Source organism: Rhodococcus sp. AZ1 (assembly GCF_054979605.1).
This window is the reverse complement of sequence record NZ_JBUEQF010000007.1, coordinates 171,997-214,506: the sequence shown is the minus strand read 5'-3', so window position 1 is coordinate 214,506 and position 42,510 is coordinate 171,997. Positions and strand designations below refer to the sequence as shown.

Here is a 42,510-nt window from a genome sequence, read left to right as displayed (position 1 = left end):
TATCCAGGGCCAGGGCCAGGGCCAGGGCCAGGGCCAGGGCCAGGGTTCACTGTCGTCGGTGCGACCGGGGTCGGTGCGCGACGGTGACCCACCGGTGCCCGTCGCCGCCGATTACGGTGCCGCCGAACGCCACGCACAACTCGCCGACGTGCTCGGGCCCCACCCACGACCACCACGACCCGCACCACCACCACCCGTACCACCGCGACAGACGAACCCTGCCGCCGACTCCGGCGCTGATGCCGGCGCTGATGTCGGTGTCGGTGGCGATGTCGGTGAGTTGGTCGGTGATCTGGTGGGCCGCATCCTCGACCTGCAGAACCGGGTGCGTGAGCTCACCGTCGAACGCGACGCAGCGTGTACCGCGGTGACCACGGCGGGGGCGGCGGCGCTGCGCACCGTCTACGCCTGCCCGGACACCGGCGCCCTCACCGCGATGCGGTCCCGATCGCGGACCTTCCCCGCCGCGTTGGCGACGATGATCGACATCCGCGACGGCGGACGCTGCCGCACCCCCTACTGCGGGGCACCGATCGCCCACCACGACCACATAGACCGACACGCCCGCGGCGGCCACACCAGCCTCACCAACGGCGCCGGCCTCTGCGCCCGCTGCAACCTCATCAAGGACTCCGAACCACTGACCAGCACAGTGGTCAGCTCCGACACCGGCCGACACACCTACCGCATCGTCACCCCCGGCACGGCCTACACCTCCACCGCACCAGCACTGCCCACCCCCACCAGAAGGTGACGTCGGTGACGGTCAGTGCGTGCTCAGGCCACTGGTGCGGCGGGCCTGAAGTAAGCGGCGGGTTTGAAGTAACTGGGCGGTGGTTGTCGGTTGAATCCCGGATGCCCGTCGGACCGTTGTCGGTTCCCGTACCCACCAGATTCAGAACGGTGCAGTGTGCCCTCGGCAGGATTCGAACCTGCGACCTACCCTTTAGGAGAGGGTTGCTCTATCCCCTGAGCTACGAGGGCCGGGCCTGGTGGAGGCCACGCGGCGAGTCTAGGCCACCGCCCCCGCGGGCCGGAACGTCAGTCCGCGGCGATGGCGTCGACGATGGTCATGCGCGCCGCGTGGATGGCGGGGGGTACCGAGCCGATCAGGCTCAGCGCCACCGCCACCACCGCGAAGATCAGCACCTGCGGCTGCAGGGAGAACCCGATCGGGATTCCGGTGGACGCGCCGAGGATCAGGGTGGCCACGAACTGCAGCCCGCCACCGACCACCAGGCCCAGCGCACCGCCGATCACGCCGACGGCCACGGCTTCGCACAGCACCATCCGGGCCAGGGTTCTGCGGGTGCCGCCCATCGCGCGCAGGACCCCGAGTTCGCGTCGGCGTTCGAGAACCGAGAGCATGAGGGTGTTCAGCAGCGACACCGCTGCCACGAACGCCACGATCCACTGCAGCGCCACGGCCAGCGCGCCGGCCTGCACGATCGACGATGCCGCGCCGTCGAGCGCCTCGTCGCCGGTGTAGGCGTAATACTCGGGTGGCACAACGGCTTTGACGGCGTCGCGACCGGCGACGCGCGGGCCGTCGTAGGTGATCTCCACGAACGTCGCCCCCGGACGTTGGAACCAGTCCTGGAACAGGGCCAGCGAGATGGCCATAGTTCCGCCCGCGGAGTTGAGGTAGTCCACCACGGCCAGCACCCGGATCGGCTTCTTGCCCGAGGGAGTCGAGAGCACCAGGGTGTCACCCACCCCCAACCCCAGGGTGCGGCCCAAGCCCTTGGAGATGGCGATGCCCTCCCCGGCCACCACGCTCGCCTTCTCCGACGGGCTCAGCGCGGCGAGGGAGACGGCGTTGGACCCGGCGGCGACGGCCTGGATGGACACCGTCTGCCCGTCGATGGAGGCAGAGGCCCACTGACCCTGCACCACCCGCGTCACCCCCGGCACGGCCGCGACCGCGTCGATGACGGCGGGATCGATGATGTCGCCCGACGGCGCCTGCGTACGGGGGGTCAGGGCGAGGTAGACGTCGGAATCCGCCAGGGAGGACAGCGAAGCTGTGGCCGAACGTGTGAGGTCACCGAGCGCCCCGGACACACCGAGGCTGGTGGCGACGGCAACCATGATGGTCATCACCGTCGCCCAGATTCGCCGAGGGGCGCGCTCGAGTGTGGCGGTGGCCAACCGCCCCGCTCCACCCCACCGACTGGGCACGGCGGAGACGACGCGCACGATCCCCGCCGTGGCCGCCACGCACGCACCCACGGCGCCGAACATGAACAGCGCGCCCGCCACCAGGGTGACCTGGCCGTCGATGGTCGACGCCATCACCACCGAGCCCACCACCATCACCACCGCGAACAGGCTCGACGCGATCACCAGGGGTTTGCCCGGCATCGCCTCGGTCTCCCCGCCGGCCGCCGAGAGCGCCTCGATGGGGGAGATGCGGTACACCTGGACGGCGGCGACGGCGGACGCCCCGATGCACGCGCCCACACACATCACCACCGCCACCGGGATGGCGACGGTGGGCAGCTCGTACTCGATCCGTGCGTCGAACTCCCCGAGCAGGAACGTCGGCAGGCTGCCGATGGCCAGGCGTCCCATCAGCACGCCCAGCGGCGCTCCGATGGCGCCGCCGATCAGCCCGATCACCGCGGACTCGAGCAGAAGGTCGAACAGCAGTGGCGCCCGGCGGCCGCCGAGTGAACGCAGCAGAGCGAGGGTGGGGCGGCGTTTGGCGATGGTCATGGCGGTGACGTTGAAGACCAGGAACGCCGCCACGACGAACGAGATCAGCGACACCATGAGCGTGGCGTTGCGGGTCAGGCTCAGGCCCTCGTCGGCGCGCACCACGCGGAAGTCGGCGTTGTTGACCGCCACCTTCCCGGCCACGGTGCTCTCGAGTGCGCTGCGCACCGTCGCCAGGTCCGTGCCGGACTCGTCCACTACGAAGATCGAGTCGATCGACCCCGGCCGTGCGGTGATGGTCTGTGCCAGCGGCAGCGGCGCGATGACGAACCGACCTGCGGCGATGCGCCCGGCCGACGGACTGTCCACCATGGCGACCACCGTGACGTCGGCGGCACCGATCCTGGCTCGCTGACCGACGGACAGTCCCGAATTCGGTCCGGCCAGAACAGTGTTGGGCTGCGCGAGGGCGCGCGCGGCGGAGGTGATGGAGGCGCGTAGGTCCGACTCGAGCGAGCTGATGGAGATGTCCGCACCGATCACCTGCATCCGCCCGGTGGGCCCGCTGACGTTCGAGCGCAGCAGCGGGACGGCGGCGGAGACCCCGGAGGTGGTGCGCACCGAGTCGAGGATCGACTGATCGAACCCGTCGTCGGTCACCCCGGTGATCTCGATGTCGGCGTTTCCGGCGATGGTGCCGGCCAGCTTCTCCGCCGAGGAACTCAGCGAGCCGTACGTGCCGAGAACGGCCACCAACAGCGCCGCTGCGACGGCCACGACACCGGTGGAGACCACGGTGCGCATCCAGTGTCCGCGCAGGTCCCGCAGTCCGATCACACGTAGTCGGCTCAGCGCCGTGGCGATGGAGCGCCCGCCTGCGCGCATCAAGCGACGAGGCGATCGGTGTCGATGCGTCCGTCGATCATCGAGATGACGCGGTCGCTGACAGCAGCAGCGTCGGAGTCGTGCGTGGCCATGACCACCGCGCGCCGCCGATCGCCGCTGTGGGCAACCTCCGCGAGCAGGTCCAGCACGGTGCGCGAGGTCGCGGAGTCGAGGTTGCCGGTGGGCTCGTCGGCAATCAGCAGCGCCGGATCCATGATCAGTGAGCGGGCGATGGCCACGCGTTGAATCTGCCCGCCGGAGAGCTGGTTCGGGCGATGGTCGATCCGATGCCCGAGGCCCACCTGCTCGAGCAGGGCCACCGCGTCTGCCTTCGCCTTGGTGATGGGCACCCCGTCGAGCAGGCGTGGGACGGCGACGTTCTCCCACGCCGACATCGTGGGCAGCAGGTTGAAGAACTGGAAGACGAAGCCCACCCGGTGGCGTCGGAAGTCCGAAGCGGTGTCGTCGTCGAAAGTGGTGATGTCGGTGCCGTCGAAGGTGATCGAGCCGGAATCGGGGGTGTCGAGTGCCCCGATCATGTGCAGCAACGTCGATTTTCCCGCACCGGAGGGGGCCACGAGGGTGACGAACTGGCCACCGGAGATGGTCAGGTTCACCCGATCGAGGGCCCGCACCACACTCTCGCCCGTTCGATACTCCTTGACCACGTTCGACAGTTCGAGATGCAGTTCACCCACGCGTTCATTCTCCTCGCAGCCTCGATCCGAACCCTGTGACCCCGAACCCTGTCACCCCGAACCCTGTCACCCCGAACCCTGTCACCACTGAACAGCATCGGGACCGACGAGACCAGGTGTGCGTGGACTCCACCCGGTGTTGTGAGAGCGAAGTCTCAGGCTGCCCCGGCGGCCGAGGACTCGAGGCGACGGGCAACGAGCGCCGCCTGCAGGTGACGGATACCCGACGGGCGAGTGGGGTCGAAACCGGTGAGGTGCGCGATGCGCTTGAGGCGGTAGTCGACGGTGTTGGTGTGCAGCTGCAGCTGGCGCGCCGAACGTTGCCGGTTGAGGTCGTGCGAGATGTGGATCTCGAGGGTCTCGAGCAGCTCGGGGGAGTTGTCCAGGGGTGCGAGCACGTTGGTGAGGTACTTGCGACCCGGGCCGGGCCGGGTGAGCTGGTATTCGAGAACCAGGTCGTTCATGCGGTACAGACCCGGCGGGCGACGCAGCTGACCGGCGAGGGTGAGCAACTCGTGCACCTGGTCCGCCGCGGTGGGGATGTCGGCGGTGGCCGTCTGCTCGGCGGTCATGGTGACCTCCACCTCGGCGGCGGCGGCAATGCGCTCACGCAGGGTGCGCACCCACTCGTCGTCACGTTCGCCGGGGATCAGCACGGTGCCACCCTCGGTGCTCAGCAGCGAGAGAGGGGAGCGCCCGCAGATGGTGGCCAGCTCGGCCTGCACACGGCGGAGCTTGCGACGCGCGGCGACGGTGTGGGCGAGCTTGGGGTTGGACTCGTCGGGGTGCGGGGGGATCGACAGTGCGACCACCAGGTACGACTCGGCGAGTTCGATGCCGGACTGGCGTGCCATCGCGCGAGCGTTGTGGCCGCTGAGAAGCGCGGTGACGAGGGTGTGTGCAGCGGTGTGGTGCTCGCTGGCGACCACCTGCAACTCCTCGACATAGCTGCTGGCGGCCGCGGTGGAGACCATCTCGGCGAGGGTCACGAACGACTTCGCGGCCTCGATGACGTCGCTCACGTCGCCGTTACCGGCGCGCTCGGCCACCAGGTCCCACCCCATCTGGATGCCCTCGTGGTACACGCTAAGCACAGCCTGGAGCGGGACACCTTCCCGCGCCCACTGCGCGGCCTTGGTGCCCAGCTCGGCCACCTCGGAGTCGAGGGGGTTGCGGCGTTCGTCCAGCAGCCGCACCGCCAGCGAGATGCATCGCGTGGTGAAGTCGGTGACGTCCCCGCGCAGCTGCTCGCCCGGCAGGGTGTGGCACGGGGTGTTGGCGGCGAAGTGGCCCACCAGCTTCTTGGCGACGGTGTCCACATCGCGCAGAGGGGCGGACGCAGGCCCACCCGCAACCATGAGGCCGGCGGAGGTTGTGCTGTGAACGCTCACAGGTTTTCCCTTTCATCATGTCCATACCGACCGGGACAGCACCGCCGACCGTCTACCGAACCCTTCGGTTTGGTCTCGGTGACTGATTTACGGGCGTGAAACCGGGCGTAAGACAGGATTCTAGGGCCAAATGGAGGCCAATGGGGAACCAGGAGGGCAAGTTTTTCGCGAAACTATGTGATCGTTACCTAATCGGGTCCGCCCGCAGGGCTATCTGCGCACGTGACGAACGTGTCGGAACCGCATTCCCGACACCGCGCTGACCAGCCATTCTCCGACCTCGGCCACGAAGTCCCCGGGAATCTGTGGTGCGTAGGTATCACCATCGAGGGCGGCGTCGATCTCGGTGACCTCGAGCACCGACGCCAACGGCATGGCGTCGCGATAGAGCAGCCCACCGCCGATCACCCAGCAGTGTCCGGGGCCCACGGCTTCGCTGAGTGAAGTGGTGACCGTCGCACCGGGGGCGTCGAAGTCCGCAGCCCGACTCAGCACCACGTTCTCCCGACCGGGCAGCGGCCGGAAACGTGCCGGCAACGACTCCCACGTGCGCCGGCCCATCACCACTCGAGCCGAGCCCGTCACCCGTCGGAAATGGACGAGGTCCTCCGGAATCGACCACGGCATCGCATTGTCGCGGCCGATCACCCCGTCGAGGGTCTGGGCCCACACCATGCCCACCCCGGGCGGTCGCTCAGACGGCAACGGGAGCCGAGATGGTCGGGTGGTGGCGATAGTTCGTGACGACGACGTCGTCGGCGGTGTACTCGAAGATCGACTCGCGTGGCGCGAGCTCGAGCGTCGGGTACGGATACGGCTGACGTGACAGTTGTTCGGTGACCTGCTCGCGGTGATTGTCGTAGATGTGGCAGTCGCCGCCGGTCCAGACGAAGTCGCCCACGTCGAGCCCCGTCTGCGCGGCCACCATGTGGGTGAGCAGCGCGTAGCTCGCGATGTTGAACGGCACCCCCAGGAACAGGTCGGCGCTGCGCTGATAGAGCTGGCAGCTCAGCCGCCCGTCGGCGACGTAGAACTGGAAGAACGCGTGGCAGGGAGCGAGCGCCATCGACGGGATGTCGGCGACGTTCCAGGCGGAGACGATCATCCGCCGGGAGTCCGGATCCGAGCGCAGGGTCTCGAGCACCGCGGAGATCTGGTCGATGTGCTCACCGGTCGGCGTGGGCCACGATCGCCACTGCACTCCGTACACCGGGCCCAGTTCACCGCGCTCGTCGGCCCACTCGTCCCAGATCCGCACCCCGTTCTCCTGCAGGTACCGCACGTTGGAGCTGCCGGCCAGGAACCACAGCAACTCGTGCACGATCGACTTCAGATGCACCCGCTTGGTGGTCACGAGCGGGAAACCCGCCGCGAGGTCGAACCGCATCTGGTGACCGAAGATCGAGGTGGTGCCCGTGCCCGTACGGTCGGATTTCGCCGTCCCGTGCGCGAGGACGTGCGCGAGAAGATCCTCGTAGGGGGTGGGGACGGTCACGGTCGGCGAGTTTACGCTCGTGGCCATGAGGCGGCTGCATCTGATCGGTATCGGCGCGGGCGACCCCGATCACGTGACCGTGCAGGCCGTGAACGTGATGAACACCGTCGACACCTTCCTCGTCATCGACAAGGGCGCGGCCACCGGCTCGCTGGTTGCGCTGCGAACCGAGATCCTGCGTCGGCACGTTCGGCGCCCACACCGCGTCGTCGAGATCGCCGACCCGCCGCGCGATCGCACTCCCGCCGACTACGGGCGGGCAGTGGACGACTGGCACCGTGCGCGCGCCCTGGCCGTCGCCGACGCCATCGCCGCCGAGCCCGCGGACTGCGTCGGCGCGATCCTCGTCTGGGGCGACCCGTCCCTCTACGACAGCACCCTGCGCGTGATCGCGCAGGCCGCTGCCGAACTCACCTCGCCCCCGGAGGTCGACGTGATCGCGGGGATCACCAGCATCTCGGCGCTGGCCGCCGAGCACAGGATGGTGCTCAACACCATCGGCGGATCGGTGCACATCACCACCGGCCGCGCACTGCGTGAACGCGGTCTGCCCGCCGAGGTGGACACCGCCGTGGTGATGCTCGACGCGGACTGCTCCTTCACCGCCCTGCCCGACTGGACGATCCACTGGGGCGCCAACCTCGGCACGGCCGACGCGGTGACGGTGGCCGGTCGGGTGGACGAGGTGACCTATCGCATCGTCGGCGAACGCGCCGCGGTGCGCCAGCGAGTGGGGTGGGTGATGGACACCTATCTCCTCCGCCGCCCGGTCAGCCGGCACGAGCCCTAGGCGGGAGGGGCGCGGGCGCTCACCACAGATCTGCCGCGACGCACACTCTCCGGCTACCGTGGGCCTGCACTGTCAACGACTCACGAGGTGTGCGATGCCCGAACTGCCCGAGGTGCAGGCACTCACCGATTTCCTGCGGGTACATGCCGTCGGGGCGGTGATCGGGCGCATCGACGTCGCGGCGCTGAGCGTTCTCAAGACCGTCGACCCGCCGATCACCGCTCTGCAGGGCAAGGACATCACCGACGTCGCCCGCTACGGCAAGCATCTGGCGGTCTCCGCGGGCGGGGTCTGGTTGGTCACCCACCTCTCGCGCGGGGGATGGCTGCGGTGGATCGACCGTCCGTCGGCCACCCCACCCAGGCCGGGGAAGGGCCCGCTGGCGCTGCGCATCCACCTGTTCACTCCCGAGGGCACCACGCCGGCAGTGGATCTCACCGAGGCCGGCACCACCAAGCGCCTGGCCGTGTGGGTGGTGCGTGATCCGCAGGAGATACCGGGGGTGGCTCGGTTGGGACCCGACGCACTCGAGGTGTCCTACGAGCAGTTCGCCGAGATCATGCGCGGGAGCAGTTCTCGGGTGAAGACCGCGATCGTGAACCAGTCGCTGCTCGCCGGGATCGGCAACGCCTACTCCGACGAGATCCTGCACGCCGCGCGCATCTCGCCGTTCGCCAACACGCGCACCCTCGACGACGCGACCATGCTGCGCCTGCACACGGCCGTCCGAGACGTGCTCACCGACGCGGTGACTCGCTCGGTGGGTCAGGACGCCGCCCGCCTGAAGGCCGAGAAGCGTTCGGGCACCAAGGTTCACGCACGAGCCGGTCTGCCCTGCCCGGTGTGCGGCGAGACGGTGCGCGAGGTGGCCTACGCGGATCGTTCGTTCCAGTACTGCCCCGGCTGCCAGACCGGCGGGAAGATCCTGGCCGACCGGCGCCTGTCGCGGTTGGTCAAGTAGCGGTGGCGTACCCGTCGTAGGTGCTCCACAGCTCGCGCAGCGCGCCGTTCGGGTCGTACTCCACCCGCGACTGGCTGTCGATGATGCGGGTGGCCCGCGTCTGCCGGTCGAAGCTCGGCCAGTTCGATCCGGGAGATCCGTACCGCGCGAACGTGATCCAGTGGGTCTGGACCTCGTCGGTGACGCGCTGTGCGGCCTGCTTGCCGCCGGAGGCGGTCAGTACCCGGCCGAACTTCGTGTCGTACACACCGAACACCGCGAGGAGTTCGGTTGCGTGGGTGGCCCCCAACCCGGTCATCGTGAAGGCCCGCGGGGCGAAATCGAAGCGGTAGGCGAACGTGGGCGCCCACTGCGAGTGCGCATCCATCAGATCCACACTCGGCTTCCAGAACGTCTGGTCCCCACCGAGATCGATCGCGGCGGCGGGGGCGGGGTAGCCGGGGTAGGCGGCGGTGATCCGATCGTGCGCATCGGGATCGGTGAGCTCGAACATCGTGCGAATACGGGTCGGGTTGGTGGGCAGCGCGTCGAGGATCTTCGAGAAGAGGGTGCCCTCGCGGCTGTTCGTGCCGATGATCAGCGGCACCCGGTGCCCTCGCCCCGCCGCCAGGGCGGTGATCGGGTGCTCGGGCAGGAAGGTGCCGTCGATGATCGGCCCGAAGGGCAGCAGGCCCGGCGTCCGCTCGGCGACGGTCTTGGCGAGGATGTTGCCGTACTTGCCCAGAGGTTTGGTCTCGGCCTTCTCCAGCTCGACGGCAGCATTGTCGGGGTCGATACCCAGCAGTTCCACCAGTTCGAGGGCCCACTCGTCGGCGTGCCGCTTGTCCAGCCACATGCCCGCGGTGCTCTGGGCGATCGCGCGGTGGAACAGCCCGGCCGCAGAGGGCACCGCCAACAGGGTCGCCACCGACGTCGCCCCGGCGGACTCGCCGAACACGGTCACGTTGTCGGGGTCACCACCGAAGCCGGCGATGTTGCGCTGCACCCATTCGAGAGCGGCCACCTGATCTCGCAGACCCACATTGGAATCGATCGGTCTGGCGTCGGTGGAGAACCGGGTCAGATCGAAGAAGCCGAGGGTGCCCAGGCGGTAGTTGAGCGATACGAACACCACGTTCCCGCGGCGAGCGATCGACGAGCCGTCGTAGAGCGGGGTGGCGGAGGTGCCGAGCACGAAACCGCCCCCGTGGACGAACACCATCACCGGTAGCAACTTGTCGGTGTTCTCCGCGGGTGCGACGACGTTGAGGGTCAGGCAGTCCTCGCTGATCGGCTGGTAGTGGTTCACCCCGGTCGCGGTTCCGATCCGTGTCTGCGACGACGCGTTACCCCACTCCTTGGCCTCTAGTACACCCGTCCACGGGGTGACCGGCTGCGGTGCGCGCAGGCGCAGGGGCCCCACGGGCGGCGCCGCGTACGGTATCCCGCGCCACGTCACGACGTCGCCTCGCGACGTTCCGCGGACGCGCCCCTCCGCCGTCGAAACCTGCGTGCTGCGCCACTGGGTGCTCATTGGCCGAAAGTAGCATCGACGCCGTGACGCATCGATACGAGATCGAGATCGTGCAGTTGCTGCGCTCGCCCACCCACGCCTACTTCGGCCGGTCGAAGGACGGTCCCGCCGACACCGCCACCGACCTGCCCGCCGAGGTTGCCGTGGTCGGCGGCAAGGGGATCGTCGGCGATCGCTTCTTCGGCGTCCGCGCCCACACCGACGCCGCCGTGACGTTCCTGGCCATCGAGGCGTGGGACGAGGCCACCGGTGGCGGTACGGACCCGGCCCTCGCACGCCGCAACATCGTGGTGCGGGGGATGGAACTCGATCCGTTGCGGGCCCGCGAGTTCACCGTCGACTGCGGCGACGGGCCAATCCGGTTTCTCGGTGCGCGCCCGGCCCACCCCTGCGCGTGGATGGACACGATGGTGCGCCAGGGAGCGCGGAAGGCGCTGGTGGGTCGCGGGGGATTGCGGGCACGGCCGCTGGACTCGGGCGTCCTACGCCTCGGGCCCGCTCGTGTGGAAAGTCCCGTCGAACTCGATGCCGATCGCGCCGGGCGGTCGGTCGTGCGGGCTCAGCCGCTCGGTGATCGAGGTTCCGGTCGCTAGGGTCACCGCATGACTCGACAGAAGATCCTGATCACGGGTGCCAGTTCCGGGCTCGGCGCCGAGATGGCACGCCAGTTCGCCGCGAAGGGGCGCGACCTCGCTCTGTGTGCGCGGCGGCTCGACCAGCTCGAGGCTCTGAAGGTGGAGCTGCTGACGCGCTCGCCGGGGATCGCGGTGGAGGTGGCCGCACTCGATGTCACCGATCATGACGCCGTGGGACCGGTGTTCGCCGATCTCGCCGAGCGCCTGGGCGGGCTCGATCGCGTCATCGTCAACGCCGGGGTGGGCAAGGGCGCGCGGATCGGCACCGGGCGAGCCGACGCCAACCTCGCCACCGTGCGGACCAACCTGGTGGGTGCGCTGTCCCAGATCGAGGCCGCGCTCGAGTACTTCCGACCTCGACAGGCCGGGCACCTGGTGCTGATCTCGTCCATCGCGTCCGTCCGCGGGCTCCCCGGCACCCGGGCGGCATACGCGGCGTCGAAGGCGGGACTGACCTCGCTGGGGGAGTCGCTGGCCATCGAGTTCGCGGGCTCACCGATCGAGGTCACCACGATCCTGCCGGGCTTCATCGAAACCGAGCTCAGCGCAATGGATTCGACGTCCGCGGGCCGGGCCGCACCACTGGGCGCCGGGGTGCGTTCGATGGTGGCTGCGATCGAGAAGGAGCGTCGACGCGCGCCCGTACCGGGACCGAAGTGGGCGGCGATCGACCGAGTGCTGCGCTTCTCGCCGTTCTCGATCGTCCGCAGGATCGTCTAGCGGCTCGGAGCCGGTCAGCCCCAGATGTTCGCGGTGAGGCCGTAGCGCCGAGCGGCGGCGACGAGGGCCTCGCCGGCAGTGGGGGTGTCGGGTCGGAACGGGTCCGTCTCGACCACGGCGAGCGTGTACTGACCACCCGCGCGGGAGAAGTAGGCGCTGACGGTGGTGCGCATCGCCGCCACCATGGGCGGGGTCAGTCCCGGATGGATGGCCCGCGCGGCCACCCGCACGCGTCCGCCGTCGGTCACGTGCAGAACCGACTCCGGCAGCGGCCCGATGTTCGAACAGAGGGCGTCGCGTTGCCCCGGTGTCGGAGCCAGCCGCTGCGCCATCCGATCGGTGACCAGCTGCAGCATCTCGTCGGGGAACCCGGCGGGTGCGCCCATGGGTTGGGTGTAGGCGGACTTGGCGGACCGCCGGATGTCTGCCAGTGAGTCGTCGACCCCGATCGACACCTCCGACATCGCCACGTTGTTGCCGCCCGTGCGAGCCTCGACGGCGGCGTTGCGGCGGCGCAGATCCACCGGGACGCTGACCACGACGTCCTCGCGTGCCGAGAGTCGTCGAACGGCATCGGCGACGACGGCGAGGAACAGGGCGTTCGAGGTGCCGCCGTCGCGGGCGGCAGCGGTGTCCCAGCTGTCCGCGTCGAAGCTCAGGATCACCGAACGGGTGGTCCACCGGGAATCGCGCGCCGCACGCGATGCACTCTCGGCGGCCCGCTTGGCACGACCGTTGGTGCGGAGGAACTCGATCATCTCGCGGCGGCGGGCAGGTCGACGAACGAGCGAGCCGACTGCGCGCAGGGTGCGGCCACCCACGGTGGAGAGCATGTACAGCGCGTCGGCGAGGTCGCTGCGGTCGGGTTCGGCCAGGTGAGCGGAGGGCGTCGGGTCGGTGGGGGCGAACCCGCGCAGCGCTGCGTCGACGGCGCGCATCAAGGACTGGGCGTCGGCGGTCGAGTGCGAGCACACCACCGACATCGCCGATCCGCCGCCCACGCACGGAGCCACCGACAGCGCCCACCCCGGCCCGTACTGCGGGTCGAGCCCACCGAACCCGTCGACACCGGCCTGGCCGCGCTGATCCGCCCAGGGCACCACCTCGTGCGGAGCGAGGGGGTTCAGGTGCACGTCGATGGGAAGGGCGCGAGGTTGGCGAACCCAGCGGCGACGCGCGCCCGGAATGCGTGAGGCCACGACCTGTCGAGCAATGGAGCCGGCGGCCAGTCCGCTGTGCAGGCGATCGATGGTCGCCGGGGCGATCGGGCGCTCGGTGAACCACAGACCCTGCAGGAGGATCGGTGTGCCATGGGCCCGGTGTGTGCGCAGGAACATCTCGTCCACCACCGTCAGCCGGCTCATGAACTCGAACTTACTCGGCGGCCGGCAGCCCGCTCGGGCACCCCGGCGAAGAATTTCTCACGGGCATGTAACGCGTTCGGGGCGGGGAACGACTACATCATCGAGCCCGTGCTCCACTGTCAGACCCCCGACCCGGCAGCGGCGCACGGGCTCCCTTCATGCCCGGCCACGCAGGCTCCGATAGTGATCGACGAGGGCGTCGGTCGAGGGGTCGATCGACGCGGACCGGGGGGTGTCCCCGGTCAGCACGGGGGTGAGCTCCGATGCCTGGGTCTTGCCCAATTCCACACCCCACTGATCGAACGAGTCGATTCCGAACACCACCCCCTCGACGAACACCTGATGCTCGTAGAGAGCGATCAGCTGTCCCACCACCGCGGGGGTGAGGGTGGGCGCGAGGATCGACGTGGTCGGACGGTTGCCGGGCATCACCTTGTGTGGGATCACCGCGGCCGGTGTTGCGTCCGCGGCGATCTCGTCGGCGGTCCGTCCGAACGCGAGCACCCTGGTCTGAGCGAAGAAGTTGCTCATCAGCAGATCGTGCATACTGCCGCTGCCGTCGGCCGTCGGGAGATCGTCGGTGGGTTCGGCGAAGCCGATGAAGTCGGCGGGGACCAGGCGCGTGCCCTGGTGCAGCAACTGGTAGAACGCGTGCTGCCCGTTGGTGCCCGGCTCACCCCAGAAGATCTCGCCGGTGTCGGTGGTGACGGCGGTGCCGTCCGCGCGCACCGACTTGCCGTTCGATTCCATGGTCAGCTGCTGCAGATACGCGGCGAACCGGGCCAGATCGTGCGAGTACGGCAGGACCGCGCGCGACTGGGCGCCGAAGAAGCTCGAGTACCAGAGCCCGATCATCCCCAGCAGTACCGGCGCGTTCTTCTCGAGCGGTGCGGTGCGAAAGTGCTGGTCGACGGTGTGGAATCCGCTCAGGAACTCGGCGAATCGTTCCTTGCCGACCGCTGCCATCACCGACAACCCGATCGCCGAGTCCACCGAGTACCGGCCGCCCACCCAGTCCCAGAACCCGAACATGTTGGAGGTGTCGATACCGAAGGCGGCCACCTTCTCCGCGGCGGTGGAGACGGCCACGAAATGCTGTGCGACGGACTCCTCGCCGAGGGCGGCGGTCAGCCAGCTGCGCGCCGCCGTGGCGTTGGTGAGCGTCTCGAGAGTGCCGAACGTCTTCGACGCCACGATGAACAGGGTGGTGGCGGGGTCGAGTTCGGCGAGCACGCTCACCAGGTCGGCCGGGTCGACGTTGGAGACGAAGCGCGCGCTGATCCCTGCATCGGCGTAGTGCCGCAGCGCGCGGTACACCATCGCGGGACCCAGATCGGATCCACCGATGCCGATGTTGACCACGGTGGTGATGCGCTGCCCGGTGGCCCCGAGCCAGTCGCCGGAGCGCAGTCGATCGGTGAACCGACCCATGCGGTCGAGCACGTCGTGAACGTCGGCCACCACGTTCTGCCCGTCGACCACCAGGGACGATTCGCGAGGTAGCCGCAGCGCGGTGTGCAACACCGCACGGTTCTCGGAGGTGTTGATGCGCTCACCTGCGAACATCGCGTCCCTTCTGCCGGGGACGTCGGCTGCGCGGGCCAGGTCGATCAGGAGCGCGAGCGTTGTGCGGTCGAGACGGTGCTTGCTGTAGTCGATGTAGAGATCACCCACCGTGACGGTGAGGTCGGTACCCCGGGAGGGATCGTCGGCGAACAACTGCCGCAGGTGGCGAGCGGCGATCGTGGGATGGTGCTCGGCCAATGCCCGCCACGCAGGGGTTGCGGTGATGTCGCCACTCATGGGTTCCGAGCTTAGTGACCGGCGGCCCAAACCTCTGCCCAACGCGTTCGACCCCGCTCGGATCGATGTCCGAACGGGGCCGAATCTGGAGAGAAGCTGGTGACGGTGTGCGGTTGCTCGAGTGTTCCCGGGCCGGGCCGGGGGCCTGCTGCGGGAGGTCAGTGACCGAGGCGGCCGCGGCCGAGGCGCAGCAGGAGCATCGCGAGGGTGTGGCCCTCCTGACCGAGTTCGCTGAAGCGCTGCAGAACCTTCATCTCGCGGCTGTGAACGAGCCGCACTCCACCGGAGGCCATGCGAGTGCGGCCGATGATGCGCGAAACCTCGGTGCGACGCTTGACGGCGGCCAGGATCTCGGCGTCGAGACGGTCGATCTCCTTACGGAGCTGTTCGATCTCGGCCTCGGTGGCCGGGATGTCTGCCGGCGTCGTGGTGTCGAGGTCTCGATGCACTGCTGCGGTCATGTCCTACTCCTCGTGTCGAAGCGTGTGTCGACAGACATCGAAGATGTGTTACATCTGCCTGCTCTGCCGACCAGAGCGCTTCGTCCGTTCCGTGTACCCCGATGACGCATCGGAGACTACGACAGTTCTACTACAAAATAGACCGATCGCGCGGTGGGTCACCAACACGGTCTACCAGGCGAAATCCCTGTCCTTGTTCTGTGCGGCAGTACCGAACCGCACACCTGCGGAGGCGGCTTTTTCCACCGTCCGGTCAGGTTACTCGCATCGGCTTCGAACGTGAGGTTCGATCGCACGACGGCGCGGAAGTTGTTTCCCCGCCACACGAGTTCTTCGATTCTGTCACCGCTGCGGATGGTTGTCGTGTTCGACAGCCGCCGGAGGTGTCCGTCGCCGGACGTGTCCACGGTCGCCGGATGTGTCGGAGTGCGCCGGTACCCTGAGACAACGATGAATCTCGAGACCCCGTACCTGCCCGTGACCCCAACCTCCTCCGCTCCGGGGTCCGCAGCCGCCGACGAGTTGCTCGACGGTCTCAACCCCCCGCAGCGCGAGGCCGTGGTCCATTCCGGGTCGCCGCTGCTGATCGTGGCCGGAGCGGGCTCGGGAAAGACGGCCGTTCTCACCCGACGCATCGCGTACCTGCTCGCCACCCGACGTGCCACCGCCGGGCAGATCCTGGCCATCACGTTCACCAACAAGGCGGCGGCCGAGATGCGCGAGCGTGTGGCCGCCCTCGTCGGGCCACGCGCGCAGGCGATGTGGGTCTCGACCTTCCACTCGAGCTGCGTGCGCATCCTGCGTGCACAATCCGCTCTTCTGCCCGGGCTCAACTCCAACTTCTCGATCTACGACGCCGACGATTCGCGTCGACTGCTGACCATGATCGGCAAGGATCAGGGGCTGGACCCGAAGAAGTACTCCTCGCGCCTGCTCGCCACCGCGATCTCCGCTCTCAAGAACGAGCTGATCGATCCTGATCGTGCCGCCACCGAGGCCGAGTCCGATCCGGCGGAACTTCCGACGGTGGTTGCCTCGGTGTATCGGGTCTATCAGGAGCGTCTGCGCTCGGCGAATGCCTTCGACTTCGACGATCTGATCGGCGAGACGGTAGCGCTACTGCACAGTCATCCCGACATCGCCGAGTACTACCGGCGGCGGTTCCGGCACGTGCTCGTCGACGAGTATCAGGACACCAACCATGCGCAGTACATGTTGGTGCGTGAACTCGTGGGCACGTCCGGTGAATCGGACGGCACCATCGTGGGTACGGCGCCGCCGAGCGAGCTGTGCGTGGTCGGTGATGCAGACCAGTCCATCTACGCGTTCCGGGGTGCGACGATTCGCAACATCGAGGAGTTCGAACGCGACTACCCCGATGCCCGCACCATCGTGCTCGAGCAGAACTATCGGTCCACCCAGACCATCCTGACGGCCGCCAACTCGGTGATCTCTCGCAACGTCAACCGTCGCGACAAGAAGTTGTGGACCGACAGCGGCGACGGAGACCTGATCGTGGGGTACGTGGCCGACAACGAGCACGACGAGGCGTCGTTCGTGGCAGGCGAGATCGATCGCCTGGTGGACAACGGTGACGCCACCTACGCCGACGTGGCGGTGTTCTACCGCACCAACAATTCCTCGCGCGCCTTCGAGGAGGTCTTCATTCGGTTGGGGATCCCCTACAAGGTGGTCGGGGGTGTGCGGTTCTACGAGCGCAAGGAAGTGCGCGACATGGTTGCGTACCTGCGCGTACTCGACAATCCGGACGACACGGTGAGCCTGCGCCGCATCCTCAACACCCCCCGCCGCGGAATCGGTGATCGTGCGGAGGCGTGCGTGGCCGTGCACGCCGAACGTCACCGGGTGAGCTTCGACCGTGCCCTGCGTGATGCCGCCGAAGGCCGCGTGTCGTTGCTGAACACCCGGTCGCAGAAGATGATCGCCGCGTTCGTGGAGATGCTCGACGAATTGCGCGGTCATCTCCACGAGGTCGATGTCGACGGCAACGCGATCGCCGACATCGGCGAAATCGTCGAGGCCGTTCTCGATCGCACCGGGTACCGCGCGGAGCTCGAGGCCAGTTCCGACCCGCAGGACGGCGCTCGCCTGGACAACCTCAACGAGCTGGTGTCGGTGGGGCACGAGTTCAGCGCCGACGCGCGCAACGCTGCCGCTCTGATCGAGGCGGATCCACCCGAGCGCGAGGTGGGCGACGATGCCACCGCCGCGGAATCCGATGGGGAAGCCGACCCGGGTTCTCTCGCAGCATTTCTCGAACGCGTGTCCCTGGTCGCGGACTCCGATCAGGTACCCGATACCGGTGACGGCGTGGTGACCATGATGACCCTGCACACCGCCAAGGGCCTCGAGTTCCCCGTCGTGTTCGTCACCGGCTGGGAGGACGGGCAGTTCCCGCACATGCGGGCCCTCGGTGATCCGGTCGAGCTCGCCGAGGAGCGCCGGTTGGCCTACGTCGGCATCACCCGGGCGCGCCGGCGGCTCTACGTCAGCCGCGCGATCATGCGTTCGGCGTGGGGACAGCCGATCAACAATCCGGAATCGCGCTTCCTGCAGGAGATTCCGCAGTCGTTGATCGAGTGGCGTCGGGAGGATCCGGGCACATCCGCGGTGGGTCGCGGTGGGTACGGTGGTGGCTTCGGTGGTGGGTCCGCCTACCGCGGTCGCAGCGGCTACGGAGGCGAACGCGACTGGACCCAACGCACCGAAACCTCATCGGCGACACCGAGTTTCGGAGCGGCGCGCGCACGCAACAACACCCTGGTTCTGTCCGTGGGGGATCGGGTGAACCACGACAAGTACGGGCTCGGCACGGTTGTCGAGGTCGAAGGTAGTGGTCAGCGCGCCATGGTACTGGTCGATTTCGGCACGTCGGGCCGGGTGAAGATGATGCTCATCGGCGGGGTGCCGATGACCAAGCTGTAGGTGGCCGTCGGTGCGAGCTCTCAGTCGCGCTCGACGCCGAGGCTGATGCCCCGCGAGGCCAACCACGGGATCGGATCGATCTTTACCTCGCCGGCGAGGTGGACCTCGAAATGCAGGTGCGGGCCGGTCGACTGACCGCGGTTGCCCATCTTGGCGATCTCGTCGCCCGCCATCACCTTCTGGCCGACCGACACCTCACTGGAATCGATGTGGCCGTACACGGTGATGGTGCCGTCGGCGTGCAGGATGCGCACCCACAGACCGAAGCCGGCGGCGGGGCCGGAATCGATGACGGTGCCGTCGGCGACCGCGTAGATGGGCGTGCCGATCGCATTCGCAATGTCCACACCGGCGTGCAGCGTGCCCCAGCGGGAGCCGAAACCGGAGGTGTACGTGCCGGTGGCGGGAAGGACGAAGAGCGGCCGGAGCTTGGCCAACTCCTCCTGGATGCGCTCCTGGGCGAAGCGGGCGCCCTTCTGCAGCAGTTCGTTGAAGTCGCCCACCTCGGCCGGGGTGGCCGGGTTGACGATCTGCGGGGCGGTGGAACTGGAGGCGGTCACGACCGGGGCGCCGGTGGAGGTGGCCGTGGGTACCAACCCGGCAGCGGTGGGAACGGTGGTGGGCGCGACGATGCCTGCGGCATCGTTCAGCGCGGCTGCCGGTGCCGATCCGGCAGCAAGGGCGACGTCCGAGGTGGTGCCCGTGCGGGCGGGAGCTTCGCTCATCGCGGCCTGGCCCGCCGCGACGACGGCGCCGGCAGCGACGGCGATCACAGCCACGCGGCCCCGCAGCGCTGCGGGAGGAGCGGGCAGTCGATGCGCGCCCCCGCGACGGACCGGGACGGCAGCGTCCGAGCCGATGCCTTCGCGGTCTTCGGTGCGAACGGGGTAGCGGGGAGTGGGCGGGGTATCGATGACCTCGTGGTTGGTCACGTCCAGATGCGAGAAGGCCGATGCACGCGTGCCGGATCCGTCCGCGCGGCGCGCCCGGCGGGTGGGAACCCCGCGTTCGACGGAGGCGCTGCGCTCCCACGGCGCGTTGTAGGTGGAGTGCCTGCTTCCGGCGTCGTGTTCCGCCCCGCGGGTGCGGTCGGTGCGCGAGTGCCCTGTGCGGGAGCGCCCTGTGTACTCGGTGCGGGAGCGCGCCGGGTAGTCGTACACCTCGTGCGCGCGATCCCAGGGGGAGCCTGCGTCGAAGGTGGCGTCGGAGACCCCGCGATCGGCGGCTGACGCCGGGTCGGTTAGGTCACGTCGAGAGGGATCGGGGGGAAACGAGAGACTGTCCGCGATGGCGTCCAGATCGTCCGCATAATCTGCGAAGGAGGTGCGGTAGTTCTGCAAGAGCTGCCGTCCTCCGTTTCGTGACCTTCTCGTTACGTGCCCTGCGACGGTAACGAAACGGTCGCGACAACCGCAAGCGGTCGGCCGTTACACCGACTGCGTGTGAGATGAATCACATCGGTGCCGGGAATCGACCAGCGGTTACACAGAAATCGCACTCGATTGCCTCGTGCCCGTGTCGGCGGACACAGTCGGTGTCGGCGGTCGATAACGTCGATACCTGTGAGCGCAGCCTCGTCCACCACCAACCCGTCCAACGAGAACCCGTCCACCACCAACTCGTCCACCACCAACTCGTCCACCACGACCTCGACCACGGAGCGTCCCGCCCTCGACGACGGTGCCCGATCGTCCTCCCGCATCGCGGTCGCGTCGGCCGCGGTTGCGGCGGTGGCGGTGGCTCTGGCGCCCGTCGTCGGGGCCGCCCGGGTGGCACCGGGCGCGCAGTCGGCAGGGGGAGTGGGTGGGCCGTCGGTCGCCGGGGCGATCACCGCCGCGGTGCTCGCGCTGGCCGTGCCCGCCCTCGCGGCATGGGCGTTGGTGCGTGGTCGCTACTCGATGGCCGGTGCCCTCGTGGCGTCTGCGGGGGCCATCGCGGTCGGCGCGTCGGTGCTCGACATCGGGCTGCTGACCTCCACCATCGACGCCAACCGCCTCGAACTGTTCCGACCGCTCAGCGCCGCGGAGCTCGCTCCCGGGCCGGGATCGGTGCTCGTTCTCCTCGGCCACCTCGCGAGTGTGGTCGCTGCCGTGGCCGGTCTGATCGCTGTCTCGCGCGCCGGTCTGCTGGGCTCCGAACCTTCGGCATCCGATGCCGCGGACACGCGCGACGGAACCGCCGGCGCGCGACTCGGTCCGTGGCCGTCGATCCTGGCGACGATCGCGGCAGTGACCGTCGCGGGTGCTCTGTACGCCCCGGCGTTCGTTTCCACCGACCCGGTGTTCCTGGTTCCCGGCGTGCTCGCCACCGCCGGACCACTCGCCTTCGGAACGACGCTGGTCGCGCTCGGGGTGATCGTGGTGGTGGCATCGGCGCTCGCCGCGGACTCGACGGCGGCGGCATCGGGCGCCCTCATCGGCGGTGGGCTCGCCGTCGGGGCGATCGTGGCACCGCGGCTGGTGGCAGCGACGGGTGCGGGCGAGAGAATCGAGCCGGGCGCGGGTTCGGTGCTCGCGTGTGTGGGCGCGCTCGTGCTGCTGGTGGTGGGGGCACTCGCGCCTTCTCTCGCGCGGCGACGGGCAGGGCGAGAGGAGGAATCCCCGCGCACCGCAGTTTCCACCGGCCGCTCCCGTTCGAACAGCACACCCCGCTCCACCCGTTCCGCCCGGGCACGCGCCGCGGCCGAGGCCGCCGCAGCGGCTCGCGCCCGCAGTACCCGTCGTCACGCCGTTGCCGGTGTCACCGCACTCGCGGCGGCACTGGTTCTCGCCGTCGGGGCGTTCCTTCCCCTGCTCGATGTGCCCGACGGCGCGCGCGAGCCGACCATCGCCGGGTCGACGCTGGTGGTCGTCGCCGCGGTGGTTCTCGCTGTGCTGTCGGTTCCGCTGTTGTTCTCCGAACTCGGCGCGGCCGTGCGTCCAGCGGTGGGGGCGTTCGTGGCGGCACCGATCATGGCGGCGCTGTCGGTGCTGCAGACCCTGGTGTTGGCGCTCGATCTGCCTGGTGTGCGGCCCGGCCTCGGCGCCGCCGTGATCGGCGCCGGGGCACTGATCGCGCTCGCCGCCGGGATCGCCGTGGCCGTGGCCGGCGCCGCCGAGCGGGACGACGTCGATACGACCCTCGTGGCGCCGCCCCCTCGGTGGGCGGGAGCACTCGCGTTCGCGGGCGCGGCCGCGGCTGTGGTCTCGCTCGTGCTGCCGGTCCACGCCGGTGGGGGTGTGCCCGAAGAATCGGTGACGTCGTACCCGTTCGGCTGGGACGAGTGGGGCCGGGTGATCGTCGCGGTGGCGATCGTGGTGGCCGTACTGATCGCCCGGCGAGCGCGCCCCGCGCGGGCCGTCGGGTTGCTGGTCGGCTGTGCACTGTGTGTACTGCTCCATCTCGCGCAGTGGCCCCTCACCGCGACGGCCCACAGTGCTGTTCGGCCGGGTCCCGGAGCCATCGCGGCGGTGCCCGCCGCGCTCCTTTTCGTGGCCGCGGCGATCGGCGCTCGACGTACTCGTGGGTAGCTTTCACGTCGGCATTCGCACCGCCCGGTGACATCAGACACAACAGGCCAGGGGGACCCTTGGGCGTCACGGGCGTGTGGCTACAGTCCCATGACGGACCCGCTCGCACACCTCGAGCGGGCGTCAACGCAGACGAGACGGTGAGCATATGGATCTCTTCGAATATCAGGCGAAGGAACTCTTCGCCAAGCACGAAGTACCGACGTCGGCCGGACGTGTCACGGACACGGTCGCCGGAGCAACGGAGATCGCCGAGGAAATCGGCAAGCCCGTGATGGTCAAGGCTCAGGTCAAGGTCGGGGGACGCGGGAAGGCCGGAGGCGTCAAGTACTCCGCGGACGTCGCTGCAGCCGCCGCCAACGCCGAAGCGATCCTCGGACTCGACATCAAGGGTCACGTGGTGAAGAAGCTTCTCGTCGCAGAGGCCTCCGACATCGCCGAGGAGTACTACATCTCCTTCCTGCTCGACCGCACCAACCGCACGTACCTGGCCATGTGCTCGGTCGAGGGTGGTGTGGAGATCGAGGTCACCGCCGAGGAGAACCCCGACGCGCTCGCCAAGATCCCGGTGGATGCCGTCACCGGCGTCGACCTCGCCCTCGCCCGCGAGATTGCCGTCGCCGGCAAGCTGCCCGCCGAGGTGCTCGACGCCGCAGCGGTGACGATCCAGAAGCTCTGGGAGGTGTTCATCTCCGAGGACGCGCTCCTGGTCGAGGTGAACCCGCTGGTACGCACCCCTGACGATCAGATCCTGGCCCTCGACGGCAAGGTCACCCTCGATGCCAACGCGGACTTCCGTCACCCCGGGCACGCCGAGTTCGAGGACGCCGACGCCGCCGACCCCCTCGAGGCCAAGGCCAAGGAGAACGACCTCAACTACGTCAAGCTCGACGGTGAGGTGGGCATCATCGGCAACGGTGCCGGTCTGGTGATGTCGACCCTCGACGTGGTCGCATACGCCGGTGAGAAGCACGGCGGAGTCAAGCCCGCCAACTTCCTCGACATCGGCGGCGGCGCCTCCGCCGAGGTGATGGCCGCCGGACTCGACGTGATCCTCGGCGACGACCAGGTCAAGAGCGTCTTCGTGAACGTCTTCGGCGGCATCACCGCGTGCGACGCCGTCGCCAACGGCATCGTCGGTGCCCTGAAGGTGCTCGGCGACAGCGCCACCAAGCCGCTCGTCGTGCGACTGGACGGCAACAAGGTCGACGAGGGCCGCAAGATCCTCGCCGACGCCGCGCACCCCCTGGTGACGCTGGCCGCAACCATGGACGAAGGCGCCGACAAGGCCGCCGAGCTGGCAGCGAAGTAGAGGGCAACAGAGCACATGTCGATCTTTCTGAACAAGAACAACAAGGTCATCGTCCAGGGCATCACCGGCGGCGAGGGCACCAAGCACACCGCTCTGATGCTCAAGGCCGGTACGCAGGTGGTCGGCGGCGTCAACGCACGCAAGGCCGGAACCACGGTCTCGCACACCGCTGCCGACGGGTCGGCCGTCGAGCTCCCGGTGTTCGGCACCGTCGCCGAGGCCATCGAGGCCACCGGTGCGGACGTCTCCATCGCCTTCGTGCCTCCGGCCTTCTCCAAGGACGCGATCATCGAGGCCATCGATGCCGAGATCCCCCTGCTGGTGGTCATCACCGAGGGAATTCCCGTGCAGGACAGCGCCTTCGCGTGGGCTTACAACAAGTCCAAGGGTGAGAAGACCCGCATCATCGGGCCCAACTGTCCCGGCATCATCACTCCGGGCGAGTCGCTGGTCGGCATCACCCCGGCCAACATCACCGGCAAGGGGCCGGTGGGCCTGGTGTCGAAGTCCGGCACGCTGACCTACCAGATGATGTACGAACTGCGTGACTTCGGGTTCTCCACCGCCATCGGCATCGGCGGCGACCCGGTGATCGGGACCACCCACATCGACGCCATCGCCGCGTTCGAGCAGGATCCCGAGACCGAGATCATCGTGATGATCGGTGAGATCGGCGGCGACGCCGAGGAGCGTGCCGCCGACTACATCAAGGCCAACGTCACCAAGCCCGTCGTCGGTTACGTGGCCGGGTTCACCGCGCCGGAGGGCAAGACCATGGGCCACGCCGGCGCCATCGTCTCCGGTTCCTCGGGTACCGCGCAGGCCAAGAAGGACGCGCTCGAAGCTGCCGGGGTGAAGGTCGGGAAGACCCCCTCGGAGACTGCGGCACTCGCGCGCGCGATCCTCGAGAAGAGATAGACCCGTCCCCGGACGCGGCCGACTGAGATCGACGTCTCAGTCGGCCGCTGCCGTGTGAGGGTTTACCGTCCAGAATGACCGGGTAAACCCGCGCGTACTTGCTGCATCGTTGCCTGACCTTGGCGCCGAGGTCAGGTCCGCTGCTCCACCGGCACGTGTGCCCGGTCGGGCGCATAGTTCGGAGGTTGCTGATGAACGTTCCACTCTGGGCCTGGTTCGCCGTTCTCGGCGTCATCCTGGCCATGCTCGCAATCGACCTGTTCGCCCATCGCGACGCCCACGTGATCAGTGTCCGCGAGGCCGCGGTGTGGTCGGCGATCTGGGTGGCCTTCGGCGTGGGCTTCGGCGTCGTCATCTGGGTGACGTCCGGGTCCGAGTTCGGCCAGCAGTACTTCGCCGGCTACCTCATCGAGAAGTCACTGGCCGTGGACAACGTCTTCGTCTGGGCGATCATCTTCACCTACTTCGCGGTGCCCCGTGAGTACCAGCACCGCGTCCTCTTCTACGGCGTCGTGGGTGCACTGATCTTCCGCGGTATCTTCATCGCCGCCGGCTCGGCCATCATCGCCAGCTTCGGGTGGATCCTCTACATCTTCGCGGTGTTCCTCGTGTTCACCGGTCTGCGCATGCTGCGTCAGCGCAACGAGCACCTCGATCCGGAGAAGTCCAAGACGCTCCAGCTGTTCCGTCGATACGTGCCGACCACCGACGCGTTCTACGGACAGAAGTTCCTCGTCCGCATCGGCGGGGCCGTGTTCGCCACCCCGCTGCTGGCGGTGCTGGTTCTGGTCGAGGTCACCGACATCGTGTTCGCCGTCGACTCGATCCCCGCGATCTTCGCCGTCACCGACGAGCCGTTCATCGTGTTCACGGCCAACGCCTTCGCGATCCTGGGCCTGCGCGCGATGTACTTCCTGCTCGCGGACCTCATGCATCGCTTCGTGTACCTCAAGGCGGGCCTGGCGCTGGTGCTCGTGTGGGTCGGCATCAAGATGGCGCTCAAGATCGACATCTACTACATCCCCACCACGATCTCCCTCGCGGTGATCGCCATCATCATCGGTGGGTCGATCTGGCTCAGCCTGCGCGCCACCCGTGGCCAGGACGGTCCGACGGATCCGATGGAAGGGAGAAAGGCACCCTTCCGGGTCGCCACGGCGGAGGAACTCGCGGCTGCGGAGCCACTGCTGCGCAAGCGCCGTCAGGTCGCCGACGCACCCGAGTAGCGTTGGGGTAGTTCACGTCACGGTGATTCCAACGGTGTTCCACCGGCGGGGTCACTAGTTGACTCGGGGCATGACCACTACCGAGAACCGCCCCGGCACCGCGAACTGGACCCCCGGCACCGCCAACTGGACCGAGGTCCCCACCACGCCCGAAGGATGGGTGCGTCGCGCCGCCGACGTCGCCGCCATCCTCTCCGTCGACGCCGTCGCCCGTGACCGCGCCACCGAACCGCCCACGCACGAGGTGACCCTGCTGAAGGAGTCGGGTCTGGTGACCCTGCTCGGGCCCGTCGAGCACGGTGGCGGGGGCCAGGACTGGACCACGGCGTACAAGGTGATCCGCACGGTCGCCACGGCCGACGGCTCCATCGGCCAGCTCCTCGGCTACCACCTGCTGTGGTCGTGGGCCGCGCGCCTGGTTGGCACGCGCGAGCAGATCGCCGCGGTGGAGGAAGCCGCGACCACAGGCAAGTGGTTCTACGGCGGTGCCGTGAACCCGCGTGATGCCGACGTGCGAGTGACCGACGAGGGCGACACCATCGTGTTCGACGGAGCCAAGTCCTTCTCCACCGGCAGCCGCATCTCCGACGTCACCGTTCTCGAGGGCGCGTTCGACGACGGCCGTCACGTGTTCGCCATCGTCCCCTCGAACATCGAGGGCCTGACGTTCCACGACGACTGGGACAACATCGGTCAGCGTCGCACCGAGAGTGGCAGCGTGACCATCGATTCGGTGCGCGTCGACTGGGCCAGTGCCGCGGGCTACGTGGACAAGGCATTCCAGCCTCGGGTGTACAACACGCTGAACGTGCCGATCATCCAGCTGGTGTTCGTCAACTTCTACCTCGGCATCGCTCGTGGCGCCCTCGGCACCGCCGCCGCGTACACCCAGTCGACGACACGGGCCTGGCTGCACAGCACCGTCGACAAGGCGATCGACGAGCCGTACATCATCGACATCTACGGCGACCTCACCAGCAAGCTCTGGGCCGTCGAGGCTCTCGCCGACGCGGTTGCCGTCGAGCAGCAGAGGATCCACGACAACGCGTGGGACGTCACCGAGGCCGAGCGTGGTGAGCACGAGGTGCGGGTCGCGGCTGTCAAGGCGCGCGCCGGCGAGGTGGCATTGGAGATCACCTCGACCATCTTCGAGGCCCTGGGCGCTCGTGCGACGGCCAGCAAGTACGGCTTCGACCGCTTCTGGCGCAACGTTCGTACCCACACCCTCCATGATCCGGTGGCCTACAAGCGTCGCGAGGTGGGCCGCTATGTGCTGACCGGCGAACTGCCCGAGCCCACCTGGTACTCCTGATCCCCCCGGTTCGCGGGGCGGGGACTCATCACACACGAGAGAGCAAGGTATGACCACCGAACGAATTTCCGACGAGATCAAGTTCGCCTATTGGGTTCCCAACGTCAGCGGCGGGCTCGTCACCAGCGACATCGAGCAGCGGACCGATTGGAACTACGAGTACAACAAGAAACTGGCGCAGACCGCGGAGAACAACGGATTCGAGTACGCGCTCAGTCAGGTCCGGTACGAGGCCAGTTACGGCGCGGAGTACCAGCACGAGTCCACCAGCTTCTCGCTCGCGCTGCTGCTGGCGACCGAGCGGTTGAAGGTGATCGCGGCCGTGCACCCGGGTCTCTGGCAGCCGGCTGTTCTGGCCAAGTTGGGCGCGACGGCCGACCACCTGTCGAACGGGCGCTTCGCGGTCAATGTGGTGAGCGGTTGGTTCAAGGACGAGTTCACCCACCTCGGTGAGCCCTGGCTCGAACACGACGAGCGGTACCGCCGAAGCGCGGAGTTCCTGCAGGTGCTGCGCAAGATCTGGACCGAGGACGATGTCGACTTCCGCGGCGACTTCTACCGGATTCACGATTTCACACTCAAGCCGAAGCCGCTCAACACTCCCGAGCGTCCGAACCCGGAGCTGTTCCAAGGCGGCAATTCCTCTGCGGCGCAGGAGAATGCGGGCCGGTACTCGGACTGGTACTTCTCCAACGGCAAGGATTACGACGGGGTCACCGAGCAGCTGGCCAACATTCGTCGCGTCGCGCGCGATCACCAGCGTGAGGTCAAGTTCGGTCTCAACGGCTTCATCATTGCCCGCGACACCGAGAAGGAGGCCCGCGACACCCTGCGGGAGATCATCGAGAAGGCCAACAAGCCTGCGGTCGAAGGCTTCCGGGGCGCCGTGCAGCAGGCCGGCAACTCCACGTCCGACAAGAAAGGAATGTGGTCGGACTCGAGCTTCGAGGATCTCGTGCAGTACAACGACGGGTTCCGTACGCAGCTCATCGGTACGCCCGAGCAGATCGCGGAGCGCATCGTGGCGTACCGCAGCCGCGGCGTCGATCTGATCCTGGGTGGGTTCCTGCACTTCCAGGAGGAGATCGAGTACTTCGGGGCCAGGGTGCTCCCGCTGGTACGTGAGCTCGAGGCCGCGCAGAGCGGTGAGCGTGAGCTGGTGGGCGTGCAGTAGAACCCACGGGCAGCGGGTGGGCTGCGAGGTGGACGGAGGAGACCGACGGGCGACGAACTCGTCGGTCTCCTCGTCGAGGTGTCCCGAGCACGGGTGCGGGATCTATCCGTAGTGTGGTCGCGGGGACCAGTGGCGGCGGGGGCCGCGAACCGACGACGAAGGACTGGACATGACCTACTCCACCGGGGATTCCTCGGGTTCGAGCAACTCTGGGAGCGCACGTGCGGACACCCCGCCCAACCAGAGTTCTGCCTACCCACCTGCGAGCGTCGCGCCGACCGTGAGCGTTGCCACCGTGGCGGCCCAGAAGCCGCCCGGCGCGCAGGAGCAGACGAGCAAGGCCGTCGGCATCGCGTCCTGGGCAGTGCTGGCGTTGGGGCTGGTCAACCTGCTGGTCGGATTCGCCCCGTTCGCCTCGGTCGGATCCTTCTCCTCCAGTTCGTTCGAAGCGGGCAACCCGCTGGCAGCCATCGGGTTGCTGCTCGCCGGTGGGTTGGTCGCCGGAGCGTCCCGACTGCCGCGCCAGAGCGCATCGCTACCCCTCGTGGCCGCGCTCTCGCTGGGCGGCTGGATAGTCATGATCTTCACCGCCACCAACCTCGGGGGCCCGAATGTGGAGGGCGTCGCCGGCCCGGATCTCGGTGCCGGTGCGATCGCACTGCTCATCTTCGGTTTCGTGCAGAGCGCACTTGCCGTCGGCGCTCTGTTGCTGGACTCCGGAGTGGTCAAGGCACCGGCGGCCAAGCCGGCGCCCCCGGCGCCCGCGTACGGGCAGCAGCAGTACGGATCGAATCCCTACGGCGGCTACGGCGGACAGAGTCAACCCGCCGCCTACAGCGGACAGAGTCAACCCGCCGCCTACCAGGGCGGATACGGCCAGCAGGCTCCCCAGAGCTACGGCCAGACGAGTCCCGGCCCGCAGGGTTACGGCCAGCAGGGTTACCCGCAGCAGGGTTACGGGCAGCAGGGTCAGCAGGGTTACGGCCAGCCCAGCTACGGCTCGTCCGCCCAGCCGTCCACGTCGTCGCCGTCAGCCGCGGCGCCGTCCACCCCGCAGGGTTCGGCGTCCCTGGGCTCGGCGTCACAACCCTCGGCGTCACAACCCTCGACTTCGCAGGGCTCGGCGCCGCAGGCGCCCGGTCAGGGGTACGCACCCCTGACCGGCGGCGCCTCCCCGTACGGCGCGCCGGCACAGACGCCCCCGGTGGCTCCGGCGCCGTCGGGATACCCCGTTCCGCCGCAGTACAGCAGCCCCACCCCGGGCGCACCGTACGGCGGTTCCGGATACGGCAGTTCGAGTTACGGCAACTACGGCAGCCCGTCGACGGCGGCGCCGGGTGTGAGTGCACCGACCACACCGGCCGACCCGTCGGCGCCGTCGCCGTACGCCAACCCCGGCCAGCCGACGGGCACGTCCAAGACGTCGGGTCCTGCGCACGCGGCACCGGAGTCGACGCCGTCGTACAAGCCGACCGCCTCGCCCACCCCATCCACCAGCACCGGGCGGGAGACGTCCGAGGAGCAGGGGCCGGGCCCGGGCACCCCACCCGCGAGCTGACAGTCGGGTCCACCCCTCGGCGCGCCTGACCGATCGGCGCCCCGGGGGGTGGAAACCTGTCAGCGGTGAGTGCTGTTCTGAACGAGGTATCGCGCAGCCGCAGCGGAACCCGCGCGTCCACTCGCGTCGGCCCGCCGCCCGAGCGCGCTCGTTCCCTGGTCACGGTCGCCTTCCTGCCGTCCTTGGTCCTCCTGGCCGTCGGGGCTCTCGCCGTGGGGGCAACCCTGGTGGCGGCGCGCAGCGACCTCGGCGGCACGGTCGCCGCCATCGCGTCGGTCTGGCTGGCCGCACACCAGGTTCAGTTGGGGATCAGCGGCGCCACGCTGGGCATCATGCCCCTGCTCCCGACGGTTCTGCTGATCGCGGCGGTCGCTCGTCGCACGGCCGGTGCACTGTCGGTGGAGAGCACTCGTCACGACGTCGTGTGGACCATCGGCGCTGCCCTGGGCGGACCGCTCACCGTCGCCGTGGTCATGATCGCGGTGGTCGAGGACGCGTCGTCGACCCTGTCGTTGTCGATCCCCAATCCTGCCGTGACGGTTGGTGTGGTGCTGCTGGTGCACGCCATCGGCACGGCCATCGGAGTGGTCCGCGGAACCTGGCCCGGTCTGCTGCACCATCTGCACGTGCCGCCCTGGCTCGTTCGCGCGTGCACCCCGGCCGCCGTGGGGGGGTCTGCGTTGGTGGCCGCCGGTGCGCTGGTGACGGTCGCGGCGCTGGTGGCGTCCTGGTCGCAGGTCGACGAGATTCTCGATTCGAGTGGTTCCACCGTCGATGCACTCGGCCTCACGCTCGTCTCGATTCTCTACCTGCCCAATGTGGTGGTCGGTGCGAGCGCCATGGTCACCGGCACGGTCGTGCAGGTCGGGTCGGCGTCGGTGTCGCTGTTCGCCACGACGGGCGGCCCAGTCCCGGCGTTGCCGATCCTGGCCGTACTGCCCGAGTCCGGACCGTCGGCGTGGTGGCCGGTGATGGCGGTGCTGCCGGCCGCCGCCGCGGTGCTGATGGGTGTTGTCAGTGCTCGCGTGACGCCCACAGCAGCCGACGCGGTTCGCGCCGCCGCGGTGGCATCGGTGCTGATCAGTGCCGGTTCGGTGATCGCCGCCCATGCGGCGGGCGGAGTGTTCGGCACATTCGGTCAACTCGGTCCCGACGCGCCGCTCCTCGGCGCGGTGTCGATGGGGTTCATGCTCGTCTTCGGGGTGCCGACGGCCTTTGCGATCGGTCGCCGCAGCCATCTCGACGAAACGAACGATGCCTGGTCCGAACCCTCCGCCGAGCCGACACTCGGCGAACCTCTGGCCCTGACCGCGAGCGAGTCGGACACTGCTTGTGAGGCGGACACTGCTCGTGAGGCGGACACTGCTGGTGAGGCGGACACCGTGGAGGAGGCAGAGAGCGGGCCGGATCAGAAGTCGGCCGCCGATGTTCCCGATGTGGTCGACGCCGAGGTGGTGGAGCTCGAGGGCACGGGGGTCGAGGGCACGGGGGTCGACAGCACCGGGGCCGAGCCCGGCGCCGACGGGCCCACCCGCGCCGACTAGTCTTGCCGCGAAGCCCCCCCACCGTTCAGGAGTAGCGCGCTGTCAGTTCCACGGACACCATTGCCGTCGACGGGCGCACCGTCGGCGCCCTCGGGTGACGGCGTCGCGCGGGTGGTGGTTCTGGTCTCCGGCGAGGGAACGTTGGCGCGGGCACTGATCGCAGCCGCAGCGGAGGCGAGTTACCCGGCGCGGGTGGTGGCAGTCGGCGCGGATCGAGTCTGTCCGGCCCTCGATCGCCTTCGGTGTGAGGGAGCGGCGCCCTTCCTGGTTGCCCTCGCCGATCATCGCGACCGCGATGCGTGGGATCGGGCGCTCACCGATCGGGTTGCTGCATTCGAGCCCGACCTGGTGGTGACCGCGGGTTTCATGCGGATTCTGGGCCCGGTGTTCCTGGAGAGGTTCGCCGGTCGCATCATCAACACCCATCCAGCGCTGCTGCCGTCCTTCCCCGGTGCACACGCGGTTGCCGACGCCCTGGCCCACGGGGTGAAGGTCACCGGCACGACAGTGCATCTGGTCGATTCCGGTGTCGACACCGGTCCCATTCTCGCGCAGCAGGCCGTACGCGTGCTCGACGGCGACGACGAGGCGAGCCTGCACGAACGTATCAAGGTGGTCGAGCGCGCTCTGCTTATCGATGTGGTCGCCGCCGTGGCCGCCCGAGGTGTTATCTCCGATGGACGAAAGGCCCAGATTCCCCATGAGCGTTGATGTCAAAGCGGTTCGCCGTGCGCTGGTGAGCGTGTACGACAAGACAGGATTGGTGGAGTTGGCCACCGGCTTGCATTCTGCCGGTGTGGAACTGGTGTCCACCGGCTCCACCGCATCGACCATCGCCGGTGCCGGCATCCCGGTGACCCGGGTCGAAGATCTCACGGGCTTCCCCGAGATGCTCGACGGCCGCGTCAAGACGCTCCATCCGCGTGTGCACGCCGGCATCCTGGCGGACACGCGAAAGCCCGAACACCTTGCGGCACTGGAAGAGCTGCAGCTGGCGGCGTTCGAGCTGGTTGTGGTCAACCTGTACCCGTTCACGGCGACGGTGGCCTCGGGCGCCTCCGACGACGAGTGCGTGGAGCAGATCGACATCGGTGGACCGTCCATGGTGCGGGCAGCGGCCAAGAATCATCCGTCCGTGGCGGTAGTGGTCGATCCGGCACGCTACGATGACGTCCTGCGTGCCGTCGGCGCTGGAGGCTTCACCCTCGCCGAGCGGATTTCCCTGGCTGCAACGGCTTTCGCGCATACGGCGTCCTACGATGTCGCGGTCGCATCGTGGATGGCTGCGTTGGCGGCGAGTCGTCAGGATTCGCCCGACGAGTTTCCGCAGTGGCGCGGTGCGACGTGGGAACGGTCCGCCGTCCTGCGCTACGGCGAGAATCCGCACCAGCCGGGTGCGCTCTACGTCGATCCCGGCGCTCCCGCCGGAATCGCGGGAGCCACTCAGCTCCACGGTAAAGAGATGTCCTACAACAACTTCACCGATGGCGACGCCGCGTGGCGAGCTGCGCACGACCACACCGATCCGTGCGTCGCGATCATCAAGCACGCCAACCCGTGCGGCATCGCGATCGCGCCGTCCGGATCGATCGCGTTGGCGCACAGCAAGGCCCACGCGTGCGATCCGGTGAGTGCCTACGGCGGTGTGATCGCCGCCAACCGCGAGGTCACGGTCGAGATGGCCGAGCAGGTCGCGGACATCTTCACCGAGGTCATCATTGCGCCGTCGTACGCCGATGGTGCTCTGGGTGTACTGACCCGCAAGAAGAACGTGCGCGTGCTGCAGGCCGCGCCGCCGGCGGCCACGAGCGAGGAGTTCAAGGAGATCTCCGGCGGTGTGCTCGTGCAGCGGCGCGACGCCCTCGATGCCGACGGTGACGACCCCGCCACCTGGACGCTCGCGGTCGGCGAGCCTGCGGACGACGCCACCTTGGCGGACCTGGCGTTCGCGTGGCGAGCGTGTCGGGCCGTGAAGTCCAACGCGATCCTGATCGCGGCCGACGGCGCATCGGTGGGTGTCGGCATGGGTCAGGTGAACCGCGTCGACTCCGCCCAGTTGGCGGTCACCCGCGCCGGTGACCGCGTGGCCGGGTCGGTGGCGGCGTCGGATGCCTTCTTCCCGTTCCCCGACGGGTTCCAGATCCTCGCGCGCGCGGGGGTGCGTGCCGTGGTGCAACCCGGCGGCTCCATCCGTGACGCCGAGGTGATCGACGCCGCCCGTGAGGCCGGGGTGACGATGTACCTCACGGGTTCACGTCACTTCGCCCACTGACCTCACCGGAAGATCAGAGCAGTTCCTCGATGTCCTTGGTGAGCTTCTCCGGCTTGGTGGTCGGTCCGTAGCGCTTGACCACCTTGCCCTCGCGGTCGACGAGGAACTTGGTGAAGTTCCAGTTGATCCGCCCGCCGAGCAGGCCGGACTTCTGATCGCGCAGCCACTGGTACAGCGGGTGCGAGTCGGAGCCGTTGACGTTGATCTTCTCGTGTAGCGGGAACGTGACGTCGTATCGCAGCGAGCAGAAGTTCTTGATCTCGTCGGCGTCGCCCGGTTCCTGGTGACCGAACTGATCGCACGGGAAGCCCAGGATCACCAGCCCCTTGTCCGCGTACTTCTTGTTCAGAGCCTCGAGGCCCTCGTATTGCGGGGTGAAGCCGCACTGCGACGCAGTGTTGACGATGAGCAGGGGCTTGCCGCGGTAGACGGACAGATCGACGGGTTCGCCGTCGATCGACGTGGCCGTGAAGTCGTACGCAGTGGTCATTGGTCATTCTCTCCACGAGGTCGGTGTTGTCTTGCTCGTTGGTTCGACGCCGATCGGCTCTTGGATCGCGATTCGCCCGGTGCGGCGCGTATCGGTGGTCCGGATCACAGGTGACTCCGAATAATTTTCATACGCTCACCACCAGACGATAAGGCAGACACATGACTGAACTGCAGAGCTCCACGCCGGCCGTTCGTTCCGTCGCGGTCGTCCGCGCGCCGGTGCCCGACCGCCCCTTCGCCGAACGGGTCAGCGCCGCCGAGCGTGCCATCCCCGTCGACGGCGCCCGAACCACCCGCACCCATGCCGGGGAGTCCATTGCCGACCGGCGCAACTGGATCGGCTACGTGCTGATCATGGCAGGTGTGGTGGCCCTGAGTCTCGGTCTGGTCGCCGCAGCGGGCGGGTTCGACGGATGGGTGCTGTTGTTGTTCCCGGCGACCGCAGCGCTCTTCGCATTCGGCATGGTCGCCGTGCTGATGGTTCGCGCCCGCGTCAAGAGGGTTGAGGGCCGGTCGCTGTTCGACCCCACCGGGCACTGACGCCCGCAGCGGCGGACGTCACACTCGGCCATCGGGTGTGGCGCCCGCCCGCGATGGACGGTTTCGTCCGGTCGGCTCGACTCACCATTTGAGCGCATTCACCGATCGTGTGAGTGCGAGCCGCGCACACCCAACGATGGACGGAGACGACATGACAGAGCTTCAGCAATCGCTCGCGCCCCAGCAGGGTGACTTCCCGAGGCAGGCGCAGGGCCCCACGCAGCCGGAGTTCACCCCGGCCCCGCTCCCGGCTCCGGCGATGACCGACGGTGCCGCCATCGCGGATCCGGAACTCGAGGTCGTGGACACTGCGCGCACCACGCGCACGCACGCCGGCGAAGCCATCGCCGACACCCGGAACTGGCTGGGCTACGTCCTCCTGGCGCTGGGACTCGCCTCTCTGGGGTTCGGGATCGTCGCAGCCGGTGACGGTTTCGGCGGGTGGTCCGCCATCCTGTTCCCCGCCGCCGCCGTGTTCCTCGTGGCCGGTGCGGTCTCGGTTGTGCTCGTGCGCAAGAAGGTCAAGAACGCCCGCGGCCTCGAGCTCACCGATCCCGTGGGCCACTAGCGTCGGTCGCCCGGTGCCCGGCCGTAGCGTCGGTCGGCCCGTGCCCGGCCGACGCGCCGGGCAGCGGGCTCGTACCGTGGAGGACATGACAGTGCCGCCGAACACCGACGCCCCGCCGACGACCTTGCCGACCACCCTCGGCGCACTGCGTGCGTCCGGACATCGATCGCGCTCGGTGAAGGCCGAGCTGCGTGAGAACCTCCTCGATGCCCTGCGCGAAGGCCGCGATCCGTGGCCGGGGATCCTCGGCTTCGAGGACACGGTCGTCCCCCAACTCGAACGCGCGCTGATCGCCGGACACGACGTGGTTCTGCTCGGTGAGCGTGGGCAGGGCAAGACGCGTCTGCTGCGCACGCTGGTCGGGTTGCTGGACGAGTGGACGCCGGTGATCGCGGGTTCCGAACTGGGCGAGCACCCGTACGAACCCATCACACCCGCATCGATCCGGCGGGCAGCCGAACTCGGCGACGACCTGCCCGTCGAGTGGCGCCACCGCAGTGAGCGGTACTCGGAGAAGCTGGCGACCCCGGACACCTCCGTCGCCGACCTGGTCGGTGACGTCGACCCGGTGAAGGTGGCGCAAGGTCGCAGTCTGGGGGACCCGGAGACCATCCACTTCGGCCTGGTCCCGCGCACCCACCGCGGGATCGTGGCCATCAACGAGCTGCCCGATCTCGCCGAGCGTATTCAGGTGTCGCTGCTGAACGTGATGGAGGAACGCGACATTCAGATTCGTGGCTACACCATCCGCCTACCCCTGGACGTGTTGCTCGTCGCCAGCGCGAACCCGGAGGACTACACCAATCGCGGCCGCATCATCACCCCGCTCAAGGATCGCTTCGGCGCCGAGATCCGCACCCACTACCCGATTGCGCTCGAGTCCGAGATCGCCGTCATCGAACAGGAGGCCGACCTCACCGCGACCGTCCCCGCGCACGTCTTGGAAGTTCTGGCGCGGTTCACGCGTCTACTGCGCGAATCAGGATCGGTCGATCAACGGTCCGGGGTGTCTGCACGATTCGCCGTCGCCGCGGCCGAAACCGTCGGTGCCGCCGCAACGCACCGCGCCGCCGTGCTGGGGGAGGACTGCGCCGTCGCCCGCCCGGTGGATCTGGGCACCGTCGTCGACGTCCTGCGCGGGAAGATCGAGTTCGAGTCGGGTGAGGAGGGCCGCGAGATCGAAATTCTCGAGCATCTGCTGCGACGAGCGACGGCCGACACCGCCCGCGAGCGGCTTGGCGGCATCGACCTCGGTGCCCTCGTCACCGCCGTCGAGAGCGGTGAGCCGATCGTCACGGGCGACCGTGTCACCGCCGCAGCACTTCTGGGCGCACTGCCGGACGCGCCCGCACTGGCGGCGGTGTACGAGAGGCTGGGTGCGCAGTCCGACGGTGAGAAGGCCTCCGCCGCCGAACTGGCCCTCGAGGGGCTCTATCTCGCACGTCGACTGGCCAAGGACACCGGTGACGACGGGCAGACGGTGTACAGCTGATGCGCAACGCCCGCTACGGCCCGTACGACGGTGGACCCGACCCGCTGGCCCCACCCGTCGATCTTCGTGAGGCCCTCGAAGCGATCGGGCAGGACGTGCTCGAGGGAGCCTCGCCTCGCCGCGCTCTGCAGGAGATGCTGCGGCGCGGGACGCAGAACATGCGCGGGCTCGACGATCTGGCTGCGCAGGCCGCCCGGCGTCGCCGAGAGTTGTTGAAGCGCAAGAATCTCGACGGGACCCTGCAGGAAGTGCGCGAGCTGCTCGACCGCGCGGTGCTCGAGGAGCGCAAGGCGCTGGCGCGGGCGCTCGACGACGACGCGCGCTTCGCCGAGATGCAGTTGGCGGAACTGCCGCCGTCCACCGCGCAGGCGGTGCAGGAACTGTCGAACTACGACTGGCGTAGTGCGCAGGCGCGCGAGGATTTCGAGAAGATCAAGGATCTGCTCGGCCGCGAGGTCCTCGACCAGCGGTTCAAGGGCATGAAGCAGGCCCTCGAGGGTGCGACCGACGCCGATCGTGCCGCCGTCGCCGAGATGCTCTCCGACCTCAACGACCTGCTCGACGCCCACGCTCGCGGCGAGGACACCGACGAGCAGTTCCGGCAGTTCATGGACAAGCACGGGCAGCACTTCCCGGAGAACCCGCAGAACATCGACGAGTTGATCGACTCACTGGCGCAGCGCGCCGCGGCCGCGCAGCGACTGCGCAACTCGCTCAGCCCGGAGCAACGCGCCGAGCTCGACGCGTTGGCGCAGCAGGCATTCGGCAGTCCCGAACTGATGAACCAGTTGGCCCGGCTCGATGCCAACCTGCAGGCAGCGCGACCCGGGGAGGACTGGACGGGCTCGCAGAACTTCCGCGGTCAGGAGGGCATGGGCCTCGGTGACGGAACCGGGGTGCTGCAGGACATCGCCGAGCTCGAGGAACTCGGCGACCAGCTCTCGCAGCAGTACAACGGGGCGGCCCTCGACGACCTCGACACCGAGAAGTTGTTGCGGCAGTTGGGACCGCAGGCCGCGGCCGATGCGAAGGCGCTGGCGGACCTGGAGAAGGCGCTGCAGCAGCAGGGTCTGTTCGAGAAGGGTGCGGACGGGCAGTGGCGCCTGTCACCGAAGGCCATGCGGCAACTCGGGCAGTCGGCGCTGCGCGATGTGGCGGGTTCGATGACCTCGCGACGGGGCGAACGGGAGACCCGCCGGGCCGGCGCCATGGGTGAGCCGACCGGCGCTTCGCGTGCATGGGAGTTCGGTGACACCGAACCATGGGACGTGGTGCGCACCATCAACAACGCCGTGTTGCGCACGGCGGCAACGGGTTCGCAGCTGCCGGTGCGCCTCGCGGTAAGCGACGTCGAGATCACCGAGACCGAGCAGCGCGCGCAGGCCGTGGTGGCCCTGTTGGTGGACACGTCGTTCTCGATGGTGATGGAGGGCCGGTGGGTGCCCATGAAGCGCACCGCCCTGGCGCTGAACCATCTCGTGAGCACCCGATTCCGCGGTGACGACCTGCAGATGATCGGATTCGGCCGGTACGCACAGACTCTGACGCCGTCGGAGCTGGCGGGGTTGGACGGCGCCTGGGACCAGGGCACCAACCTCCATCACGCGCTCATCCTCGCCATTCGGCACCTGCGCCGAAACCCCAACGCCCAGCCCGTGGTTCTCATCGTCACCGACGGCGAGCCAACCGCCCACCTCGAGCCCGACGGGCATGCGTACTTCGACTACCCGCCCAGCCGGCGCACCCTGGGCCTGACCGTGCGTGAACTGGACACCCTGGCCAAGCTCGGCGCGCAGGTGAGCATCTTCCGCCTCGGCGACGACCCCGGGCTCGCACGCGTGGTGGACCGCATGGCCGAACACGTCGGTGGCCGCGTCATCGCCCCCGACCTCGAGGGTCTCGGGGCCGCGGTGGTGAGCAACTACCTGCGCGCCCGGCGCCGGCGCTGAGGCTCCCTGCTTTCTGTACCCAATGTGACATTTGGTCAGCCCTGCTGACCAAATGTCACATTGGGTACAGGAGTCCGGGCCCGGCTACATGCCGTTGAGCACCTGGCGGTCACCGACGGGGGCGGAGAGTTGCATCTCCATGGTGGCGAAGACGGCGATCATGATGCACGCCTTGCCCTGCGCGGAGGGCAGTTCGCCGGTGCGCAGGGCGATGGTGACGGTGGTCGGTGTCTCGGTGACGGTGGCGTTGGCGCCGTAGCACTCGGGGGATCCGGTGACGAAGTGGATCGCGATGCGGTTGTCGTCGAGTTCACTCCACGATTCGAACGGTGTGGATTGTGAGCGCAACAGGGTTGGCGTCGCGGTGACGAGAGTGCCGACGTCGTCGGCAGGGACCTTGGTGGGAACGGGCGGGCGACCGGGTTCGGGTACGAGGTCGGTGGTGGAGGCGTCCGTGGCGATGTCCGCACGGTCGTTCGCGTCGCCGTCCGCTGTCCCGCACCCGGTGAGGGTGAGGATCAGCAGCATGCCCAACGCGAGCAACCTCATGCTTTCCAACGTAGACCGATTGGGTGGCCACGCGCCGTAACTGCTGGTCGCAGGCCCGCTCCCACCGCGTTCTCAGCGGCTGGCGATGAACGGCAGCAGCGCCATTTCCCTCGCATTCTTCACGGCCGTGGCGATCTGGCGTTGCTGCTGGGGTGTCACGCCCGTGACGCGTCGACTGCGAATCTTCCCGCGATCGGAGATGAACTGCCGCAGCAGAGTGATGTCCTTGTAGTCCACGGATTCGACGCCCGCGGTGACCAGGGGATTGCGCTTGGGCTTGCGGGGAGCGTCGGGCCGCAGCTTCTTCCCGGGTGTGCGCTTGGTTGCCACGGCCGTCACCAACTCGACTTGTGGACGCCGGGCAGTTCGCCGCGGTGGGCCATCTCGCGGACGCGAATGCGGGAGAGCCCGAACTTGCGGAGGTGGCCGCGGGGGCGACCGTCGGCGGCGTCGCGGTTGCGCAGCCGCACCGGGGACGAGTCGCGGGGCAGGCGTGAGAGGGCGGCGACAGCCTCGGCTCGCGCCTGCGGCGTCGTGGCCGGGCTGGAGATGGTGGCCTTGAGTTCGGCGCGGCGCTCGGCGTACCGGGCAACCACCTCGCGGCGCTGCTCGTTGCGGACCACCTTGGATTTCTTGGCCATCAGCGCTCCTCCCGGAAGTCGACGTGCCGACGCACGACGGGGTCGTATTTCTTCATCACCAATCGGTCTGGGTCGTTGCGTCGGTTCTTGCGGGTGACGTACGTGTACCCGGTTCCCGCAGTGGATTTGAGCTTGATGATGGGTCGGACGTCGGTGCTCTTGCCCATCAGATCTTCTCCCCGCGGGCGCGGATGCGAGCGACGACGGCGTCGATGCCGTCACGGTCGATGGTCTTGATCCCCTTCGTGCTGACGGTCAGGGTGATGCGCCGACCCTCACTGGGCACGTAGTACGTCTTCTTCTGAATGTTCGGGTTCCACCGTCGACTCGTTCGCACGTGCGAGTGCGAGACGGACTTGCCGAAGCCTGGGCTTCGACCGGTGACCTGGCAGTGCGCGGACAACGCGAGCTCCTTCTCCGTTCGAGTATGACAATCGTTTTCGACAACGATGCTTCGAAACTGTACGCTCGAAACCCGGCTCATGAAAATCGTTGTCGAATAGCCGATGCTGTCGAAAGGTCGCCACGCTCGATGAAGACTCCCGTCGTACTGGTCTGCGGATGGCAGGGCCCGGTCCGTGAGGTCGCCCACTCCCATCTGTCCGAAGGCACCGTGGTGGTGCACCACGACCTCTCCACCGTCGGCGAGGGCGTCGTCCGTCGCACGCTCTCCACCGCCGCCGGCGACCGCGAAACCGTCCTCGAACTCGCCCACGGGTGCATCTCGTGCACCCTGCGCGAAGACCTGATGCCGTTGCTGCGCAAGCTGTCCCAGTCCAGTTCCGTCGATCGGATCGTGCTGCACCTCGACCGCGAACTCGAACCCGACGCACTGTGCTGGGCCATCGACCACGTGGTGGTGGCCGGCCTGAACGGCCGCGTCGACGCGCCGGCCGGGTTCGACGTCGAGGTGGTGCGGGTGATCGCGTGCCTGGACGCGCAGTCCTGGCTGGCCGACGCCACCGGCGACGACGCTCTCGACGACGACCCGGCGGGCGACGACCGAACCGTCGCGCAGATCGTGGTCGGGCAGGTCGAGTGTGCGGATGTCCTCGTGGTCACCGACTCCGGATCCGATCCGTGGACACGCGCGCGCACGATGGCCGTGCTCGCTCGGCTGTCGCCGGGTTCGGACATCTGTATCGACCGCCTCCCGGACATGCCGCTCGCGCTGCGTCCCCGCCGGGTGATCCCCGACGCGCACTCGCCCCTGCTCGACGGGCAACCACCGCTGTCGGCCGAGTGCGGCGTCTCGATCGTCGAGTTCTCCGCCACCCGGCCGTTCCACCCGCAGCGGCTGCACGAGGCCATCGACGTACTGCTCGAAGGAGTAGTTCGATCACGTGGACGTGCCTGGGTGGCAACGCAACCCGACGACGCGCTGTGGCTCGAGTCGGCGGGCGGTGGCCTGCGCGTCGCGAGCGCCGGACGGTGGCTCGCCGCGATGACCCCGGCCGAGTACGACGCCGAATCGCCCACTCGCCGTGCGCTCGCCGCGCTGCGGTGGCATCCCGAGTACGGCGACCGCGACACCTCCATCGTGGTGCTGGTGCACGAGGCCGACCCCAGCGAGATCGACCGGGCCCTGACGTGGGCGCTGGTGACCGACGACGAACTGGCGGCCCCACACACCTGGTCCGACTGGGACGACCCGTTCGGGGAGTACCACGAAGACCCCTGCGAGAGCACGCAACCGGAGACAGCAACAGTGACCGATCGAGAGGCACGAGAATGAAGCAGGGCATCCACCCCGACTACCACCCGGTGGTGTTCCAGGACGCGAGTTCGGGCACCACCTTCCTCACCCGCTCGACGGTGACCAGCGATCGCACCATCGAACTCGACGGGGTCACCTACCCGCTCGTGGTCGTCGACGTCACCAGCGAGACCCACCCCTTCTGGACCGGCGCCGCCCGCGTGATGGACACCGCCGGGCGAGTGGAGAAGTTCGAACGCAAGTACGGCAAGAGGCGCTGACATGGCTGTTCCCAAGCGCAAGATGTCCCGGTCCAACACGCGCAGCCGACGCGCGCAGTGGAAGGCGGTCGCGCCCGACCTCGTCGAGGTGCGTGTCGACGGTGTCGTCCACAAGGTCCCGCGTCGACTGGTCAAGGCTGTGCGACTAGGTCTCTACGATCCGGCGGGCTAGCACCTGCTGTCGGACCGGGGCCCTATAGTTCGGCGTATGACGACTCTTCTGAGGTTGGCGGTTGCACTCGTCGCGTCCGTCCTCACGCTTGCCGTAGTACCGCCGCTGACGGCGTCGGCAGCACCGGACTCGACGGTGTGGCTGTGCCGCCCCGGAGCGCCGGGAGACCCGTGCGGGGGCGGCACACAGGCGCCGGTGGACTGTTTCTACGTGTACCCGACGGCCTCGCTGCAGCAGAGTGTGAACGCCGATCTCTCGATCGGCCCCGAGTTGACCTTCGCCGCCTCCACCCAGGCGCGCCCGTTCGACGGCGTGTGCAACGTGTGGGCGCCGGTGTATCGGCAGAGCACGCTGCGGACCCTCTTCGCGGGCAGTCCGCAGGATCGTCAGGCGGCGTCGGCGCTGGCCTACAGCGACGTCGAGCGGGCCTGGACCGACTACCTCGCCAACCACAACAACGGCCGCGGGGTGGTGCTGATCGGGCACTCGCAGGGCACGCGCATGCTCGCTACCCTGCTGCGCGATCGCATCGGCGGCGCACCCGCGGAGAAGGCGCGCGTGATCTCGGCGTTGCTGATCGGGCTACCGCTGCGTCCGGCCGACGTGCCGTCGATGAGCCCGTGCACCGACGCGGCGCAGATCGGCTGCTTCCTCGCCTACTCCACGTTCTCGGCGACCCCTCCGCCGAACAGTCGATTCGGTGGACCGGGTGTGGTGTGCACCAACCCGGCTTCGCTCGGCCGCAACGATCGGGTGCCGGTCCGGGGACCCGTTCCCGGCTCGCAGCAGTTCACGGCGCAGTGCACACCCGACAACGTGCTGCTGGTCACCGGCGGTATCGCACCCGCACTGCCGGCGCTGCCCACTCCCGACTGGGGGTTGCACCTGCTCGACATCAACATCGCCCAGGACGATCTGGTGGGCATCGTCGCGGCGCAGAGCAGGGCATATCGGGCGCTGCCTCGCTAGCATGACCGGATGAACG

General features: G+C 68.5%; 41 protein-coding genes and 1 tRNA gene (1 of these 42 only partly in view). 25 read left to right on the top strand and 17 right to left on the bottom strand.

Translation table 11 applies throughout. From position 1 onward, the window contains the following. Window positions 1–754: HNH endonuclease (locus ACY48E_RS11330; protein ID WP_462872260.1), on the top strand; the 754-nt coding region annotated here is incomplete at its 5' end. A 157-nt stretch (window positions 755–911) separates the two neighbouring features. Here ACY48E_RS11330 and ACY48E_RS11325 read toward each other — a convergent pair. The 6 genes from ACY48E_RS11325 to ACY48E_RS11300 all read right to left on the bottom strand — a co-directional run bounded on the left by ACY48E_RS11325 (window position 912) and on the right by ACY48E_RS11300 (window position 7,127). Next, a tRNA-Arg gene (locus tag ACY48E_RS11325) sits at window positions 912–984 on the bottom strand. Between the two features lie 57 nt (window positions 985–1,041). Beyond that, a complete protein-coding gene (locus tag ACY48E_RS11320) occupies window positions 1,042–3,543 on the bottom strand; it encodes an FtsX-like permease family protein (RefSeq protein ID WP_462872259.1) in 2,502 nt (833 codons plus the stop codon). After that, window positions 3,543–4,241 (bottom strand): ABC transporter ATP-binding protein, encoded by a 699-nt coding sequence (locus ACY48E_RS11315; RefSeq protein ID WP_462872258.1) that lies wholly within the window; start codon window positions 4,239–4,241, stop codon window positions 3,543–3,545. Before ACY48E_RS11315 ends, ACY48E_RS11320 begins: the two co-directional genes overlap by 1 nt. Window positions 4,242–4,396: 155 nt before the next feature. Next, on the bottom strand, window positions 4,397–5,632 hold the full coding sequence (locus ACY48E_RS11310) for a PucR family transcriptional regulator (RefSeq protein WP_462872257.1): 1,236 nt from the start codon (window positions 5,630–5,632) through the stop codon (window positions 4,397–4,399). A 210-nt stretch (window positions 5,633–5,842) separates the two neighbouring features. Next, on the bottom strand, window positions 5,843–6,307 hold the full coding sequence (locus tag ACY48E_RS11305) for a dihydrofolate reductase (protein ID WP_462872256.1): 465 nt from the start codon (window positions 6,305–6,307) through the stop codon (window positions 5,843–5,845). 19 nt (window positions 6,308–6,326) lie between these two features. After that, the gene (locus tag ACY48E_RS11300; RefSeq protein ID WP_462872255.1) at window positions 6,327–7,127 is read right to left on the bottom strand and encodes a thymidylate synthase; all 801 of its coding nucleotides are present in this window, start codon (window positions 7,125–7,127) and stop codon (window positions 6,327–6,329) included. 25 nt (window positions 7,128–7,152) lie between these two features. On the opposite strand from ACY48E_RS11300, the gene cobF reads away from it, so the two are divergent. Both cobF and ACY48E_RS11290 read left to right on the top strand, forming a co-directional pair. After that, window positions 7,153–7,917 carry a precorrin-6A synthase (deacetylating) gene (gene cobF, locus ACY48E_RS11295; protein WP_462872254.1) on the top strand — a complete coding sequence of 255 codons (765 nt, stop codon included), beginning with the start codon at window positions 7,153–7,155 and terminating at the stop codon, window positions 7,915–7,917. Window positions 7,918–8,011: 94 nt separating this feature from the next. Then, the gene (locus tag ACY48E_RS11290; RefSeq protein ID WP_462872253.1) at window positions 8,012–8,878 is read left to right on the top strand and encodes an Fpg/Nei family DNA glycosylase; all 867 of its coding nucleotides are present in this window, start codon (window positions 8,012–8,014) and stop codon (window positions 8,876–8,878) included. Here the strand turns inward: ACY48E_RS11290 and ACY48E_RS11285 are convergent. Continuing rightward, the gene (locus tag ACY48E_RS11285) at window positions 8,871–10,391 is read right to left on the bottom strand and encodes a carboxylesterase/lipase family protein (RefSeq protein WP_462872252.1); all 1,521 of its coding nucleotides are present in this window, start codon (window positions 10,389–10,391) and stop codon (window positions 8,871–8,873) included. The two genes, ACY48E_RS11290 and ACY48E_RS11285, sit on opposite strands and share 8 nt — an antisense overlap. A 23-nt stretch (window positions 10,392–10,414) precedes the next feature. Between ACY48E_RS11285 and ACY48E_RS11280 the strand changes: the two genes are divergently transcribed. Both ACY48E_RS11280 and ACY48E_RS11275 read left to right on the top strand, forming a co-directional pair. Then, window positions 10,415–10,984, top strand: coding sequence for a molybdenum cofactor biosysynthesis protein (locus ACY48E_RS11280; protein WP_462872251.1), 570 nt, complete (start codon window positions 10,415–10,417; stop codon window positions 10,982–10,984). Window positions 10,985–10,993: 9 nt separating this feature from the next. Beyond that, on the top strand, window positions 10,994–11,746 hold the full coding sequence (locus ACY48E_RS11275) for an SDR family oxidoreductase (protein WP_462872250.1): 753 nt from the start codon (window positions 10,994–10,996) through the stop codon (window positions 11,744–11,746). A gap of 14 nt (window positions 11,747–11,760) precedes the next feature. Here the strand turns inward: ACY48E_RS11275 and ACY48E_RS11270 are convergent, their stop codons facing one another. From ACY48E_RS11270 to ACY48E_RS11260, 3 genes are all read right to left on the bottom strand, one after another. Continuing rightward, window positions 11,761–13,110, bottom strand: a complete 1,350-nt coding sequence (locus ACY48E_RS11270) for a hypothetical protein (RefSeq protein ID WP_462872249.1) — start codon at window positions 13,108–13,110, stop codon at window positions 11,761–11,763. Window positions 13,111–13,266: 156 nt separating this feature from the next. Next, on the bottom strand, window positions 13,267–14,913 hold the full coding sequence (pgi, locus tag ACY48E_RS11265; RefSeq protein ID WP_462872248.1) for a glucose-6-phosphate isomerase: 1,647 nt from the start codon (window positions 14,911–14,913) through the stop codon (window positions 13,267–13,269). 158 nt (window positions 14,914–15,071) lie between these two features. Further along, on the bottom strand, window positions 15,072–15,374 hold the full coding sequence (locus ACY48E_RS11260; protein ID WP_462872247.1) for a chorismate mutase: 303 nt from the start codon (window positions 15,372–15,374) through the stop codon (window positions 15,072–15,074). Between the two features lie 450 nt (window positions 15,375–15,824). Between ACY48E_RS11260 and ACY48E_RS11255 the strand changes: the two genes are divergently transcribed. Further along, a complete protein-coding gene (locus ACY48E_RS11255) occupies window positions 15,825–18,320 on the top strand; it encodes a UvrD-helicase domain-containing protein (protein ID WP_462872246.1) in 2,496 nt (831 codons plus the stop codon). Window positions 18,321–18,340: 20 nt separating this feature from the next. Here ACY48E_RS11255 and ACY48E_RS11250 read toward each other — a convergent pair whose 3' ends face one another. Further along, window positions 18,341–19,234 (bottom strand): M23 family metallopeptidase, encoded by an 894-nt coding sequence (locus tag ACY48E_RS11250; protein ID WP_462872278.1) that lies wholly within the window; start codon window positions 19,232–19,234, stop codon window positions 18,341–18,343. A 648-nt stretch (window positions 19,235–19,882) separates the two neighbouring features. Here ACY48E_RS11250 and ACY48E_RS11245 point away from each other — a divergent pair. The 10 genes from ACY48E_RS11245 to purH all read left to right on the top strand — a co-directional run bounded on the left by ACY48E_RS11245 (window position 19,883) and on the right by purH (window position 33,145). Next, window positions 19,883–21,829 carry a hypothetical protein gene (locus ACY48E_RS11245; RefSeq protein ID WP_462872245.1) on the top strand — a complete coding sequence of 649 codons (1,947 nt, stop codon included), beginning with the start codon at window positions 19,883–19,885 and terminating at the stop codon, window positions 21,827–21,829. Between the two features lie 148 nt (window positions 21,830–21,977). Further along, window positions 21,978–23,141, top strand: coding sequence for an ADP-forming succinate--CoA ligase subunit beta (sucC, locus tag ACY48E_RS11240; RefSeq protein WP_462872244.1), 1,164 nt, complete (start codon window positions 21,978–21,980; stop codon window positions 23,139–23,141). 15 nt (window positions 23,142–23,156) lie between these two features. Continuing rightward, window positions 23,157–24,059 carry a succinate--CoA ligase subunit alpha gene (gene sucD / locus ACY48E_RS11235; RefSeq protein WP_462872243.1) on the top strand — a complete coding sequence of 301 codons (903 nt, stop codon included), beginning with the start codon at window positions 23,157–23,159 and terminating at the stop codon, window positions 24,057–24,059. A 191-nt stretch (window positions 24,060–24,250) separates the two neighbouring features. Beyond that, a complete protein-coding gene (locus ACY48E_RS11230) occupies window positions 24,251–25,285 on the top strand; it encodes a TerC family protein (RefSeq protein ID WP_462872242.1) in 1,035 nt (344 codons plus the stop codon). A 70-nt stretch (window positions 25,286–25,355) separates the two neighbouring features. After that, the gene (locus ACY48E_RS11225) at window positions 25,356–26,597 is read left to right on the top strand and encodes an acyl-CoA dehydrogenase family protein (protein WP_462872241.1); all 1,242 of its coding nucleotides are present in this window, start codon (window positions 25,356–25,358) and stop codon (window positions 26,595–26,597) included. A gap of 49 nt (window positions 26,598–26,646) precedes the next feature. Further along, complete coding sequence (gene sfnG / locus ACY48E_RS11220) at window positions 26,647–27,771, top strand: dimethylsulfone monooxygenase SfnG (RefSeq protein WP_462872240.1); 1,125 nt, start codon at window positions 26,647–26,649, stop codon at window positions 27,769–27,771. Window positions 27,772–27,940: 169 nt separating this feature from the next. Next, window positions 27,941–29,329, top strand: coding sequence for a DUF5336 domain-containing protein (locus ACY48E_RS11215; RefSeq protein ID WP_462872239.1), 1,389 nt, complete (start codon window positions 27,941–27,943; stop codon window positions 29,327–29,329). 65 nt (window positions 29,330–29,394) lie between these two features. Continuing rightward, window positions 29,395–30,873, top strand: a complete 1,479-nt coding sequence (locus ACY48E_RS11210) for a cell division protein PerM (RefSeq protein ID WP_462872238.1) — start codon at window positions 29,395–29,397, stop codon at window positions 30,871–30,873. 60 nt (window positions 30,874–30,933) lie between these two features. Beyond that, window positions 30,934–31,584 (top strand): phosphoribosylglycinamide formyltransferase, encoded by a 651-nt coding sequence (gene purN, locus ACY48E_RS11205; protein ID WP_462872237.1) that lies wholly within the window; start codon window positions 30,934–30,936, stop codon window positions 31,582–31,584. Next, window positions 31,574–33,145 (top strand): bifunctional phosphoribosylaminoimidazolecarboxamide formyltransferase/IMP cyclohydrolase, encoded by a 1,572-nt coding sequence (purH, locus tag ACY48E_RS11200; protein WP_462872236.1) that lies wholly within the window; start codon window positions 31,574–31,576, stop codon window positions 33,143–33,145. Before purN ends, purH begins: the two co-directional genes overlap by 11 nt. A gap of 13 nt (window positions 33,146–33,158) precedes the next feature. On the opposite strand, the gene ACY48E_RS11195 is transcribed toward purH, so the two are convergent. Continuing rightward, window positions 33,159–33,635 (bottom strand): glutathione peroxidase, encoded by a 477-nt coding sequence (locus ACY48E_RS11195; protein ID WP_462872235.1) that lies wholly within the window; start codon window positions 33,633–33,635, stop codon window positions 33,159–33,161. A 161-nt stretch (window positions 33,636–33,796) separates the two neighbouring features. On the opposite strand from ACY48E_RS11195, the gene ACY48E_RS11190 reads away from it, so the two are divergent. The 4 genes from ACY48E_RS11190 to ACY48E_RS11175 all read left to right on the top strand — a co-directional run bounded on the left by ACY48E_RS11190 (window position 33,797) and on the right by ACY48E_RS11175 (window position 38,186). Further along, window positions 33,797–34,177, top strand: a complete 381-nt coding sequence (locus tag ACY48E_RS11190) for a hypothetical protein (RefSeq protein WP_462872234.1) — start codon at window positions 33,797–33,799, stop codon at window positions 34,175–34,177. 151 nt (window positions 34,178–34,328) lie between these two features. Then, a complete protein-coding gene (locus tag ACY48E_RS11185) occupies window positions 34,329–34,745 on the top strand; it encodes a hypothetical protein (protein ID WP_462872233.1) in 417 nt (138 codons plus the stop codon). Between the two features lie 85 nt (window positions 34,746–34,830). After that, entirely contained in the window at window positions 34,831–36,237 is a 1,407-nt protein-coding gene (locus ACY48E_RS11180) for a sigma 54-interacting transcriptional regulator (protein WP_462872232.1), read from the top strand. Beyond that, window positions 36,237–38,186 carry a vWA domain-containing protein gene (locus ACY48E_RS11175; protein WP_462872231.1) on the top strand — a complete coding sequence of 650 codons (1,950 nt, stop codon included), beginning with the start codon at window positions 36,237–36,239 and terminating at the stop codon, window positions 38,184–38,186. The genes ACY48E_RS11180 and ACY48E_RS11175 overlap by 1 nt, the downstream gene beginning before the upstream one ends. A gap of 84 nt (window positions 38,187–38,270) precedes the next feature. On the opposite strand, the gene ACY48E_RS11170 is transcribed toward ACY48E_RS11175, so the two are convergent. The 5 genes from ACY48E_RS11170 to rpmB form a co-directional block, all read right to left on the bottom strand. Continuing rightward, entirely contained in the window at window positions 38,271–38,735 is a 465-nt protein-coding gene (locus ACY48E_RS11170) for a hypothetical protein (RefSeq protein WP_462872230.1), read from the bottom strand. A 72-nt stretch (window positions 38,736–38,807) separates the two neighbouring features. Continuing rightward, window positions 38,808–39,065, bottom strand: a complete 258-nt coding sequence (gene rpsR, locus ACY48E_RS11165; protein WP_462872229.1) for a 30S ribosomal protein S18 — start codon at window positions 39,063–39,065, stop codon at window positions 38,808–38,810. Window positions 39,066–39,070: 5 nt separating this feature from the next. Then, window positions 39,071–39,376, bottom strand: coding sequence for a 30S ribosomal protein S14 (gene rpsN, locus ACY48E_RS11160; protein WP_462872228.1), 306 nt, complete (start codon window positions 39,374–39,376; stop codon window positions 39,071–39,073). After that, window positions 39,376–39,546, bottom strand: a complete 171-nt coding sequence (gene rpmG, locus ACY48E_RS11155; protein ID WP_462872277.1) for a 50S ribosomal protein L33 — start codon at window positions 39,544–39,546, stop codon at window positions 39,376–39,378. The genes rpsN and rpmG overlap by 1 nt, the downstream gene beginning before the upstream one ends. Then, window positions 39,543–39,779 (bottom strand): 50S ribosomal protein L28, encoded by a 237-nt coding sequence (rpmB, locus tag ACY48E_RS11150; protein ID WP_462872227.1) that lies wholly within the window; start codon window positions 39,777–39,779, stop codon window positions 39,543–39,545. The genes rpmG and rpmB overlap by 4 nt, the downstream gene beginning before the upstream one ends. A 129-nt stretch (window positions 39,780–39,908) precedes the next feature. Between rpmB and mrf the strand changes: the two genes are divergently transcribed. The 5 genes in view from mrf to ACY48E_RS11125 are tightly spaced (at most 36 nt apart) and all read left to right on the top strand, a layout consistent with a single transcriptional unit that may run on beyond the window. Beyond that, window positions 39,909–41,111: a ribosome hibernation factor-recruiting GTPase MRF gene (gene mrf / locus ACY48E_RS11145; protein WP_462872226.1), complete on the top strand. Its 1,203-nt coding sequence runs from the start codon at window positions 39,909–39,911 to the stop codon at window positions 41,109–41,111. Next, the gene (locus ACY48E_RS11140) at window positions 41,108–41,353 is read left to right on the top strand and encodes a type B 50S ribosomal protein L31 (RefSeq protein ID WP_462872225.1); all 246 of its coding nucleotides are present in this window, start codon (window positions 41,108–41,110) and stop codon (window positions 41,351–41,353) included. Before mrf ends, ACY48E_RS11140 begins: the two co-directional genes overlap by 4 nt. Before the next feature lies 1 nt (window position 41,354). Then, window positions 41,355–41,525, top strand: a complete 171-nt coding sequence (gene rpmF, locus ACY48E_RS11135; protein WP_462872224.1) for a 50S ribosomal protein L32 — start codon at window positions 41,355–41,357, stop codon at window positions 41,523–41,525. Window positions 41,526–41,561: 36 nt separating this feature from the next. After that, complete coding sequence (locus tag ACY48E_RS11130; RefSeq protein WP_462872223.1) at window positions 41,562–42,494, top strand: DUF3089 domain-containing protein; 933 nt, start codon at window positions 41,562–41,564, stop codon at window positions 42,492–42,494. Window positions 42,495–42,503: 9 nt separating this feature from the next. Continuing rightward, window positions 42,504–42,510 carry the beginning of a cation:proton antiporter regulatory subunit gene (locus ACY48E_RS11125; RefSeq protein WP_462872222.1) on the top strand. 473 nt of this gene lie beyond the right edge of the window, so 7 of the gene's 480 nt are visible here — the first part of the coding sequence; its start codon is at window positions 42,504–42,506; the stop codon falls past the right edge of the window.

Excerpts from the sequence above, each read along its gene's own strand:
- ACY48E_RS11320 (WP_462872259.1), bottom strand. The coding sequence starts at position 3,543 with ATGCGCGCAGGCGGGCGCTCCATCGCCACGGCGCTGAGCCGACTACGT.
- ACY48E_RS11305 (WP_462872256.1), bottom strand. The coding sequence starts at position 6,307 with ATGGTGTGGGCCCAGACCCTCGACGGGGTGATCGGCCGCGACAATGCG.
- cobF (WP_462872254.1), top strand. The coding sequence starts at position 7,153 with ATGAGGCGGCTGCATCTGATCGGTATCGGCGCGGGCGACCCCGATCAC.
- ACY48E_RS11290 (WP_462872253.1), top strand. The coding sequence starts at position 8,012 with ATGCCCGAACTGCCCGAGGTGCAGGCACTCACCGATTTCCTGCGGGTA.
- ACY48E_RS11285 (WP_462872252.1), bottom strand. The coding sequence starts at position 10,391 with ATGAGCACCCAGTGGCGCAGCACGCAGGTTTCGACGGCGGAGGGGCGC.
- ACY48E_RS11275 (WP_462872250.1), top strand. The coding sequence starts at position 10,994 with ATGACTCGACAGAAGATCCTGATCACGGGTGCCAGTTCCGGGCTCGGC.
- ACY48E_RS11270 (WP_462872249.1), bottom strand. The coding sequence starts at position 13,110 with ATGAGCCGGCTGACGGTGGTGGACGAGATGTTCCTGCGCACACACCGG.
- pgi (WP_462872248.1), bottom strand. The coding sequence starts at position 14,913 with ATGAGTGGCGACATCACCGCAACCCCTGCGTGGCGGGCATTGGCCGAG.
- ACY48E_RS11260 (WP_462872247.1), bottom strand. The coding sequence starts at position 15,374 with ATGACCGCAGCAGTGCATCGAGACCTCGACACCACGACGCCGGCAGAC.
- ACY48E_RS11255 (WP_462872246.1), top strand. The coding sequence starts at position 15,825 with ATGAATCTCGAGACCCCGTACCTGCCCGTGACCCCAACCTCCTCCGCT.
- sucC (WP_462872244.1), top strand. The coding sequence starts at position 21,978 with ATGGATCTCTTCGAATATCAGGCGAAGGAACTCTTCGCCAAGCACGAA.
- sucD (WP_462872243.1), top strand. The coding sequence starts at position 23,157 with ATGTCGATCTTTCTGAACAAGAACAACAAGGTCATCGTCCAGGGCATC.
- ACY48E_RS11230 (WP_462872242.1), top strand. The coding sequence starts at position 24,251 with ATGAACGTTCCACTCTGGGCCTGGTTCGCCGTTCTCGGCGTCATCCTG.
- ACY48E_RS11225 (WP_462872241.1), top strand. The coding sequence starts at position 25,356 with ATGACCACTACCGAGAACCGCCCCGGCACCGCGAACTGGACCCCCGGC.
- sfnG (WP_462872240.1), top strand. The coding sequence starts at position 26,647 with ATGACCACCGAACGAATTTCCGACGAGATCAAGTTCGCCTATTGGGTT.
- ACY48E_RS11215 (WP_462872239.1), top strand. The coding sequence starts at position 27,941 with ATGACCTACTCCACCGGGGATTCCTCGGGTTCGAGCAACTCTGGGAGC.
- purH (WP_462872236.1), top strand. The coding sequence starts at position 31,574 with ATGAGCGTTGATGTCAAAGCGGTTCGCCGTGCGCTGGTGAGCGTGTAC.
- ACY48E_RS11195 (WP_462872235.1), bottom strand. The coding sequence starts at position 33,635 with ATGACCACTGCGTACGACTTCACGGCCACGTCGATCGACGGCGAACCC.
- ACY48E_RS11190 (WP_462872234.1), top strand. The coding sequence starts at position 33,797 with ATGACTGAACTGCAGAGCTCCACGCCGGCCGTTCGTTCCGTCGCGGTC.
- ACY48E_RS11185 (WP_462872233.1), top strand. The coding sequence starts at position 34,329 with ATGACAGAGCTTCAGCAATCGCTCGCGCCCCAGCAGGGTGACTTCCCG.
- ACY48E_RS11180 (WP_462872232.1), top strand. The coding sequence starts at position 34,831 with ATGACAGTGCCGCCGAACACCGACGCCCCGCCGACGACCTTGCCGACC.
- ACY48E_RS11175 (WP_462872231.1), top strand. The coding sequence starts at position 36,237 with ATGCGCAACGCCCGCTACGGCCCGTACGACGGTGGACCCGACCCGCTG.
- ACY48E_RS11170 (WP_462872230.1), bottom strand. The coding sequence starts at position 38,735 with ATGAGGTTGCTCGCGTTGGGCATGCTGCTGATCCTCACCCTCACCGGG.
- rpsN (WP_462872228.1), bottom strand. The coding sequence starts at position 39,376 with ATGGCCAAGAAATCCAAGGTGGTCCGCAACGAGCAGCGCCGCGAGGTG.
- mrf (WP_462872226.1), top strand. The coding sequence starts at position 39,909 with ATGAAGACTCCCGTCGTACTGGTCTGCGGATGGCAGGGCCCGGTCCGT.
- ACY48E_RS11140 (WP_462872225.1), top strand. The coding sequence starts at position 41,108 with ATGAAGCAGGGCATCCACCCCGACTACCACCCGGTGGTGTTCCAGGAC.
- rpmF (WP_462872224.1), top strand. The coding sequence starts at position 41,355 with ATGGCTGTTCCCAAGCGCAAGATGTCCCGGTCCAACACGCGCAGCCGA.
- ACY48E_RS11130 (WP_462872223.1), top strand. The coding sequence starts at position 41,562 with ATGACGACTCTTCTGAGGTTGGCGGTTGCACTCGTCGCGTCCGTCCTC.